At 44.7% G+C, this 57,671-nt stretch carries 51 protein-coding genes and 1 tRNA gene (2 of these 52 only partly in view); 37 read left to right on the forward strand and 15 right to left on the reverse strand.

From position 1 onward, the window contains the following. Positions 1 to 310, reverse strand: partial view of a DUF1853 family protein gene (locus L4C44_RS10075; protein WP_428804970.1) — the beginning only. It extends 449 nt beyond the left edge of the window; only the first 310 of its 759 coding nucleotides appear in the window; it begins with the start codon at positions 308 to 310; its stop codon lies beyond the left edge, outside the window. 114 nt (positions 311 to 424) lie between these two features. Between L4C44_RS10075 and L4C44_RS10080 the strand changes: the two genes are divergently transcribed. Further along, positions 425 to 1,183 carry a Nif3-like dinuclear metal center hexameric protein gene (locus tag L4C44_RS10080; protein WP_428804971.1) on the forward strand — a complete coding sequence of 253 codons (759 nt, stop codon included), beginning with the start codon at positions 425 to 427 and terminating at the stop codon, positions 1,181 to 1,183. A gap of 328 nt (positions 1,184 to 1,511) precedes the next feature. Here the strand turns inward: L4C44_RS10080 and L4C44_RS10085 are convergent, their stop codons facing one another. Next, positions 1,512 to 2,801, reverse strand: a complete 1,290-nt coding sequence (locus L4C44_RS10085) for a citrate synthase (RefSeq protein ID WP_017630646.1) — start codon at positions 2,799 to 2,801, stop codon at positions 1,512 to 1,514. A 416-nt stretch (positions 2,802 to 3,217) separates the two neighbouring features. Here L4C44_RS10085 and sdhC point away from each other — a divergent pair, with 416 nt between their 5' ends. The 8 genes from sdhC (at position 3,218) to sucD (ending at position 12,833) form a co-directional block, all read left to right on the forward strand. Next, positions 3,218 to 3,610: a succinate dehydrogenase cytochrome b556 subunit gene (gene sdhC / locus L4C44_RS10090; RefSeq protein WP_019820486.1), complete on the forward strand. Its 393-nt coding sequence runs from the start codon at positions 3,218 to 3,220 to the stop codon at positions 3,608 to 3,610. Then, on the forward strand, positions 3,604 to 3,951 hold the full coding sequence (gene sdhD / locus L4C44_RS10095) for a succinate dehydrogenase, hydrophobic membrane anchor protein (protein WP_010436768.1): 348 nt from the start codon (positions 3,604 to 3,606) through the stop codon (positions 3,949 to 3,951). The genes sdhC and sdhD overlap by 7 nt, the downstream gene beginning before the upstream one ends. Next, the gene (gene sdhA / locus L4C44_RS10100) at positions 3,952 to 5,718 is read left to right on the forward strand and encodes a succinate dehydrogenase flavoprotein subunit (RefSeq protein WP_019820485.1); all 1,767 of its coding nucleotides are present in this window, start codon (positions 3,952 to 3,954) and stop codon (positions 5,716 to 5,718) included. It begins immediately after the preceding gene. 12 nt (positions 5,719 to 5,730) lie between these two features. After that, entirely contained in the window at positions 5,731 to 6,444 is a 714-nt protein-coding gene (locus tag L4C44_RS10105) for a succinate dehydrogenase iron-sulfur subunit (RefSeq protein ID WP_010436773.1), read from the forward strand. A gap of 97 nt (positions 6,445 to 6,541) precedes the next feature. Then, positions 6,542 to 9,358: a 2-oxoglutarate dehydrogenase E1 component gene (gene sucA, locus L4C44_RS10110; protein ID WP_017630648.1), complete on the forward strand. Its 2,817-nt coding sequence runs from the start codon at positions 6,542 to 6,544 to the stop codon at positions 9,356 to 9,358. A gap of 21 nt (positions 9,359 to 9,379) precedes the next feature. Continuing rightward, positions 9,380 to 10,588 carry a 2-oxoglutarate dehydrogenase complex dihydrolipoyllysine-residue succinyltransferase gene (odhB, locus tag L4C44_RS10115; RefSeq protein ID WP_009847318.1) on the forward strand — a complete coding sequence of 403 codons (1,209 nt, stop codon included), beginning with the start codon at positions 9,380 to 9,382 and terminating at the stop codon, positions 10,586 to 10,588. A 206-nt stretch (positions 10,589 to 10,794) separates the two neighbouring features. Then, positions 10,795 to 11,961 carry an ADP-forming succinate--CoA ligase subunit beta gene (gene sucC, locus L4C44_RS10120; RefSeq protein WP_010436793.1) on the forward strand — a complete coding sequence of 389 codons (1,167 nt, stop codon included), beginning with the start codon at positions 10,795 to 10,797 and terminating at the stop codon, positions 11,959 to 11,961. Then, positions 11,961 to 12,833, forward strand: a complete 873-nt coding sequence (sucD, locus tag L4C44_RS10125; RefSeq protein ID WP_004734209.1) for a succinate--CoA ligase subunit alpha — start codon at positions 11,961 to 11,963, stop codon at positions 12,831 to 12,833. The genes sucC and sucD overlap by 1 nt, the downstream gene beginning before the upstream one ends. 104 nt (positions 12,834 to 12,937) lie before the next feature. Here the strand turns inward: sucD and znuB are convergent, their stop codons facing one another. Both znuB and znuC read right to left on the reverse strand, forming a co-directional pair. Continuing rightward, on the reverse strand, positions 12,938 to 13,723 hold the full coding sequence (gene znuB / locus L4C44_RS10130; protein WP_327783598.1) for a zinc ABC transporter permease subunit ZnuB: 786 nt from the start codon (positions 13,721 to 13,723) through the stop codon (positions 12,938 to 12,940). Further along, positions 13,723 to 14,502, reverse strand: a complete 780-nt coding sequence (gene znuC, locus L4C44_RS10135; RefSeq protein WP_146490004.1) for a zinc ABC transporter ATP-binding protein ZnuC — start codon at positions 14,500 to 14,502, stop codon at positions 13,723 to 13,725. Before znuC ends, znuB begins: the two co-directional genes overlap by 1 nt. 83 nt (positions 14,503 to 14,585) lie before the next feature. Between znuC and znuA the strand changes: the two genes are divergently transcribed. The 5 genes from znuA to L4C44_RS10160 all read left to right on the forward strand — a co-directional run bounded on the left by znuA (position 14,586) and on the right by L4C44_RS10160 (position 22,437). Continuing rightward, complete coding sequence (gene znuA, locus L4C44_RS10140) at positions 14,586 to 15,476, forward strand: zinc ABC transporter substrate-binding protein ZnuA (RefSeq protein ID WP_428804972.1); 891 nt, start codon at positions 14,586 to 14,588, stop codon at positions 15,474 to 15,476. Between the two features lie 268 nt (positions 15,477 to 15,744). After that, the gene (locus L4C44_RS10145; protein WP_428805015.1) at positions 15,745 to 19,107 is read left to right on the forward strand and encodes a helix-turn-helix domain-containing protein; all 3,363 of its coding nucleotides are present in this window, start codon (positions 15,745 to 15,747) and stop codon (positions 19,105 to 19,107) included. A gap of 607 nt (positions 19,108 to 19,714) precedes the next feature. Further along, positions 19,715 to 19,936: a FeoA family protein gene (locus L4C44_RS10150; protein ID WP_060982221.1), complete on the forward strand. Its 222-nt coding sequence runs from the start codon at positions 19,715 to 19,717 to the stop codon at positions 19,934 to 19,936. After that, on the forward strand, positions 19,937 to 22,210 hold the full coding sequence (gene feoB, locus L4C44_RS10155; RefSeq protein ID WP_186728097.1) for a Fe(2+) transporter permease subunit FeoB: 2,274 nt from the start codon (positions 19,937 to 19,939) through the stop codon (positions 22,208 to 22,210). Next, positions 22,207 to 22,437, forward strand: a complete 231-nt coding sequence (locus tag L4C44_RS10160) for a FeoC-like transcriptional regulator (protein WP_327783599.1) — start codon at positions 22,207 to 22,209, stop codon at positions 22,435 to 22,437. The genes feoB and L4C44_RS10160 overlap by 4 nt, the downstream gene beginning before the upstream one ends. A gap of 64 nt (positions 22,438 to 22,501) precedes the next feature. On the opposite strand, the gene L4C44_RS10165 is transcribed toward L4C44_RS10160, so the two are convergent. The 3 genes from L4C44_RS10165 to argS all read right to left on the reverse strand — a co-directional run bounded on the left by L4C44_RS10165 (position 22,502) and on the right by argS (position 25,653). Beyond that, positions 22,502 to 23,029, reverse strand: coding sequence for a YqhA family protein (locus L4C44_RS10165; RefSeq protein WP_146492302.1), 528 nt, complete (start codon positions 23,027 to 23,029; stop codon positions 22,502 to 22,504). A gap of 137 nt (positions 23,030 to 23,166) precedes the next feature. Next, positions 23,167 to 23,595, reverse strand: coding sequence for an HIT family protein (locus tag L4C44_RS10170; RefSeq protein WP_327783600.1), 429 nt, complete (start codon positions 23,593 to 23,595; stop codon positions 23,167 to 23,169). Between the two features lie 324 nt (positions 23,596 to 23,919). After that, positions 23,920 to 25,653 carry an arginine--tRNA ligase gene (gene argS / locus L4C44_RS10175; RefSeq protein ID WP_327783601.1) on the reverse strand — a complete coding sequence of 578 codons (1,734 nt, stop codon included), beginning with the start codon at positions 25,651 to 25,653 and terminating at the stop codon, positions 23,920 to 23,922. Between the two features lie 350 nt (positions 25,654 to 26,003). Here argS and L4C44_RS10180 point away from each other — a divergent pair, with 350 nt between their 5' ends. Then, positions 26,004 to 26,600 carry a VOC family protein gene (locus L4C44_RS10180; RefSeq protein ID WP_146492299.1) on the forward strand — a complete coding sequence of 199 codons (597 nt, stop codon included), beginning with the start codon at positions 26,004 to 26,006 and terminating at the stop codon, positions 26,598 to 26,600. Positions 26,601 to 26,778: 178 nt separating this feature from the next. Here the strand turns inward: L4C44_RS10180 and purU are convergent, their stop codons facing one another. Then, the gene (purU, locus tag L4C44_RS10185) at positions 26,779 to 27,612 is read right to left on the reverse strand and encodes a formyltetrahydrofolate deformylase (RefSeq protein ID WP_428804973.1); all 834 of its coding nucleotides are present in this window, start codon (positions 27,610 to 27,612) and stop codon (positions 26,779 to 26,781) included. Between the two features lie 301 nt (positions 27,613 to 27,913). On the opposite strand from purU, the gene L4C44_RS10190 reads away from it, so the two are divergent. The 8 genes from L4C44_RS10190 (at position 27,914) to rnd (ending at position 35,945) form a co-directional block, all read left to right on the forward strand. Then, on the forward strand, positions 27,914 to 28,114 hold the full coding sequence (locus L4C44_RS10190; protein ID WP_146492298.1) for a hypothetical protein: 201 nt from the start codon (positions 27,914 to 27,916) through the stop codon (positions 28,112 to 28,114). 160 nt (positions 28,115 to 28,274) lie between these two features. After that, the gene (gene yoaA, locus L4C44_RS10195; RefSeq protein WP_285953152.1) at positions 28,275 to 30,203 is read left to right on the forward strand and encodes a DNA repair helicase YoaA; all 1,929 of its coding nucleotides are present in this window, start codon (positions 28,275 to 28,277) and stop codon (positions 30,201 to 30,203) included. A 59-nt stretch (positions 30,204 to 30,262) separates the two neighbouring features. Then, on the forward strand, positions 30,263 to 30,964 hold the full coding sequence (gene tsaB, locus L4C44_RS10200; protein ID WP_146492296.1) for a tRNA (adenosine(37)-N6)-threonylcarbamoyltransferase complex dimerization subunit type 1 TsaB: 702 nt from the start codon (positions 30,263 to 30,265) through the stop codon (positions 30,962 to 30,964). 91 nt (positions 30,965 to 31,055) lie between these two features. Continuing rightward, positions 31,056 to 31,361 carry a hypothetical protein gene (locus L4C44_RS10205; protein ID WP_017074520.1) on the forward strand — a complete coding sequence of 102 codons (306 nt, stop codon included), beginning with the start codon at positions 31,056 to 31,058 and terminating at the stop codon, positions 31,359 to 31,361. 39 nt (positions 31,362 to 31,400) lie between these two features. Beyond that, positions 31,401 to 31,961 carry a Slp family lipoprotein gene (locus L4C44_RS10210; RefSeq protein WP_146492295.1) on the forward strand — a complete coding sequence of 187 codons (561 nt, stop codon included), beginning with the start codon at positions 31,401 to 31,403 and terminating at the stop codon, positions 31,959 to 31,961. Positions 31,962 to 32,008: 47 nt separating this feature from the next. Further along, positions 32,009 to 32,860: an alpha/beta fold hydrolase gene (locus tag L4C44_RS10215; protein WP_146492294.1), complete on the forward strand. Its 852-nt coding sequence runs from the start codon at positions 32,009 to 32,011 to the stop codon at positions 32,858 to 32,860. A 106-nt stretch (positions 32,861 to 32,966) separates the two neighbouring features. After that, positions 32,967 to 34,661 carry a long-chain-fatty-acid--CoA ligase FadD gene (gene fadD, locus L4C44_RS10220; RefSeq protein ID WP_261884715.1) on the forward strand — a complete coding sequence of 565 codons (1,695 nt, stop codon included), beginning with the start codon at positions 32,967 to 32,969 and terminating at the stop codon, positions 34,659 to 34,661. A gap of 159 nt (positions 34,662 to 34,820) precedes the next feature. Continuing rightward, positions 34,821 to 35,945, forward strand: a complete 1,125-nt coding sequence (rnd, locus tag L4C44_RS10225; protein WP_428804974.1) for a ribonuclease D — start codon at positions 34,821 to 34,823, stop codon at positions 35,943 to 35,945. 70 nt (positions 35,946 to 36,015) lie between these two features. Here the strand turns inward: rnd and L4C44_RS10230 are convergent, their stop codons facing one another. From L4C44_RS10230 to minC, 4 genes are all read right to left on the reverse strand, one after another. Further along, positions 36,016 to 36,435: a YMGG-like glycine zipper-containing protein gene (locus L4C44_RS10230; RefSeq protein ID WP_060982232.1), complete on the reverse strand. Its 420-nt coding sequence runs from the start codon at positions 36,433 to 36,435 to the stop codon at positions 36,016 to 36,018. A gap of 204 nt (positions 36,436 to 36,639) precedes the next feature. Continuing rightward, positions 36,640 to 36,903, reverse strand: coding sequence for a cell division topological specificity factor MinE (minE, locus tag L4C44_RS10235; protein WP_060982233.1), 264 nt, complete (start codon positions 36,901 to 36,903; stop codon positions 36,640 to 36,642). Between the two features lie 6 nt (positions 36,904 to 36,909). Further along, positions 36,910 to 37,722: a septum site-determining protein MinD gene (minD, locus tag L4C44_RS10240; RefSeq protein ID WP_008221225.1), complete on the reverse strand. Its 813-nt coding sequence runs from the start codon at positions 37,720 to 37,722 to the stop codon at positions 36,910 to 36,912. A gap of 21 nt (positions 37,723 to 37,743) precedes the next feature. Continuing rightward, complete coding sequence (gene minC, locus L4C44_RS10245) at positions 37,744 to 38,406, reverse strand: septum site-determining protein MinC (RefSeq protein WP_146492292.1); 663 nt, start codon at positions 38,404 to 38,406, stop codon at positions 37,744 to 37,746. A 221-nt stretch (positions 38,407 to 38,627) separates the two neighbouring features. Between minC and L4C44_RS10250 the strand changes: the two genes are divergently transcribed. From L4C44_RS10250 to L4C44_RS10270, 5 genes are all read left to right on the forward strand, one after another. Beyond that, complete coding sequence (locus tag L4C44_RS10250; RefSeq protein ID WP_060982235.1) at positions 38,628 to 38,918, forward strand: YcgL domain-containing protein; 291 nt, start codon at positions 38,628 to 38,630, stop codon at positions 38,916 to 38,918. A 30-nt stretch (positions 38,919 to 38,948) separates the two neighbouring features. Next, entirely contained in the window at positions 38,949 to 39,947 is a 999-nt protein-coding gene (locus tag L4C44_RS10255; RefSeq protein WP_285953160.1) for a lytic murein transglycosylase, read from the forward strand. A gap of 171 nt (positions 39,948 to 40,118) precedes the next feature. Continuing rightward, positions 40,119 to 41,039: a LysR family transcriptional regulator gene (locus L4C44_RS10260; protein WP_285953272.1), complete on the forward strand. Its 921-nt coding sequence runs from the start codon at positions 40,119 to 40,121 to the stop codon at positions 41,037 to 41,039. A gap of 205 nt (positions 41,040 to 41,244) precedes the next feature. After that, entirely contained in the window at positions 41,245 to 42,444 is a 1,200-nt protein-coding gene (locus L4C44_RS10265) for a NupC/NupG family nucleoside CNT transporter (RefSeq protein WP_285953161.1), read from the forward strand. Between the two features lie 164 nt (positions 42,445 to 42,608). Further along, positions 42,609 to 44,423 carry a cation:proton antiporter gene (locus L4C44_RS10270; RefSeq protein ID WP_285953162.1) on the forward strand — a complete coding sequence of 605 codons (1,815 nt, stop codon included), beginning with the start codon at positions 42,609 to 42,611 and terminating at the stop codon, positions 44,421 to 44,423. A gap of 118 nt (positions 44,424 to 44,541) precedes the next feature. Here L4C44_RS10270 and folD read toward each other — a convergent pair whose 3' ends face one another. Next, on the reverse strand, positions 44,542 to 45,399 hold the full coding sequence (gene folD, locus L4C44_RS10275) for a bifunctional methylenetetrahydrofolate dehydrogenase/methenyltetrahydrofolate cyclohydrolase FolD (RefSeq protein ID WP_017062367.1): 858 nt from the start codon (positions 45,397 to 45,399) through the stop codon (positions 44,542 to 44,544). Between the two features lie 211 nt (positions 45,400 to 45,610). Between folD and L4C44_RS10280 the strand changes: the two genes are divergently transcribed. Both L4C44_RS10280 and aroC read left to right on the forward strand, forming a co-directional pair. Then, positions 45,611 to 45,687: transfer RNA gene (locus tag L4C44_RS10280), tRNA-Arg, on the forward strand. A gap of 270 nt (positions 45,688 to 45,957) precedes the next feature. Further along, positions 45,958 to 47,043 carry a chorismate synthase gene (aroC, locus tag L4C44_RS10285; RefSeq protein ID WP_060982239.1) on the forward strand — a complete coding sequence of 362 codons (1,086 nt, stop codon included), beginning with the start codon at positions 45,958 to 45,960 and terminating at the stop codon, positions 47,041 to 47,043. A 131-nt stretch (positions 47,044 to 47,174) separates the two neighbouring features. Here the strand turns inward: aroC and L4C44_RS10290 are convergent, their stop codons facing one another. Then, positions 47,175 to 47,798: a trimeric intracellular cation channel family protein gene (locus L4C44_RS10290; RefSeq protein WP_004734183.1), complete on the reverse strand. Its 624-nt coding sequence runs from the start codon at positions 47,796 to 47,798 to the stop codon at positions 47,175 to 47,177. A 299-nt stretch (positions 47,799 to 48,097) separates the two neighbouring features. Between L4C44_RS10290 and L4C44_RS10295 the strand changes: the two genes are divergently transcribed. The 3 genes from L4C44_RS10295 (at position 48,098) to L4C44_RS10305 (ending at position 49,598) form a co-directional block, all read left to right on the forward strand. Next, the gene (locus L4C44_RS10295; RefSeq protein WP_146492289.1) at positions 48,098 to 48,628 is read left to right on the forward strand and encodes an elongation factor P hydroxylase; all 531 of its coding nucleotides are present in this window, start codon (positions 48,098 to 48,100) and stop codon (positions 48,626 to 48,628) included. Positions 48,629 to 48,637: 9 nt separating this feature from the next. Next, entirely contained in the window at positions 48,638 to 48,901 is a 264-nt protein-coding gene (locus L4C44_RS10300) for a YfcL family protein (protein WP_017632537.1), read from the forward strand. 175 nt (positions 48,902 to 49,076) lie between these two features. Further along, the gene (locus L4C44_RS10305; protein WP_428804975.1) at positions 49,077 to 49,598 is read left to right on the forward strand and encodes an NADPH-dependent FMN reductase; all 522 of its coding nucleotides are present in this window, start codon (positions 49,077 to 49,079) and stop codon (positions 49,596 to 49,598) included. A 147-nt stretch (positions 49,599 to 49,745) separates the two neighbouring features. Here L4C44_RS10305 and mnmC read toward each other — a convergent pair whose 3' ends face one another. Next, the gene (gene mnmC, locus L4C44_RS10310) at positions 49,746 to 51,824 is read right to left on the reverse strand and encodes a bifunctional tRNA (5-methylaminomethyl-2-thiouridine)(34)-methyltransferase MnmC2/FAD-dependent 5-carboxymethylaminomethyl-2-thiouridine(34) oxidoreductase MnmC1 (RefSeq protein WP_428804976.1); all 2,079 of its coding nucleotides are present in this window, start codon (positions 51,822 to 51,824) and stop codon (positions 49,746 to 49,748) included. A gap of 128 nt (positions 51,825 to 51,952) precedes the next feature. On the opposite strand from mnmC, the gene fabB reads away from it, so the two are divergent. The 4 genes from fabB to L4C44_RS10330 all read left to right on the forward strand — a co-directional run. Beyond that, a complete protein-coding gene (gene fabB, locus L4C44_RS10315; protein WP_048660829.1) occupies positions 51,953 to 53,164 on the forward strand; it encodes a beta-ketoacyl-ACP synthase I in 1,212 nt (403 codons plus the stop codon). Between the two features lie 471 nt (positions 53,165 to 53,635). Beyond that, a complete protein-coding gene (locus L4C44_RS10320) occupies positions 53,636 to 54,769 on the forward strand; it encodes a 4-phosphoerythronate dehydrogenase (RefSeq protein WP_428804977.1) in 1,134 nt (377 codons plus the stop codon). A gap of 12 nt (positions 54,770 to 54,781) precedes the next feature. After that, positions 54,782 to 55,795 carry an aspartate-semialdehyde dehydrogenase gene (locus L4C44_RS10325; protein ID WP_017062350.1) on the forward strand — a complete coding sequence of 338 codons (1,014 nt, stop codon included), beginning with the start codon at positions 54,782 to 54,784 and terminating at the stop codon, positions 55,793 to 55,795. Positions 55,796 to 56,002: 207 nt separating this feature from the next. Beyond that, positions 56,003 to 57,671, forward strand: the start of a protein-coding gene (locus tag L4C44_RS10330; RefSeq protein ID WP_428804978.1) for a FimV/HubP family polar landmark protein. The gene runs 3,329 nt beyond the window's last position; only the first 1,669 of its 4,998 coding nucleotides appear in the window; its start codon is at positions 56,003 to 56,005; the stop codon falls past the right edge of the window.

Raw genomic sequence — 57,671 nt, forward strand, 5'->3', positions numbered from 1 at the left:
TCGCCACTTCCCAATGTTCCAGCTTTTGGTTGCTCCCTTCTTCAAGAATAAAGTCGATTGCACCGAGAGTTCTGCCTTCCACATTGATCTGAATCTCATCGTGCTTAATCGAGTAATTCGGTGAGGCAGTGATCACTTGTTCGCATAGATGTTGATAGAGGAAACCTAATCTAGGATTACCATCATAAGTATGTGATGAGTCGATGGAATGGTGGCTAGAGAATACCCCGAGATCAGAAATGGGTGGCTTAATTTCCAGTAGCGGCGGTGAGCCAATCATCCATTGGTAAAAACGTTGCAGTTCAGTCATCGGTTCCTCGTAAACTTTAGTCATCTGTTCTTAATAAACAGAGGGCAGGGCTTTCGACATTCTACCCGTAAATTGATATAACGACGTTATTATAAAGGTAAGCTGGAAATAAAAATGAATAACTTACAATTAGAAAAGCTACTTAACGAAAAACTGCAGCCACAGCAGATTAAAGATTACTGTCCAAACGGTCTTCAAGTTGAAGGCAATGCTGAAGTAAAACGCATCATTACTGGCGTGACGGCTTCTCAGGCTTTGATTAATAAAGCAGTCGAGCGAAAGGCTGATGCTTTGTTAGTTCATCATGGGTTCTTTTGGAAAGGTGAGCCAGAAGCCATTCGCGGGATGAAAGGTAAGCGTATTCGCACATTGATCAAAAACGATATCAATCTGTTAGGTTACCACCTTCCTCTTGATATCCACCCTGAGCTTGGTAATAACGCGAAACTGGCCGAGTTACTTGAGATTGAAGTCGAAGGCGGTTTGGAAGGGCACCCACAATCGGTTGCTATGTTTGGCAAACTAAAAACACCAATGACAGGTGAAGAGTTTGCCGTAAAAATTGACCAAGCTCTGAATCGCAAACCACTGCATATCGCTCCAGAAAACCAAAACAAAACGATTACGACTGTCGGTTGGTGTACTGGTGGTGGCCAAGACTACATTGAGCTAGCTGCTTCTCAAGGTATTGATGCATTTATCTCTGGTGAGATTTCAGAACGTACAACTTACTCAGCACGCGAGCAAGACATTCATTATTTTGCTGCTGGCCACCACGCGACTGAGCGATACGGTGTAAAAGCGCTAGGCGAATGGTTAGCGAAAGAGCATGGCTTGGATGTTGAGTTTATTGATATCGATAATCCAGTGTAAGAACAGATACGAGTCGAGTGTATCTCTCATGCCTTTGGAGAACCTCGTAAGCTTTTCTATACGCTTCGTGAGATCCCCAACTTGTTCGTCCCTCGCTCTTGGGGATGACGAGCAACTATAAATTTGTATCCGTCGATGTGATGCGCCAGTCAGACCGTTAAAGGATTATATCCGATTCCGTCATTTTCTAGACTGACGAAGGAAGGAGTAGGAAATCTCTTTGAGAGTAACGTTGGAAGGCCGTTATAGAGCTTAAAAATATCTCGTATAAAAAAAAGGGTTGATGCTTTCGCATCAACCCTTTTTAACAATTGTACTTTAATCGCAACTATTCACGTTCGTGAAGTGCTTTAAAGTCACGTTGCTCTTCACCAGTGTATAGCTGACGAGGACGACCGATACGGTTCGTTGGGTCGCTGTGCATTTCGTTCCAGTGTGCAATCCAACCGATAGTACGAGACATCGCGAAGATTACTGTGAACATTGATACAGGAATGCCGATAGCTTTCAGAATGATACCTGAGTAGAAATCTACGTTCGGATATAGCTTCTTAGACACAAAGTATTCATCAGATAGGGCGATACGCTCAAGTTCCATTGCTACGTCAAGTAGTGGATCTTGGATGTTTAGCTCTTTAAGTACTTCGTGACACGCTTCGCGCATTACTGTTGCACGTGGATCGTAGTTCTTGTAAACGCGGTGACCGAAGCCCATCAAACGGAATGGGTCATCTTTGTCTTTCGCTTTTGCAACATACTCTTCGATGTTATCTACGCTACCGATCTCTTCAAGCATACGTAGACATGCTTCGTTTGCACCACCGTGAGCTGGGCCCCAAAGTGACGCGATGCCTGCTGCGATACACGCAAACGGGTTAGCACCAGATGAACCAGCAAGACGAACTGTAGACGTTGAAGCGTTTTGTTCGTGATCAGCGTGTAGAGTAAAGATTTTATCCATTGCACGAGCAACGATAGGGTTCACTTCGTACTCTTCACATGGGTTTGCAAACATCATGTGTAAGAAGTTTTCAGCGTAGCCTAGGTCATTACGTGGGTAGATAAACGGCTGACCGATTGAATATTTGTAACACATTGCTGCCAGTGTCGGCATTTTTGAAATCAGGCGGTAAGCCGCAATTTCACGGTGTGTATCGTTGTTGATATCAAGTGAGTCGTGGTAGAACGCTGCTAGAGCGCCTACAACACCACACATTACAGCCATAGGGTGAGCATCACGACGGAAGCCGTGGAAGAAACTAGCAATCTGCTCATGCACCATAGTGTGACGTGTCACGGTAGTCTTGAACTTTTCGTATTCAGCTCGAGATGGGGCTTCACCGTAAAGAAGTATGTAACATACCTCTAAGTAATCAGCGTTATTGGCAAGTTGGTCAATTGGATAACCACGGTGTAGAAGAATACCTTTTCCACCGTCAATAAAAGTGATTTGAGACTCACAAGATGCAGTGGCAAGAAAACCAGGGTCAAAAGTGAAAAAACCATTAGAACCTAGTGTACGAACATCGATCACTGGAGTACCAAGTACACCTTCCGTAATCGGCAGCTCGATTGGCGCTTGACCTTCAATGTGAAGGGTAGCTTTCTTATCCGCCATAACAATCTCCTTTGTTTATTATTAATCCGTCCAGGATGTTTATGTGCCATTTTTTTACTGGTCTTACGTGGGAAAGTCAATTTTTCTACAGCTTTGTGTGCACTTGTTAGTGTTTTTTACATTAAATTCGTTAAAAATCTGGTCTGTGTAGCATTATTTGTTACATCAATTGTATTAGAATGTTGCCAGCCGTATAGTGGCGCTGAAAAGTTTGGTTAAAACCTTATAAATGCAAGGCTAAGAAGAAATGTGAGGTGTCTTTCTTAATCTGGCAGTTAACAATTATTTTACAATTATCTAAGGCTCAACTTCGGTTATTTGTTAAGTTAATGTTAAATTTTGAAGGTTTGCGATCAAATTTTGTCCATAACAATATCATAAGGTTATTTAATGACCATAATGCTCAATGGAGCTGAGTGAGCAAGCCCGTGAAAGAAAGAAAGACAAGACCTGTTAATTTAGATTTACAGACCATCCACTTTCCAATCACAGCAATAGCTTCCATCCTACACCGTGTGTCTGGGGTGATAACTTTTGTCGCGATTGGAATTTTGCTTTGGTTACTATCCATTTCCCTCTCATCCCCAGTAGGCTTTATGGAAGCTAGCGACATTGTCGATGGTTTCTTCGTGAAGTTTATTCTGTGGGGCATTTTAACCGCTTTGGCTTACCACATTGCTGGTGGTATTCGTCACCTTCTTATGGACTTAGGTCACTTTGAAGAGCTGGAATCTGGCGCTAAGAGCGCTAAGGTTGCATTCGCAGCAACAGCGGTATTGTCTCTACTAGCGGGGATCTTAGTATGGTAAACAACGTTTCTACTTTTGGTCGTAATGGTGTTCATGATTATCTACTGATTCGTGCAACTGCCATCATTATGACGCTTTACACTATTTACCTAGTTAGCTTCTGTGCTTTCTCTGGTGATATCTCTTACGCATCTTGGACGCAATTCTTTGGTGGAACCTTCACTAAAGTCTTCACCATGTTAGCGCTTACTTCTGTTTTGGTTCACGCGTGGATCGGCCTATGGCAAGTACTAACTGACTACATCAAATGCGCAAAACTGCGTGTTGGTCTTCAAGTCGGTGTTGTTGCAGTTCTTCTTGGATATTTCTTCTCTGGTCTGTTTATTTTGTGGGGTGCGTAAGTGACTATTCCTGTTCGTGAGTTTGATGCCGTAGTTATCGGCGCTGGTGGTGCAGGTATGCGTGCCGCACTGCAAATTTCTGAGCAAGGCCTTTCTTGTGCATTGCTTTCTAAAGTTTTCCCTACTCGTTCTCATACGGTTTCAGCGCAAGGCGGCATCACTGTTGCTCTTGGTAACGCGCATGAAGACCATTGGGAACAACATATGTATGACACAGTAAAAGGTTCTGATTACATCGGCGACCAAGACGCTATCGAATACATGTGTAAAAACGGTCCTGAGTCGGTAATCGAACTTGAAAAAATGGGCCTACCTTTCTCTCGTTTTGAGAACGGTACTATTTACCAGCGTCCTTTCGGTGGTCAATCTAAAAACTTTGGTGGTGAGCAAGCGGCTCGCACCGCAGCTGCAGCTGACCGTACTGGTCACGCACTGCTTCATACGCTTTACCAACAAAACATTAAACACAAAACGACGGTTTTCTCTGAATGGTATGCACTGGATCTTGTGAAGAACGAAGATGGTGCAATCTTAGGTACAACCGCGCTTTGTATGGAAACTGGCGAAGTTTGCTACTTCAAAGCGAAGGCAACAATCCTTGCTACTGGTGGTGCTGGTCGTATCTACGCTTCGACAACTAACGCACACATTAACACTGGTGACGGTGTTGGTATGGCGATTCGTGCTGGCGTTCCAATGCAAGACATCGAAATGTGGCAGTTCCACCCAACGGGTATCGCTGGCGCAGGTGTATTGGTAACGGAAGGTTGTCGTGGTGAAGGTGGTTACCTTCTCAATAAAGACGGCGAACGCTTCATGGAACGTTACGCACCAAATGCTAAAGACTTAGCGGGTCGTGATGTTGTTGCACGTTCAATGATGGTTGAAATCCGTGAAGGTCGCGGTTGCGATGGCCCTTGGGGTCCACACATCAAGCTGAAGCTTGATCACCTAGGTAAAGAGACACTTGAATCTCGTCTTCCTGGTGTATGTGAACTGTCTCGTACCTTTGCTCACGTTGATCCAGTAAAAGAGCCAATCCCAGTAATCCCAACATGTCACTACATGATGGGTGGTGTTCCAACACAAGTTTCTGGTCAAGCTATTAAGCAAACTGAAGATGGCACCGATGTTGAAATCCAAGGTCTATTTGCTTGTGGCGAAATCGCATCAGTATCAGTACACGGTGCCAACCGTCTAGGTGGTAACTCACTACTTGATTTGGTGGTATTTGGTCGTGCAACAGGTCTACACCTAGGTGAGACTCTGAAGAAGCAAGACGAAGCGAAACCAGCAACTGAAGCAGACATCGAGCGTTCTCTAGAGCGTTACAACCGTTGGGAAAACAGTACTGACGGTGAAGATCCAGCGCAAATCCGTAAAGATCTTCAACAATGTATGCAGAATAACTTCTCAGTATTCCGTGAAGGCAAAGCAATGGCTGAAGGCCTAGAAGAGCTTAAAGCGATTCGCGAGCGTCTGAAGAATGCACACCTATCTGATAAGTCTACAGAGTTCAACACTCAACGTATCGAGTGTCTAGAGCTTGAAAACTTGATGGAAACGGCATTCGCAACGGCTGTTGCTGCAAACTTCCGTACAGAGAGCCGTGGCGCACACGCTCGATTCGATTTCCCTGACCGTGATGATGAGCAATGGCTATGCCACTCACTTTACAACCCAGAGTCAGAGAGCATGACTAAGCGTGGTGTAAACATGGAGCCTATCCATCGTGAAGCGTTCCCACCAAAAGCACGTACGTACTAAGGAGATATGACCATGAAACTGAATTTCTCTTTATACCGTTACAACCCAGATGTCGACCAGAAGCCTTATATGAAGGAATACACCCTAGAGGTGGATGAAGGTTCAGACATGATGCTTTTGGACGCGCTGATTCTGTTGAAAGAGCAAGATCCAACTATCTCATTCCGTCGCTCATGCCGTGAAGGTGTATGTGGTTCGGATGGTTTGAACATGAATGGTAAAAATGGTCTGGCGTGTATCACTCCGTTGTCTGCGCTTTCTGGCCAAGACAAGATTGTGATTCGTCCGCTGCCTGGTCTACCTGTTGTTCGTGACCTGATTGTAGACATGACTCAGTTCTACGATAACTACGAGAAAGTGAAGCCATTCTTAGTGTCTGATGGCAATGTACCACCGGCACGTGAAAACTTACAAAGCCCTGATGAACGCGCGCACTTAGATGGATTGTACGAATGTATCATGTGTGCATGTTGTACTACATCTTGCCCATCGTTCTGGTGGAACCCTGACAAATTCATCGGACCAGCAGGCCTACTTGCAGCGTACCGTTGGCTAATTGATAGCCGAGATACAGCGACAGACGAACGTTTGTCCGATCTTGATGATGCATTTAGCGTTTTTCGTTGCCATGGCATCATGAATTGTGTAAGTGTTTGTCCTAAGGGATTAAATCCGACGAAAGCTATTGGTCACATCAAGACCATGTTGGTGAATCGTTCGGTTTAAGTTATATAAAAATTGCCGCCCTAGAAGTTTTGGGGCGGCCTTTTAATAGCTCGGCATAGACCGCAGCAAACGTGAAAACTACTGGTTAAGGGAAAATATGCACAACGGCGTGATGAAGGCATGGCTCGAGTCTTCACACTTGGCTGGCGCCAATGCAACGTACGTAGAAGAACTCTATGAACTGTATCTAAGTGACCCAGATTCGGTAAGTGACGAATGGAGAAGTGTTTTTGAAGAACTGCCTGTGCAAGCTTCAGAGACAGTGGAACAACCACACTCTCGTGTTCGTGAATACTTCCGTCGACTCGCTCAAGAAACAAAGCATTACAGTGTCCAAGTTAGTGATCCAGATGTCGATGCGAAACAAGTAAAGGTTCTGCAACTAATTAATGCTTATCGATTCCGAGGGCATCAATCAGCAAATCTAGACCCCCTAGGTTTATGGAAAAGAGATACAGTTGAAGAGCTGGATCCTTCTTTCCACACTCTTACCGAAGATGACCTCAATGAGACGTTTAACGTCGGCTCTTACGCGATTGGCCAAGAGACGATGGTGCTTAAAGATTTATACAAATCTCTAAAGCAGACTTATTGTGGTTCTATTGGTGCTGAATACATGCACATGACAAATACAGAGCAAAAACGTTGGATTCAACAACGTTTAGAGTCTGTATCTGGTCAACCCTCTTTCAACAAAGAAGAAAAGCAAGCTTTCCTAGAAGAGCTAACTGCAGCTGAAGGTCTTGAGCGCTATCTTGGTGCGAAATTCCCAGGCGCGAAACGCTTCTCGTTGGAAGGTGGTGATGCGCTTATCCCAATGACGAAAGAAATTATTCGTCATGCTGGTGGACAAGGCATGCGTGAAGTTGTTGTTGGTATGGCTCACCGTGGTCGTCTAAACATGTTGGTCAACGTGCTTGGTAAAAAACCACAAGACCTATTTGACGAATTTGCGGGCAAGCACGATGACACGTGGGGTACTGGTGATGTGAAATACCACCAAGGCTTCTCTGCGGACTTCGCAACGCCAGGCGGCAACGTTCACTTAGCACTAGCCTTTAACCCATCTCACTTAGAAATCGTAAACCCGGTAGTTATCGGTTCAGTACGTGCACGTCAAGATCGCCTTGGTGATAGTGACGGCAGCCGTGTACTTCCAATTACTATCCACGGTGACTCAGCTATTGCTGGCCAAGGTGTAGTACAAGAGACGTTTAACATGTCTCAAGCGCGTGGTTTCTGTGTCGGTGGTACGGTTCGTATCGTTGTAAACAACCAAGTTGGTTTTACAACATCTAACCCACGCGATACTCGTTCTACGATGTACTGTACTGATATCGCGAAGATGGTTCAGGCTCCGATTTTCCACGTTAACTCAGATGATCCAGAAGCGGTTGCGTTCGTTGCGCGTCTTGCATTGGATTACCGTAATACGTTTAAGCGTGATGTTGTTATTGATTTGGTTTGTTACCGTCGCCACGGTCACAACGAAGCCGATGAGCCGAATGCAACACAGCCTTTGATGTACCAAAAAATCAAGAAGCACCCAACACCACGTAAGCTTTACGCTGACGTGCTAATGGAGCGCGGTGAGTTTGGTATTGATACAGCAACTCAGCTAGTTAACGAATATCGCGATGCACTTGATCACGGTGAAGTTGTGGTTAAAGAGTGGCGCCCAATGGCTCTTCACTCTGTGGACTGGTCTCCTTACTTAGGTCACGACTGGAACATCGAATGGGACAACAAGATTGATATCGAGCGCCTGAAAGAGCTTGGTACCAAACTTTGCCAATATCCAGACAGCCATAAGCTGCAAAGCCGAGTCAATAAACTGTACAACGATCGTACTGCCATGGTGAATGGCGAGAAACAAGTCGATTGGGGTATGGCTGAAACTCTGGCTTACGCAACACTGGTTGATGACGGTAAGCGTATTCGTATCTCTGGCCAAGATTCTGGCCGTGGTACGTTCTTCCACCGTCACTCAGTACTGCACAACCAATCAGATGCAAGCACGTATGTTCCTCTTGCGAACATTCATGACAAGCAAGGGCCATTCCAAGTGTTTGACTCGGTATTGTCTGAAGAAGCGGTACTGGCATTTGAGTATGGTTACGCAACAGCAGAGCCAAGCGGTCTAACCCTTTGGGAAGCACAATTTGGTGACTTCGCAAACGGTGCACAAGTTGTTATCGACCAATTTATTTCGTCAGGTGAGCAAAAGTGGGCACGTCTATGTGGTCTAACTATGCTTCTTCCTCACGGTTATGAAGGTCAAGGCCCAGAGCACTCTTCTGCACGTCTTGAGCGTTACCTTCAGTTATGTGCTGAACAAAACATGCAGGTTGTTGTTCCTTCAACACCGGCTCAGGTTTACCACATGATTCGTCGTCAGGTTGTTCGACCAATGCGTCGTCCTCTGATTGTAATGTCACCTAAGTCATTGCTTCGTCACCCTCTGTGTACTTCTTCTCTGGAAGATTTGGCAGAAGGTACGTTCCAACCAGCTATCGCAGAAATTGATGATCTGGCTCCTGAGAACGTAAAACGCGTCGTGTTCTGTTCAGGTAAGGTTTACTTTGACCTACTTGACCAAAGACGTAAGAACGAGCAAGACGATGTCGCTATTGTGCGTATTGAGCAACTTTACCCGTTCCCTTACGAGGACGTGAGAGCTGCAATTGCACAGTACACGAATGTAGTCGATTACGTTTGGTGTCAAGAAGAGCCTCAAAACCAAGGTGCTTGGTACAGTAGCCAACATAATTTCCGAGCTGCTATCCCAGTGGGTGCTGATATTCAATACGCAGGTCGTCCTGCATCAGCATCACCAGCTGTTGGCTATATGTCGGTACACTTGAAACAACAAAAAGCGTTAGTTGACGACGCTTTGACCCTACTTAAGAACTAGAAGTAAAAGGAAAACACGCACATGACAATTGAAATTCTGGTTCCAGATTTACCTGAATCTGTGGCTGATGCAACAGTTGCTACTTGGCACAAAAAACCGGGCGAAGCGGTTGCACGTGATGAAGTCATTGTAGATATCGAAACAGATAAAGTAGTTCTAGAAGTACCGGCTCCTGAAGCGGGTGTTCTGGAAGCTATCATTGAAGAAGAGGGTGCTACGGTACTTTCTAAACAGCTTCTGGCTAAAATCAAGCCGGGTGCTGTCGCTGGTGAACCAACGAAAGATACAACTGAAGATACAGAAGCTTCTCCTGATAAGCGCCACAAAGCGGCTCTTACCGAAGAGAGCAACGACGCACTAAGTCCTGCGGTTCGTCGCCTGCTTGCAGAGCACAACCTACAACCAGCTGACGTTAAAGGCACTGGTGTTGGTGGTCGTATTACTCGTGAAGACATCGACGCACACCTAGCAGCAGCGAAAGCGGCTCCGGCAGCAGCATCTGCACCAGCAGTTGAAGCGCCAGCAGCAGCTCGTAGCCAAAAACGCGTACCTATGACTCGCCTACGTAAGACAGTGGCTAACCGTCTTCTAGAAGCGAAGAACAGCACAGCAATGCTGACGACTTTCAACGAAGTGAACATGAAGCCAATCATGGACCTTCGTAAGCAGTACAAAGACCAATTCGAGAAGCGTCACGACACGCGTCTGGGCTTCATGTCTTTCTATGTGAAAGCAGTAACAGAAGCGCTAAAACGTTTCCCAGAAGTGAACGCTTCTATTGACGGTACAGATATCGTTTACCACAACTACTTCGACATCAGCATGGCAGTATCAACGCCACGTGGTCTAGTAACTCCAGTACTGAAAGACTGTGACACACTAGGTTTCGCTGACATCGAAAAAGGCATCAAAGAGCTAGCAATCAAAGGCCGTGACGGCAAGCTAACTGTTGATGAGCTGATGGGCGGTAACTTCACTATCACAAACGGTGGTGTATTTGGTTCTCTAATGTCTACGCCAATCATCAACCCGCCTCAAGCGGCAATCCTGGGTATGCACAAAATCCAAGATCGTCCAATGGCTGTTGACGGCAAGGTAGAGATTCTACCAATGATGTACCTAGCGCTTTCTTACGACCACCGTCTAATCGATGGCCGTGAATCAGTTGGCTTCCTAGTGACCATCAAAGAGCTACTAGAAGATCCTGCACGTCTGCTATTAGACGTTTAGTATCGCTAAAACGTCTAGTTAGCCCAGTTAGCTAGACGTAAAAAGTTTCAAAGGCTAGGCTGCTCAACGTCTGGCCTTCACTTGAACTGTAAAGCCATTAGAAAATGGACAGCAGTTTATTTGAGAAGACCCTACAGACGTAACACAGGAAACTGTGTCGTTATGGAAATAATAATCCCTTAAGGGAAAATAAACGGAATATCAAAATGAATTTGCATGAATACCAAGCCAAACAGCTGTTTGCAGAATTCGGTTTGCCTGTACCAGAAGGTTTCGCATGTGATACTGCACAAGAAGCTTTCGAAGCTGCAGGTCGTATCAGTACAGCCAAGAAAGTCGTTAAGTGTCAAGTACACGCTGGTGGCCGCGGTAAAGCGGGCGGCGTAGAGCTACATGACACGAAAGAAGGCGTTAAAGAGTTTGCACAAAAGTGGCTAGGTAAAAACCTAGTGACTTACCAAACAGACGCTAATGGTCAGCCTGTAACAAAGATCCTAGTTGAAGAAGCATCGAACATCGCTAACGAACTTTATCTAGGTGCTGTTGTTGACCGTGCAACGCGCAAAATTGTATTCATGGCGTCGACTGAAGGCGGTGTGGACATTGAGAAAATCGCTGAAGAAACTCCAGAGTTGATTCACCAATCAGCGATCGATCCTCTAGTGGGCCCTCAAGCTTACCAAGGCCGTGAACTTGCTTTCAAACTTGGTCTAGTTGGCGATCAAATTAAACAGTTCGTTAAGATCTTCATGGGTCTTGGCCAAATGTTCTCTCAGTACGACCTAGCTCTACTAGAAATCAACCCGCTTGTAATTACTGGCGAAGGCAACCTACTTTGTCTAGACGGCAAGATCAACATCGACTCAAACGCGATGTACCGTCAGCCTAAACTACGTGAAATGCACGATCCATCTCAAGAAGATGAGCGCGAAGCACACGCAGCACAGTGGGAACTGAACTACGTAGCACTAGATGGCAACGTTGGCTGTATGGTTAACGGTGCAGGCCTTGCGATGGGTACGATGGATATCGTAAACCTACACGGCGGCAAGCCAGCAAACTTCCTTGATGTAGGCGGCGGCGCGACGAAAGAACGTGTAGCTGAAGCATTCAAGATCATCCTTTCTGATGACAATGTTAAAGCAGTACTAGTAAACATCTTCGGTGGCATCGTTCGTTGTGACATGATCGCTGAAGGTATTATCGGTGCAGTTAAAGAAGTTGGCGTAACAGTTCCTGTAGTTGTTCGTCTAGAAGGTACCAACGCAGATCTAGGTCGCGAAGTACTTGCTAATTCTGATGTTGATATCATTGCAGCTGAATCTCTAACAGATGCTGCTCAGAAAGTTGTTGCTGCTGCGGAGGCAAAATAATGTCTGTATTAATTAACAAAGACACTAAAGTAATCTGTCAGGGTTTCACTGGCGGTCAAGGTACATTCCACTCAGACCAAGCGATCGCATACGGTACGCAAATGGTTGGTGGTGTTTCACCTGGTAAAGGTGGTCAGACTCACCTAGGCCTTCCAGTTTTCAACACAGTACGTGAAGCAGTAGAAGTAACTGGCGCAACAGCAACCGTTATCTACGTACCAGCTCCTTTCTGTAAAGATGCAATCCTAGAAGCGATTGATGCAGGTATCGAACTGATCGTAACGATCACGGAAGGTATCCCTACAACAGATATGATCGACGTTAAAGTGAAGCTAGAAGAAACTGGCGTTCGCATGATCGGTCCTAACTGTCCAGGTCTTATCACTCCAGACGAGTGTAAGATTGGTATCATGCCTGGTCATATCCACAAGAAGGGTAAAGTCGGTATCGTATCTCGCTCAGGTACTCTGACATACGAAGCAGTTAAGCAAACAACAGATGAAGGCTTTGGTCAGTCTACATGTGTTGGTATCGGTGGTGACCCAATCCCAGGTTCAAACTTCATTGATATCCTAAAACTTTTCCAAGAAGACCCAGAAACTGAAGCAATCGTAATGATTGGTGAAATCGGTGGTACTGCGGAAGAAGAAGCGGCTGAGTTCATCAAAGCAAACGTAACTAAGCCAGTTGTATCTTACATCGCTGGTGTTACTGCTCCTCCGGGTAAACGTATGGGCCACGCAGGCGCAATCATCTCTGGTGGTAAAGGTACTGCTGAAGATAAATTCGCAGCACTAGAAGCAGCAGGCGTTAAGACTGTTAAGTCTCTTGCTGACATCGGCAAAGGCCTACGTGAAATCACGGGTTGGTAATCAGCTGGCTTTTATCGATTGAGATAGAAGTTAACTGAATGGTATAAAAAAGGCTTGGTCAGTGACCAAGCCTTTTTTATGTTCTTGAGATACGAATCGTATGATTACGCTCGGGTCTTCACCATTTGAGATAGCATAAACATCGCAGCGGCACTGATAACCACAGAAGGGCCAGCAGGTGTGTCATAGAACCAAGATAAGCTTAATCCACCGAATACTGCAATAGAGCCAATAACTGATGCAAGGAAGGCCATCTGCTCAGGTGTGCTCGAGAACTTCCTTGCCGTTGCTGCAGGAATAATCAGTAGCGATGTCATGATTAACGCACCCACAAATTTCATACCGACAGCAATCACGATACCGACAAGCAGCATCAAAATCAGACGCATTAAATCAATGTTGATGCCGTCAACCGCTGCTAGATCTTCATTAACCGTCGTTGAAAGTAGCGGTCGCCAAAAGATAGCAAGCACTAATCCAATCACAGCCGCACCCGCATAGATGAATACCAAATCAGTCGGTGATACTGCAAGTAAGTCGCCAAATAAATAGCTCATTAGGTCGACACGAACATTGTCCAAGAAGCTAACGGCTACAAGACCCAAAGACAGTGCACTGTGTGCCAAAATACCGAGTAGGGTATCGGTCGCGACTAGCTTTTGTTTTTGCAATGTCACGAGTAACACGGCCAGCATCAAACAACAAATCAGCAGTGCGAAATACAAGTTGATGTTAAACAGAAAGCCAAGCGCTAAGCCCATCAAAGAGGCATGAGCAAGCGTATCGCCAAAGTAGGCCATCTTGCGCCAAACTACAAAAGAGCCCAATGGCCCCGCGATAAGAGCAATGCCCAAGCCAGCTAAAATAGAGGGAAGAAGAAACTCAAGCATTAGTGATGTCCGTGTTTATGATTTGAACACTCATGAGCACCACCTTTTACTGGTTGGCCTGCAAGATCATGATGGTGATGTTCATGTTGGTGGTGATAAAACGCTAGTGTCTCTTGAGTCGCGGTACCGAAGAGCGCAATATACGAGGGATGATGTTTGATGTCTGCAGGTGCACCTGAGCAACAGATATGATGATGCAAACAGATAACATCGTCTGTTTTGGCCATCACCAGATGCAGATCATGTGAAACCATAAACACCGCACAACCAAAGCGGTGACGAATGGTGTCAATGAGATCATAAAGGTCTATTTGCCCTTGCACGTCAACGCCTTGAGCCGGTTCATCAAGAACCAGTAGGTCTGGTCTTCTTAGTAATGAACGGGCAATCAGTACGCGTTGGTTTTCACCACCAGACAGCTGGTGCATGTTGCTCTTTTGCAGATGTTCAGCACCCACGAGCTTCAATGCTTCAAGGATCTCTTGCTGACTGAACTTGCCAGTGAGCTTTAGAAAACGATCTACATTGAGCGGTAGTGAATCGTTGAGCTTTAATTTTTGTGGAACATAGCCAATTTTCAGTTTTTTAGCTTTTGTTATTGTGCCTGAAAATTTGGTTTGTAAACCCAGTACTACTTTTACTAATGTCGACTTTCCTGCACCGTTTGGCCCAATCAGGGTGGTGATCCTGCCGCGCTCTAAATTTAGAGAGATGTTGTCTAGAACTTTTCGACCGTCAAATTCGACGCTCACAGAATCTAGTTGGATTAAGTTATCCATGAATAGAACTCATTTGCAATTCGCTAATGTTATAATGTAACATTTACCTCAAGCCTAAGCTACTTTTCTATTATCGAGGAATTATGTCACGTTCATCTTTTATACTTGCTACTTTGCTTTTAGCGCCAAGTGTTGCAAGTGCTAATACTATTCTAACAAGTTTCAAACCAATTCAAATGATTGTGACAGAGCTAACGCAAGGTGTTAGTGAACCGGATGTGTTGATGAACAGTAATGCTTCGCCGCACGATTATGCGCTCAAACCATCAGATGTCAAAAAAGTTCATAGTGCAGATATGGTCGTTTGGTTTGGCCCCGACTTAGAAGCCTTTTTAACTAAGGTCGTGAGCTCGAGTGAAAATGTTATTGAGATCAGCTCTATTCCGGGTATCAACTTACGCGCTTATGGACACGAAGAGCATGACCATGACGCGCATGAAGGTCACCACCATGGCAGCCACGATCCACATTTTTGGTTGGGTATCGATCAGGTCGAAGTTGCTGCGAAATACATTTCAGATAAGTTAATTGAAACTGACCCAGGCAACGCAATGGCTTATCAAGAGAACCTAGATTCATTCTTGATTGCATTGGATGAGAAGAAGCAGTCTATTCGCGAACAACTGGCGCCAATAAAAGACAAAGGTTACTACGTTTTCCATGATGCATATGGTTATTACGAAGAAGAATTTGGTCTGAATAATTTGGGTCATTTCACAGTAAGTCCAGACCGTAAACCGGGAGCAAAAAGCCTGATTGCGATTAAGAAAACGATCGTACAAGAAAATGTTCAGTGTGTGTTTTCTGAGCCTCAGTTTACGCCTGCAGTGATTGAATCTGTGACTCGTGGAAGCAACGCTAAGCAAGGTCAGCTAGACCCTGTTGGTTCTGATGTTGAAGTGAAGACCGGAAGTTATTTCGATTTTCTTCAGCAACTTACCGATAGTTACACAAGCTGCTTAAACGCAAAGTAATTCGTAGAAAGTATCTTTTACTGCACTTTGCTCTCGATATTGTATGAATAGTGCCGCTTTTTGCGGCATTTTCGTGACCGCTAAGATAAAACCTTTCAACAAATGGCAAACCTTCTTTCTCCTTGGTTAATTTCCGCTAAAATGGAAAGATAATAATAAGCACAAAAAAACTCAGTTTATGGTTGAGCAATGATAAAATGTTGTGACTACCAAAACTTCATTCGTTGTTGCTGTTCAGGATCAGAAGTTGTATCGAATTGTCTTCCGAATGTTCATGTTAATGAGCATTTCATTTAGCGCTATCGCGGTAAATACATCACCTTCCGTTTTCTATCCTTTGCCCGTTCAAGCGCAAGGGAATTTTCTTGCGGCTAAAAATTTGTACCTAGGTGCAGGAGGAGGGCTATGGGTTCATGATGTCCATGGAAAAATACTCTTTTACGATGGCCGAACTCTATTCCCTCGCAAGGGTAGCTTGCTGCAATTTTCTTCTGAAAGCGTCGCATTTCTTAACGATGAGTTTTGGACCTTTTTCGATAATGAGGTGTACCGACATAACCCTGGTATTGGCAACGAATTGGCGTTTAGTTTAAGTCCCGGTGCTGAGATTGCGAATATTGGCGCATCCGGTGATTATATTTGGGTGACCGATGGCAGTAATTTTTATACCTATAATACTCAATCTTTAGAGTTCAACACCTACTCTTTACTCAAACTGTACCGTTACAACAATAGCAGTGACATTGCGATAAATGACGCTGAGTGGGTTTTGTCAAAGTGGGTATTGGCGACCAGTTCAGGCGTTTATCTTTCAGATAATCAAGAGTTTACTCATGTCAGTGCATCAGACAAAAATCATATAGAGACCGTTTATTTTTCGAAGGCTCGACGTGAGTTAGTTATTGGCACTTTAAATGGCGCTGTGATTGTCGATCTCGCGAATCCAGATAAAGAGACTATCGTCAGAGGGTCACATGTTCTTTCGCTTACCGAAACTTCGGATCAGTATTGGATCGGCACAGAGCATGGTCTTATTAGCTACAACTTTATTACGGGCCAAATTACTCGATTTGAACAAGCCTCTAATCAAGACTTCTCGTTACCGGGAGAGAAAATATACTCGTTGATCAACGACCATGCTGGTGGGATGTGGATCGCGACAAACAACGGTATCCGATATTTCTCACTGTTCAGCAAGACTTTCTCGAGAACGCCATTAACGGGGATGGGCATGCATTCGAGTAGTGTGGTGATCAACAAAGTACTGCCTGTCAATGAACAGTTATCTTGGGTTGCATCCTCAATGGGTCTCTATTTAGTTGACTCTCAAAGTGAAGATAACCCAATCCGTGTTTACTCCAACCCTGTTAAGGATTTTGAGATCTTTGGCACTTCAATTTGGTTGGCTACTGAAGAAGGCATTATTAGTTTTAATACTAATACGTTAGAACCTGAAATTCTCGACTTACCTAGACCGATTGAGGGGGTGCATGTTGAGAATTTTGCGCTTCAGGCTGATAACGTTCTTTGGATGACCTCAGGGCAGAGCCTCTATTCGTTATCAATCGAAGCCATGAAGTTGACAGGATACGGTACTGACTGGTTAGTCGACAAGTTTTTGCCTGCGAAGATCACCGATCTCAATATAGGCTTACAAGGTCGTATTTACATAGGAACAGACCACGGTTTCTATTCGTTTATTGATAAGCGAATTAGTTTTAGTCGCTCAAGCGAACGTTTTGGTAAAGTCGTCGATATTGAAAAAGCGAAAGATGGATCTCAATGGTTTGCGAGTAGTTATGGTGTGTATCGAATCCCTTTTGACGGCTCCGCGATTCAAGAGATCCCGCTTGTTGAAGACAATATCAGCCCGAACTGCCTGGTAAGTGATGACAATGGTGTGTGGTTAGGTTCCTCAAAAGGTATCAGTTATTACGGATTGGATGGGCAGCTGCATAAACATATAGGTTCACCATTTGGCTTGATCACCAATGAACTTGCGGCAGGTGCATGTGCTCTGTTTTACAATGAAGAGAGCCAATCTTCGAGGCTTATTTTCGGCTCAAAGTATGGTGTAGTCAGTGCGTTGTCTAACGAGTTACTGGTATCAACAACACCTCATAGTCGTGCTTTGCTGAGTAAGATAAGTGTCGATCAACATACTGTATCACTTGGTGGGAAAACGGCAGATTTGAGTGAGATTCCTTATGGTTCATCGATAGGATTTAAGCTGGGCATCTTACCAGCGACGTTCGCGCCTGCGATGGAGTACCGGCTGAACGACAATGAGCATTGGAGTGAGTTTGAAGGGGGTCTATTAACACTCGATCACTTGCTTCCAGGGGATTACACGCTTGAGGTTAAGCCGGTTAAAGACTCCCATTATCGCTTCGTGTCAACGAGCCAAAGCTTTTCGATTGCGGAGCCTTGGTATCTCACTAACTGGGCTGCAGCAAGTTCTCTGATACTACTGATTGGTGTCGTGACTATCTTGGTCTTTTGGCGTTCGCGTTATGTCACTTTTGCCAACAGGCACTTAAAAGCGCAAGTTGCATTGAAGACGGACCAGTTGAGGCACCAAAGCCGGATACTACTTGCGACCAATCAACAGCTTAAAAAGCAGCTATCGGTTAAGAATACACTTGTGTCTCACACTGCAAATGAACTTTCTTCTGAAGTTAATCATATTGCTGCGATGCTCCCCAATTGGAATGATGAACAAGGGAAGTCTCCAATCTTAACGTTGAAAAATGGTTTGGCTCAATTGAGTAATAGCCCTCAAGGAGAGGGGCCGGTTTATTACGATATAATTTTAATCTTAGAAGCGGTACTCAAAGCTTGGCAGGATGATTTAGCCAAAGCTGGCATTGAACTGGATATTAAAGTCGAAACAAAACAACGATATGTAAGCTTGCCGTATTTTAATCTCGATATTATTTTTAACAGTTTAATCGCGAGCATCATCAAGAGAAACTTTAAGTCACAAAGTATGGTGGTTCTGGTTGAAGAAGTGAAAGAACACCTTGTAGTTACGATTCGAGATCATGGGATGCCTTTTCCTAAATTAGTTTCAAGTATGAGCGACAACACTGGTAAATCGACTGATCTAAACATCGAGAAATTACCTCTGTTGATGAATCAGAGCGGTGGGGAGTTGAACGCCTTTGTTTCTGACTCTCAAAATAAGGTTCAGCTTTCGTGGCCAATTGAATATCAAGTGTTCGATAATCTTGAAGCCTGCACAATCGAGCAGATTGAAACCATTAAGCTTGCTAGCTCGACGCAAGAGCAACAAAGACTTAGTGCTGAACAAGAGTGGAAAAATAAGGTGTCGCAGCTTGTGAGTGAACACTACGCTGATGCAGAGTTTAGTACTGCATCAGTTGCTAAGTGCTTGTTCATGTCGGAGAGAAGTCTTCAGAGGCGCTTTAAATTGGCTTATAACAAGACCTTTAAAGAGCATTTGAATGAAGTGCGCCTAGAGCATGCTTGCGAACGATTACTTGCTGGGGAGAAGATCTCAGATGTCGCGTTTGACTCGGGCTTCAATGACCCGTCTTACTTCAGTCAAAGGTTTAAACACCACTTTGGCATGTCTCCATCCAAGTTTGCTGAAAACAACGAAGAGTAGCGCGCAGCAGATATTCTGCTAGAACATAGATAAATATACTTTAGCCTCGACATTCGTGTCGGGGCTTTTTTATGCTTCTACGAGATACGAGATACGAGATACGAGATACGAGATACGAGATACGAGATAGTAGGAGGAGTTTAAAAAAGTTTGTAGGGTAAAACAAAAGGAAGAAAAAAATATCGTGGCATAGCCGGGGGGACTATACCACGGGTGCCAATGACACCTTCGCTTGCTGCCGGAGTGATATGGCGAGCCACATCACCTCTGGAATAAAATTAAAGAGAAGGAATTTCTCTTCGATGGAGTAACTATACGTCTAGGTACTTATTTTACTTATAAAATTAACGACAGATGCCTATGAGAAAACCGACATTATCTTAAGTGATTGATAAATAATAATTTGTTGTTGGCTGGGTGGTTTTGTACTAGTGAGGTAGTTCTCGTAGGTTGTTGAAAGTAACGTTTTTGACGTAAACGTTTTTAACGAAATTTACGAGTGTGTATTTTCGAAAACATTGATTTCACACAATAGAATTGTGGGCATGTATGTGTATCATAGCGTTAATAACAATCTTTCTCATTATCAATCACGAATTGGGTACTTATGAAACTCTCACAACTAGAGCAAGGAAAGCAGGCTTCTATTGTTGCACTAACAGGTTTAACACCTGACGTAAGAAAAAAACTTATGGTCATGGGTATGTTGCCAAAAACTGAGGTGACGCTTATCCGCCGTGCGCCGATGGGTGATCCGCTTCAAGTTGAAGTGAGAGGTGTTTCTATCGCCATTCGTGAAAGCATTGCAGAACAAATCGAGGTTATCTAAATGGATTATCAAGTTCTTACCGTTGGTAACCCGAATAGTGGCAAAACAACACTGTTCAATGCACTGACTGGTGCCAAGCAGCATGTTGGTAACTGGGTTGGTGTAACCGTAGAAAAGAAAACGGGTTTGTACTCACACGCAGGTGACCAATTTCAGCTAACTGACTTGCCTGGTATCTACGCACTAGATAGTGGTAATGATGCAAATAGTATTGATGAGTCTATCGCGTCGCGAGCTGTTCTGACTCACCCTGCTGACGTGATCATTAATGTTGTTGATGCAAGTTGCTTAGAGCGAAGCTTATACATGACATTGCAATTGCGAGAGTTGGGTCGTCCAATGATCGTTGTATTGAACAAAATGGATGTATTAAAGCGTGAGCGTCAGGTGATTAACCTGAAAGCGCTAGAGAAAGAGCTAGGTTGCCCGGTTCTTAGCTTGTCTGCGAACGATAAAGGTCAAGTGGCTCGTTTCAAAGAGCGCCTGCATAAGCTTCTTGTTCAAGGTGTTAGCCTTGATCCTATCTCTATTAACTATGACGAAGCATTAGAAGCACTTATTCCTTCTGTTGAATCACACTTTGATGATGCTGATGTTTCTCACCGCGCGCTTGCGATTCGTGCTCTAGAAAATGATTACTTGGTGTTAAACGGTTTAGCTCCGCAAACACGTACTCAAATTGACAATGTGCGTCTTGGTGCAGAGTTTGATATCGACCTTGCGGTAGCAGACGCCAAATACACCTTCTTACACGATCTGTGTAAACGTGTTCGCCGTAGTGAAGGCAAACTCAGCCGTAATTTCACAGAGAAAGCTGACCAATTCATTCTGAACAAATGGGTCGGTATCCCTTTCTTCTTTGTCATCATGTACCTAATGTTCATGTTCTCTATCAATATCGGTAGTGCGTTTATCGACTTCTTTGATATTGGCGTTGGTGCAATATTGGTTGATGGTGGACACCATTTATTAGACGGACACCTACCAGTTTGGCTGGTTACTATTCTTGCAGATGGTATCGGTGGCGGTATTCAAACTGTTGCCACCTTTATTCCAGTTATCGCGGCGCTTTACTTGTTCTTAGCGGTGCTAGAAAGCTCGGGCTACATGGCGCGTGCTGCGTTTGTACTTGATAAAGTGATGCAAAAGATTGGTCTGCCGGGTAAGGCGTTTGTACCGTTAGTTCTGGGCTTTGGCTGTAACGTACCGTCAATTATGGCAACTCGTACACTTGACCAAGAGCGTGAGCGTAAGCTAGCTGCATCTATGGCGCCATTTATGTCATGTGGTGCTCGTCTACCTGTATACGCACTGTTTGCTGCGGCGTTCTTCCCTGGTGCTGGTCAAAACGTGGTATTTGCTTTGTACATCATGGGTATCCTTGCTTCTGTATTTACCGGTTTGTTCCTTAAAAACACTATCTACCCAGGTAGCAGCGACAGCTTAGTAATGGAAATGCCAGACTACGAGCTGCCAACTGTACAAAACGTGATGCTGAAAACGTGGCAAAAACTGAAGCGTTTCGTGCTTGGTGCAGGTAAAACGATTGTGGTTGTGGTAGCAATCTTAAGCTTCTTGAATTCTCTGGGTATGGACGGCAGTTTCGGTAACGAAGACAGTGAAAAATCAGTACTTTCTAAGGCAGCGCAAGTTGTGACTCCTGTATTCCAACCAATTGGTATTACAGAAGAAAACTGGCCAGCAACGGTAGGTATCATTACTGGTATCTTCGCGAAAGAAGCGGTAGTCGGTACGCTGAACAGCCTATACACAACGCCTTCTGATGAAGAAGCTGCTGAGTTTGATTTAGCGGCGAGCTTAGAAGAAGCGGTGATGACGATCCCTGAGAATCTAGCCGGTCTAAGCTACTCGGATCCTCTAGGTATTGAGGTTGGTGACTTAAGCGATTCAGGTGCTGTTGCCGAAGAGCAAGAGGTTGACTCATCTATCTTTGGTAACCTAAAAGACAAATTCGTTTCCGGTCATGCTGCATTTGCTTACTTAATCCTTATCTTGCTTTACACGCCTTGCGTGGCTGCGATGGGTGCTTACGTTCGTGAATTTGGTCAAATGTTTGCGCGATTCATTGCGGTTTGGACGATGGCGCTTGGCTACTTTGGCGCGACCTTCTACTATCAAGCGGCAAACTTTACAGCCCATCCTGTGACTAGTGCTGTATGGATGGTAGCGATTGCAGGTGGCTTTGTGATCACCTATCGCGTGTTCAAGAAAGTCGGCAGTAAGCAAAAAGCATTAGAGGTGCAAGTCGCATGATTTTAACTGAACTCCATCAGTACATTGACAATCAAGGTGTAGCGGCTCGTAAAGAGATCGCCACGAAGTTTGGTATGAGTGAAGATGGTGTGGATGTGATGCTGAGTGTGTGGGTCAAGAAAGGGAAAATATCCCGTTTGGTCGACACCAATAAACATGGTCATACGACGCGTGTTCGCTACACCATTAGTAAACAAGATGGTTTATCGCTGAATGTGATGATGTAGTTCAGATAGCTTGAATAAAAAACCGCAGCTCTTTAGCTGCGGTTTTTTGTTTGTGCTTATCTACTTAGGACTCTTTGGTTCCGCCTAGGCCGAGAACTTTAAGACCGATACTAAGTAACAGTATTGATACAGGCAGGACAAGTATGTCCCATCCGATACTGTCGAAGTTGACGAGTACGAGCTCCAAAAACTTCACGAATAGAATGATGATAATCACTTCAGCCAAAATGTTTTTCAGATGGCCAATGTTGGGTGTTTTTATCCAGTTAAGCACTTTGTTCTTTTTGATCTGTTCATCATTTTTTGCCGCGTCACTTTTGTCTGAGATGAATAAAGTGAACACACCGTGAGAAAAGATGAAGAGTACAAAAGCAATCAGAAACGTATCTAGGGACTTAATTAAGTATGAGATCGCGATGTCTGTGGTGTCCAGATGTGCCAGTGATTCTGGCGGTACCTGGTTGAGCATAAAGATCGCAAAAGCAGAGTAGGTTTTGGTTGCTCCCATAAAAAACAAAAGCAGTGAAGCAAGCATAGAACAGATGATGGCGATCCAGCTGATATGACGAAATAAGTTGAAGGTTTGTTTCATGATGCTCTCTCTATGTTGTGTGCAAGAGAGTATACTCGGGAGTCTTTGTTGTGATAATGGTGTGTTTTTGTGAATTATTATTACATATTGGTAATAATGGTAATGCCTAGAGGTTAGGTATTACCTTACTCACAACATTAAGCTTTTTTAAAGATAGAGCTTAGTGACAGCACATTCTGAATACGAGTCAGGATAGCTGTTTGATCTTCTTCACTGCGTTGTTCACCTTTAGTGTTTCCCCACACCGGGCCAGGCCACGCAATATCATCTTTGAAGCGTGCTATGTGGTGGATATGCAGTTGTGGAACCATGTTACCTAGTGCGCCTAGGTTGAGCTTATCTGGCTGGAACGTCGCTTCTAATGCTTGGCTTACTGCTTGAGATTCGTGTAAGAACTGCTGTTGTTCTTTCATTGGTAAGTGGTGCAACTCTTTCAGGTTGGCACGTTTTGGTACCAAGATAACCCAAGGTACAGCGTTGTCTTTGTGTAGTAGTGCAAGGCTAAGCGGGAATTCGCCAATAACGGTAGTGTCTTTTGCCAATTGAGGATGAAGTTCGAAGCTCATGATCTTTCCAATTAATTGTTTTAGTTGAGTATAAGGTTGGAATGGGAATGTGGCTAGCGCTTACGATCTCAATAAGCAGATTCCCTATCACGTTCGTCCCTCACTGTAGGGAATGACGGGTGGGGAAATAGGTTTCGTCATCTCCTATAGCGACGAAGGAGCGGAGTAGGAGATCTCTGCGACGGAAGTCTGCGGGCAGCTCGATAGCTAAGTAAATATAACCTCCAAATAAAACAAAAGGTTGACGCTTTCACGTCAACCTTTCTAATTATCTCGAATCTCGAATCTCGAATCTCGAATCTCGAATCTCGAATCTCGAATCGCTTACATGCGTTCTAGAGTCTCGATGCCTAGAAGCGACAGACCTTGTTTGATTGTCTTCGCTGTTAGTGCAGCAAGCTTCAGGCGGCTCTGCTTAACAGCTTCGTCTTCAGCAACTAGGATTGGGCATGCTTCGTAGAAGCTAGAGAATTGACCCGCAAGTTCGAACAGGTAGCTACACATGATGTGTGGTTGACCTTCACGAGCAACAGACTGTACCGCTTCTTCAAACTGTAGAAGTTTCGCGATAAGCGCTTTCTCTTTCTCTTCCGTGATTTTGATTTCACCTGCAAGAGAGTCCATAGAAATACCAGCTTTAGCAAATACAGAAGCAACACGAGTGTATGCGTACTGCATGTACGGTGCCGTGTTACCTTCGAATGCAAGCATGTTGTCCCAATCGAACACGTAGTCAGTCGTACGGTGCTTAGAAAGGTCTGCGTACTTAACCGCTGCCATAGCAACTGTATTAGCGATCGCTTTCTTCTCGTCTTCTGCTAGTTCTGGGTTCTTAGATTCGATTAGCTGCGCTGCACGAACTTCTGCTTCATCAAGAAGATCAGCAAGACGAACAGTACCGCCTGCACGAGTCTTGAATGGTTTACCATCTTTACCAAGCATCATGCCGAACGCGTGGTGCTCAAGAGAAACAGATTCTGGGATGTAACCTGCTTTACGAACGATAGTCCAAGCTTGCATTAGGTGTTGGTGCTGACGTGAGTCGATGAAGTAAAGTACGCGGTCTGCGCCTAGTTCTTCAAAACGGTATTTTGCACAAGCGATATCAGTGGTTGTGTAAAGGAAGCCGCCGTCACGTTTCTGAATGATAACGCCCATTGGGTCGCCATCTTTGTTTTTGTATTCGTCTAGGAATACAACCTGTGCGCCGTCATCTTCTTTAGCAAGACCTTGCTCTTTTAGGTCAGCAACGATAGTTGGAAGCATGTGGTTGTACATGCTTTCGCCCATTACGTCATCACGTGTTAGAGATACGTTTAGACGATCGTAGTTGCGTTGGTTCTGAATCATTGTTACGTCAACAAGCTTCTTCCACATCTCTGCGCAGAACTCGTCGCCGCTTTGTAGTTTAACAACGTAGCCACGTGCTTTAAGTGCAAACTCTTCGTCTTCGTCGTAAAGCTTTTTAGATTCACGGTAGAAGCCCTCAAGATCAGCAAGTTCCATTGAAACTTCGCCAGACTCAGCTTGAACGCGCTCAAGGTTTGCGATAAGCATACCGAATTGAGTACCCCAGTCACCAATGTGGTTAGCACGGATAACTTTGTGACCTAAGAACTCAAGTGTACGAACAACCGCATCACCGATGATCGTTGAACGTAGGTGACCAACGTGCATTTCTTTTGCAACGTTTGGTGCAGAGTAGTCAGCAACAATTGTTTGTGCTTCAGCTGCTGCAACACCAAGACGAGAGTCAGCCAGTGCTGCGTCTGCTTGTTGTGCTAGGAATGCTTCATCTAGGAAGATGTTTAGGAAACCTGGACCTGCGATTTCAACTTTAGAAGCGATACCGTCTAGGTTTAGAACGTCCAATACTTTTTGAGCAAATTCTCGTGGGTTAGTGCCTAGTCGTTTAGCAACACCCATAACGCCGTTTGCTTGGTAGTCACCAAATTGTGGTTTTGCAGATTGGCGAACAGCCGCAGGAGAGCCTGCAGGTGCGCCAGCGGCTTCTAGAGCCTGAGATACTTTGTCATTAATCAGTGCTTGGATATTCACACGCGTTTCCTTCAATTCAAGGATGAATAAGAGTGGCCGTTATTTCGAGGTCATTAAATTTGGTTAATTATGCTTCGAGTTAACGATTTAATGCCGAAATGAACAACAGACTCTGTTTAAGTTCACAAAAATGGCGTTAATCATACCAATTTTGTGGGGTTTCTTATAGGTCGAATTGATAGAAAATTAACATTTCCTGAGGGGTTTTTGACAATCGACTTTGACCAAGCCAAGTTTGTCTATTTAGGAAAGTAAGACACCGTACTTTTTGAACGTTTTTTTATAAAAGTAACACTTGTTGCTGAAAGTAAAACTGATACCATGCAGCCATTATTTGGAGAACAAAGACAATGACGATGAGCCTGAAGCAAGCTGAACTAGAACCACAACAAATGATTGCGCGCCTTGATACGTTTATGGCGAAAATTGAGAACCTAGGAAATACATTGGGTTTGGATTTAAGCTTTGCTCAAGCGGATCATATTGCATTAAGAATCAATGACACTGATCTTGCGAAATCAGCACATCAAGCATGGTCTGAATACGGCTCTACGATTTCAGAAGCGATGGTTAACGGTCGTCCAATTGTGGTGTTGGCTTTCGATGAGCCATTGCAAAGCCTTGGTTGGAAGATTGAGTGCTTAGAGTTGCCATATCCAGCAGAAGGTAAAATTTATCCAAGCCAAGATTGGGAACATGTCGAGTTTGTGATTCCTTCTCACGCGCAAACAGCCGATCAGTATCTAGCGGATCTTAAAGAGACTTACCCGCAGTTCGCTGCTAAGTTTGAAACTTTGGCAGAGCAAGGTATTAAGATAAAACTCTCTAGCCCGAAAGGCGAGGGTGAACGTTTGAATAACCCAACGGTGGCTTTTAAACATCAAGGTATTTGTATTAAGCTACATCCACACTCTTTGAAGAAGGTTGTTGAATCTGAACAAGCTTAATTTGACTTGGGTAAGTTCTTAGATGAGATTCCTGAGCTCGCTTAGGCTCGTCGGAATGACGGGAATCTCTTAAAGCTGGTCTGGTCATCAGATACAAAAAACGCGCGATTGGTAAACCCTATTGCGCGTTTTTTATTGGGTTCTAACTGGAGGTCTTACCGGAAATCGAATATCCGACTTACAGAATCACAGTCTTGTTACCATAAACAAATACGTGATCGTTAATCACTTTGTTTAGTGCTTTGCTGAGTACATTCTTCTCAACGTCACGACCCGCTTGCGCCATGTCTTTCGCGCTGAAGTTGTGATCCACTGGGATAACATCTTGTTTGATGATTGGACCTTCATCCAAATCATTAGTCACAAAGTGCGCTGTAGCACCAATGATCTTTACGCCGCGCTCATACGCTTGTTGATATGGTTTCGCGCCAATGAAAGCTGGCAAAAAGCTGTGGTGGATATTGATGATCTTGTGGTTGTACTTTTCAACAAACCCTGGAGTCAGCACTCGCATGTACTTAGCCAAAACAAGGTAATCCGCCTCGTATTGGTCAATTACTTCTAGCATCTTCTGCTCATGTTCTTCACGGTTTAACCCTTCGTGAGAAACATGGTGATAAGGGATGTCAAAACGCTCGGTTAGGCTTTGCAGAATGTCGTAGTTACCGACAACCGCTGCGATTTCAACGTCTAAACTGCCATCGAAGTTCTTCATTAGAATGTCGCCAAGGCAGTGTGCTTCTTTGGTGACGAGTATCACAACACGCTTGCGAGATGAATCAACAAGCTTACGTTTCGTGTTTTGTGGCAGGGCTTGGTCTAAATCGGCAAGCAAGGTTTCATCATTGAAATACCCTTCAAGCTCGGTGCGCATAAAGAAGTGGCCACTTGTGTTATCTACGAACTCATTGTTGTGAATAATATTGAGTTGGTGCTTATAACAAATGTTGGTGATCTTAGAGATGAGGCCCGGGGCATCAGTACAATGTGTTAATAAAGTTTTTCTTTCCATTTGCATCTTACTTCCATGAATGTTGCACTTATTTATATGAAATCGGGATTCTTCAAATTTAATGCAGGCCGTCGAACGGTGAACTGAGCCGCAATATCACCGTTATAATTAATCTATTATCAAGTTGGTTTCAACAAATTCTGCTGCTGATTTATCGCTTTGATAAATTGTTTGATATAGAAATATCAGTTTTTAGATAGAAAAACAGGCAGAAGCTTCATTTTTTAAAGTTTTGACCGTAGTACGCATTTGAACTTCAACCGAGGCATTTACGCCTTGGCCAAAAATAGAGGTGATACTTATGGATAAAGAGTTATTAGCCAAAAAACTGTACTGCAAGCGAGTGAATTCATTGGCGGGTGGCACTGAGTTAGATGGTAATGTTCTAGATGAAATGTGGGAAAGCAAGACCTCGCCAACCGATGCTGTGAAGGCCATGCAACCTTGTGATAACCATTTTGAAGGTGCCTCTTGGTTGTCACGTTATCTAAGTCGAAAATAAAAACGATTCTCTGAATCTTACTTCTTCAGTTCTTACCTTTAAGGTAACTCAAGTCACGTCAAACCAAACCAAACACCTCCGGTGCGAAGTCATTCTTGATTCGCGCCGGCTCACTAAACCTGCCATAATTCGTCTTCTATTTTTCTAAACTTCGTACTCTATGATATCTAAAACGTTTTCTGCTGATGGTGCTCTGGGTAAAGCTATCCCAGGGTTTCAACCACGACAAGCTCAGCTAGACATGGCTGAAGCGGTTTCACAAGCTATTGAGCAACAGAGTCAATTAGTTGTTGAAGCGGGAACGGGTACCGGTAAGACCTTTGCTTACTTAGTGCCAGCGCTGCTTAGTGGCAAGAAAACCATCATTAGTACGGGGTCTAAAAACCTTCAAGAACAGCTGTTTCATCGAGATTTACCCTTGATGGTCGATGCGCTTGGCTTTTATGGTCAGGTTGCGTTACTCAAAGGGCGTTCAAACTATTTGTGTTTGGACAGACTGAGCCGTCAAATGATCGAGAGTCATGGCGCTCATACCGATCCAACACTGCTGGCTCAGTTAGTGAAAGTTCGTAGTTGGTCATCATCAACACAAACAGGTGATTTGGGCGATTGTGATGATATCGCTGAAGACAGCCCGGTTATCCCAACTATTACCTCGACCAATGACAACTGCTTGGGCAAAGAGTGCCCAAGCTACACCGATTGTTTCGTACTTAAAGCACGTAAAAAAGCGATGGACTCTGATGTTGTTGTAGTGAACCATCACTTGTTCTTAGCGGATCTAGCGATTAAAGAAACCGGATTTGGTGAACTGATTCCTGAAGCAGATGTGTTTATCTTCGATGAAGCGCATCAGCTTCCCGATATTGCTAGCCAATACTTTGGTCAATCTGTTTCGAGCCGACAGATAAATGAGCTCGCTAAAGACATCGAAATCGCCTACCGAACTGAAGCAAAAGATATGCGTCAGTTACAAAAGGTAGGGGACAGGCTCGTTCAATCTTCAGCCGATTTACGTATTGTATTGGGTGATACAGGCTTTCGTGGTAACTGGCGTGAGGCCTTAAAATCTGAATCGATTGCAAGAGAGTTAGTTCGTTTGCAAGATGCATTGCAATTGGCCGTTGATGTATTGAAATTAGCGCTCGGACGAAGTCAGTTGTTAGATACCGCTTTCGAACGTGCAAACATGATTAAGTCGCGCATTGAACGTGTGTGCGATGTGTCGATTACGGGATACTCTTACTGGTATGACACAACACCAAGGCAATTCGCTTTGCACATCACACCACTGTCGGTTGCGGATAAATTTCACGAGCAGATTGAGCTGAAGCCGGGCGCTTGGGTATTTACCTCAGCAACCTTAGCGGTGTCGGACGATTTCGATCACTTTACCTCTCGACTCGGGTTAAAACCGTCGGCACAGTTTTCATTGCCAAGCCCGTTTGATTACCCAAATCAGGCGCGCTTGTGTGTACCTCGTTATCTTCCTGAACCGAATAGCCCAGGCCTCGCGGATAAGCTAGTAAGAATGCTGACTCCCGTGATTGAGCAAAACCAAGGCCGCTGTTTCTTTTTGTGTACTTCACACAGCATGATGAAAGAGTTGGGGGAGCGATTCCGTGAAACACTCTCGGTTCCAGTGCTGCTGCAAGGTGAGACAAGTAAGCAAAAAACTTTAGCCGAATTCATGGAATTAGGTAACGCATTGCTGGTGGCTACTGGCGCTTTCTGGGAGGGGATAGATGTTAGGGGCGACGCATTAAGCTGTGTTATCATCGATAAATTGCCCTTTACCGCTCCTGATGACCCTTTACTTAAGGCTCGAATCGAGGACTGTAAGTTAAAAGGGGGTGATCCTTTTGCACAGGTACAGTTGCCAGACGCCGTGATTACCTTGAAACAAGGCGTCGGCCGATTGATACGTGACAAGCGCGATAATGGCGCTTTGATTATTTGCGATAACCGATTGGTGACTCGTGATTACGGTGGCATATTTTTGGCGAGTTTACCGCCTATCCCACGTACCCGTGACTTAGGGGTCATTAAAGAATTCTTAGCTAAAGACCATTCAATCTCTGCTGAGTAATTGGCATTGTTGAGCTTAGCCATTATTTTTAGATTAGATAACAGATATTTGAGACACAAATGAGCGCAAAAATTCTTGCAGTAGATACCGCAACTGAAAACTGTTCAGTTGCACTAGTAATTGGTGACCAGGTGTTCGCACGTAGCGAAGAGGCTCCTCGAGACCATACGAAAAAAATTCTACCTATGGTTGATGAAGTACTGAAAGAAGCGAATGTCGCTTTAACCGATATTGATGCTATCGCGTTTGGCCAAGGCCCAGGCAGTTTCACGGGTGTACGTATTGGTATTGGTATTGCTCAAGGCTTGGCTTTTGGTGCAGATTTACCGATGATCGGTGTCTCTACACTGGCTGCGATGGCGCAAGGCAGCTACCGTAAATTTGGTGAAACTCATGTTGCGACAGCGATTGATGCGCGTATGAGTGAAGTGTACTGGGCTCGCTACAGCCGCGAACAAGATGGCCGCTGGACTGCTGTTGATGCAGAGTGTGTTACACCACCAAGTGAATTGGCTACGCAGCTTGAAGCGGACTCTGAAACATGGGCAAAAGTAGGTACAGGTTGGGAAGCGTACGCAGAACACATGGATACGCTAGCGATCAACACCAAAGCATGTGAAGTGCTATTCCCAGAAGCTCAAGATATGGCTTTCCTTGCTCAATACGCTTATGCAGAAGGCAAGGCGGTTGCAGCAGAAGAGTCTGAGCCTGTTTATCTTCGTGATAAAGTGACTTGGAAAAAATTGCCTGGTCGCGAGTAAATACGTATTATTTTGGCTCTGCATTTACTTTGCAGAGTCGCTATTAAAGCCAGACACAAAGTCATTAGATTAGGTACAAAATTTCTTAAGCATGGTTTCAATAAACGGCTTACCTCCTTCTTCGATAGGTAATACATCCAAAACCAATCGAACCAATAAAAAGAATGAGGTAAAAAAAGGCGATGCAAAAACCTCAGTTGGCCAGCCAACTAAGGTCGCAAATGCTGTCTCGCATTCCATTCGTCAAGTCAAAGAGTCTGAAATTCATAAAGCTCAGGTTCAATATGATCTTCCAGAAGGGCGTGGACGACGTGCGATGGAAGAGTATATGGATGTAATGAATCAAGCTAAAAAAGAGGAACTTGCGAAGCTTATTGGGGTCGATATTTACATCTAGCTTTGTGCTTTCATTTATCCTGTTCTAAGGACCAGCATTATGTTTTCTCTCATGTCTAAATCTCGCTTATTTTTCCTTGTTGCCTTCTCATCGTTAGTGATGGGGTGCTCATCTTTACCTGAAGAACTCAATGCAAATTCCGAACAAGTAGTGACAGACTACCAAGAGTGGGTTAATACAGTGCCTGATGCGGGTGATGTTCGTTTAGGTGGCGTGATTGCGAAAGTAACTAACTTGGAGAACAAGACTCGCGTTGAAGTGGTTAATTTACCTATTTCTAGCAGTGGTAAGCCGGATATTGATGCAGAACCAAAGGGGCGCTTTGTCGGTTACATCGATGGCTATGTTGAACCATTGAGCTTTGCTGAAGGTCGCTTAGTCACCTTAGTTGGAGCATCAAATGGTACTGAAGATGGCACCATTGGTGATTACCCTTATACCTTTCCAGTCATGAATGTCTACAACCAGCGCTTATGGCAGATCACCGAGCGAGTGGTTATTAACGACTTTGCGCCAACCTATTATTCTTGCCGCAGTTTGCACTGTCGCAGCTTTCAAACCATGCCTAAGTCAGGGCGTGTGATTCAAGATGTGGAATAGTCGAACCTAAACCCAACACACTTAACGACAAGGGCGCTATACAATCAATGATTGAAAAGTCATATTCCCTTGCGAGCGGGACGCTTGCGACACAACAGATGGGCAATCTAGAAACGACCGCTACGACGGTCGTTTTTATTCATGGGTGGTTAGATAATTCAGCCAGTTTTAATCAGGTTATGCAGCAAGTAGCCAAGTGTTCTTCTAGCGCTCACCTTGTTGCTATCGATCTCTTCGGACATGGTTTCTCGTCGCACAAATCGGGAAGTTATTACCCATTTCATGATTATATTGATGACTTGCATCAGTTGGTGACCAAATTATCGCCAAACAGACTGGTACTGGTAGGACATTCACTTGGTGCATTGATAGCAAGTTGCTATAGTGCCGCCTTTCCTGAAAAGGTGTCAGGATTAATTCAAATTGAAGGTCACGGACCTCTTTCTGAAGCTCCCCAAGAAACGGTTTCTCGCTTGAGAGATGGGGTACTCAGTCGTCTTCGACAGCGAAGAAAGCCTTCACGTCCTCTAGCAAGCCTTGAGGATGCTATTAAGCTGAGAGCTCACGCCAACCAAATTAATGCTGAATTAATCGCTCCTATTGTAGAGCGAGGTATTGTCGAGCTCGATAACTCTTGGCAATGGCGATGCGACCCTAACTTAAAATGTGACTCGTTATATCGAATGTCACAGGCGCACGCTGAAGCGATTATGGCGGCTATTGAATGCCCTCAATTAATAATTTTAGGGAATGATGGATTTCGACATTTGCAGCATAATCGCTACAAATCAGTGCATAGTCCTCTGAATATAGAGACTGTTCCTGGCGGACATCATTGTCATTTAGAGAGCCCAGAGCTAGTTTCAGAGCTAATTCTTGGTGTAGTTAACAAAATTTAAACAAGTGTTTGAGCCTTTTAGTGCTCATGCACTAAAGCTGTGCTGTAATACCGCAATGATAAAAAGCGGCGAAGCAGTCGTCAGCTGATAAACGAGGAGTAACATCGTGGATAAACCTTGGCTTTCACGTTATCCAAGTGACGTACCAGAAACGATCAACCCAGATCAGTACCCATCTCTTGTAGAAATGTTTGAACAGTCGGTACAGAAGTACGCGGATCAACCTGCATTTGAGAACATGGGCTCGATTATGACATTCCGTAAGCTTGAAGAGCGCAGCCGTGCTTTTGCCGCTTACCTGCAGAATGATTTGAAACTGAAGAAGGGCGATCGCGTCGCGCTAATGATGCCAAACCTACTGCAATACCCAATTGCACTATTTGGTGTACTGCGTGCTGGTATGATTGCAGTGAACGTCAACCCACTGTACACACCTCGTGAGCTTGAACATCAACTGAACGATTCTGGTGCAAAGGCGATTGTTATCGTTTCAAACTTTGCGAGTACACTAGAGAAAGTCGTTGATAACACGCCAGTTAAACACGTTGTACTCACCAGTCTAGGGCAAATGCTGCCACGTGCGAAAGGTACAATTGTCGACTTCGTAGTGAAATACGTAAAAGGCATGGTACCTAAGTACGATCTACCGGGTGCTATCTCATTTCGAAAAGCACTGCATAAAGGTCGCCGTCTTCAGTATGTTAAGCCGTTTATGGCGGGTGATGACATTGCTTTCCTACAGTACACGGGTGGTACTACGGGTGTAGCTAAAGGCGCAATCCTAACGCACCGCAATATGATCGCGAACGTACTTCAAGCGAAAGGGGCATACGGTCCTGTTCTGCAAGAAGGCCGTGAGCTGGTGGTAACGGCACTGCCGCTTTACCACGTGTTCGCACTGACAGTGAACTGCCTACTGTTCGTTGAAATGGGTGGTCGCAACCTTCTTATCACTAACCCTCGTGATATTCCTGGCTTCATTAAAGAGCTGCAAAAGGTGCCGTTTACCGCGATTACTGGCGTAAACACTCTATTCAATGCACTTGTGAATAACGAAGATTTCCACGAGTTGGATTTCAGTAACCTACGCCTATCGGTTGGCGGTGGCATGGCGGTTCAACGCTCTGTTGCTGAGCAATGGAAGAAAGCGACAGGCATTCACTTGTTGGAAGGCTATGGCTTAACCGAGTGTTCACCACTGGTAACGGGTAACCCATACGACCTTAAAGATTACACAGGCGCTATTGGCCTGCCTGTACCATCAACAGAAGTTCGTATTGTTGATGATGAAGGCCAAGTGGTTGCTAATGACCAAGTAGGCGAGCTGCAAGTTCGTGGCCCTCAAGTGATGCAAGGCTACTGGCAACGTCCAGAAGCGACCAAAGAAGTGATCGACCAAGACGGTTGGCTATCTACGGGTGACATCGTTAAGTTTGATGATGAAGGCCTGCTGCACATTGTTGACCGTAAGAAAGACATGATTCTTGTGTCTGGCTTTAACGTTTACCCGAATGAGATTGAAGATGTAGTGGCACTACACGGCAAAGTGCTTGAAGTCGCGGCTATCGGTCAACCTCATGAAGTGTCAGGTGAATTGGTTAAGATCTACGTTGTGAAGCGCGACCCTAGCCTAACCAAAGAAGACATCATCGCGCACTGTCGTGAACACCTAACGGGTTACAAGATCCCTAAACTGGTTGAATTCAGAGAAGATCTTCCAAAGACCAACGTAGGTAAGATCTTACGTCGTGTGCTTCGTGAAGAGAACGATGCAGAATTGGCTAAACGCGCGAGCGAATAATCAGCTAGTTTATGGGTAACCACTACTCGAGAAACCATAGTACGAAAAACCATTGAGGCGCTTAATCTAAGCGAGCGCTGAAAAATGGTGTTAGAATGCCGACAGTTAATGTCGGCATTTTTGTATCCGGCGATCAAATAGAAACCAGTGAGAGTTTTTGTGGATTATCAAATCATTACCCAATTGAAAGACCTTGAGCGAGTTTGCCAACAAGCACGTGAAGCCGATGTCGTTATGCTTGATACGGAGTTCGTTCGTACTAGAACCTATTACCCTCAATTAGGCTTGATTCAGTTATTTGATGGTGAAACGCTGTCACTGATTGACCCTATTGCTCTTGATGACATGACACCGTTCGTTACCTTGTTGAAAGACGCATCAGTATTGAAAGTGCTGCACGCGTGCGGTGAAGATTTGGAAGTGTTCCAGAACGCATTTGGCTGCACACCAACACCAATGGTGGATACGCAAATCATGGCGGCTTTCTTAGGTCATGGTTTATCAACGGGCTTTGCTGCTCTGGTTTCAGAGTTTGTTGGTGTTGATCTCGATAAGAGTGAATCTCGCACCGATTGGCTAGCACGTCCGCTTTCTCAAAAGCAATTGGACTACGCAGCGGCAGACGTTCATTACCTAATGCCAATGTACAACAAGCTTCTTGAAAAAGTGATGGAAGCAGGCTGGTGGGAAGCGGCTCAACAAGAGTCTGACCTACAAGTTGCTAAACGTATTCGTAAAGCAAACCCAGACAATGCTTACCTTGATATCAAAGGTGCATGGCAACTGAAACCTAAACAGTTAGCTATCTTAAGACCGCTAGCAACTTGGCGTTTAAAAGAAGCAATTAAGCGTGATTTAGCGCTGAATTTTGTCTTCAAAGAACAAGACTTATGGGCTGTGGCTCGATTCGCGATGAAAGATCCTAAGCACATGGAACAGGAAGGTTTTGACTACCGTTCTGTACGTCGCCATGGTGCGAAGATCAGCTCAATCGTAAAGTTAGCTGAGCACACGCCAGAAGAAGAGTACCCAGCACCAGTAGAACGTCTAATGGACTTCCCTGGTTACAAGCAACTGTTCAAAGTGTTGAAAGATGAAGTGAAAACTGCGTCACAACACAGTGGCTTAGCGACAGAATTTTTGGCATCTAAGAAGCAACTTAACCAAGTGTTAAGCTGGGTGTGGAAGCACGATCGTAACCCTGAGAAGCTGCCTGATGTTATGCAAGGTTGGCGTTTAGATGTGGTTGGCGAAAAGCTGAGTAAAGCGATAAAAGATAAGTAGAATTACTCTACTCCATGACTACATATCAAATAGGGTAAGCTCATTCTGGCTTACCCTATTTTTTCATTGATTAGCTGTCTTGGTCTGTGGTCTGCTTGTCTTGCTCTTGGGTGTCTGCCAATTGCTTTTCTAATTCGCGAATTCGGATTTCAGCTTCTAACTCCGCCACTCTTTTTTCTGCGTCGCTGCGATTGTCTTGAGACATTCCATCAGCCAGTACTTGATTATTCTCACTTTGGCGGGAGTCATCCAAGTCTTTCATTGAACCAGCTACACCACCGGTTACTCCGCCTATAGCTGCGCCTTGTGCAGCAAGCTTTGCATCGCCAGTTAGCGCGCCAAGTGTTGCTCCTACCAATGCGCCACCAACAGCACCTCTGTTTCGAGCTGCATTCTCATTTTCAGCGTCCAGTGCAGGTGAACTACATCCTGTGATAAAAAGCGCCACTGAGATGAGCATGGCTTTGAGTTTATTGTTAAGGAGTGACATAAATTAATTCCTATCTGGACTGTGAGTACAGGAAGAGAATACAAATGAAACATTGATGAGAGAAATGATTGTTGTTTATATGCCCGATAACCGAGAGTTATCAATTCAGCGAAGAGGGAGCTGTAAGCGGTAGGAAGTAAAGCTCACGGCTATTCGATAGTTGAGTAGCCGTGAATCAATAACTAGTAGTTGGTGAGGTCGGTGTTACTTGTCTTCTTCTGGAAGCTTAACATTCAGCTCTAATACTGAGATGTCATCATCTTTGTGTTCGAAGGTCAGATCAACCATTGATGGATCGACCTCGACGTACTTTGCAATACACTTCAAGATGTCTTCTTTCAGTTGTGGCAAGTATGACGGCGCTGGGTCGTCATGGCTGCGTCGCTCTGCAACAATGATCTGCAAACGCTCTTTGGCTAGGTTTGCAGTGGTCTTTTTCTGTGGTCTAAAAAACTCTAATAATGACATCGCGTATTAGCCCCCGAACAGTCGTTTGAAGATGCCTTTCTTCTGTTCCGTTAAGAAGCGGAAGTCAACTTGGCTACCCAGTAGTCGCTCTACAGTATCATTGTAAGCCATACCTGCGTCGGTTGCTTCATCAAAGATAACTGGCACACCCTTGTTTGATGCGTTGAGTACCGCTTGGCTCTCTGGAATCACACCCAGTAGAGAGATATGCAGGATTTCTTCAACGTCTTCAACACTTAGCATTTCACCTTGGTTTACGCGAGCCGGGTTGTAGCGAGTCAGTAGAAGGTGTGTTTTCACTGGCTCTAAGCCGTCTTCTGAACGACGAGATTTAGAGTCAAGAATACCTAGAATGCGGTCTGAATCGCGTACTGAAGATACTTCTGGGTTTGTGGTTACAATCGCTTCATCAGCGAAGTACAGCGCCATCAGAGCACCTTGCTCAATACCTGCAGGAGAATCACAGATGATGAAATCAAAGCCCATTTCATCCAATTCATCAAATACACGACGAACACCATCTTTTGTTAGTGCGTCTTTATCACGAGTTTGAGAAGCAGGAAGGATAAATAGGTTCTCTGTGCGCTTGTCTTTGATCATCGCTTGGTTCAGCGTCGCTTCGCCATTGATAACGTTAACGAAGTCGTACACAACGCGACGCTCACACCCCATGATTAAATCTAGGTTACGCAGACCGATATCAAAGTCGATAACTGCGGTTTTCTTCCCTTTTAAAGCTAGACCCGAGGCAATAGCTGCACTGGAGGTCGTTTTGCCTACCCCGCCTTTACCTGACGTTACAACGATAATGCGTGCCATTCTGTTTTCCTTTTATTTCTCTTATATTGCGAGGACATCAACGTGTAATACATCGTTTGCCATACTGAACATGGTTTTCTTCTGCCAGTACTCGCTTTCAATTTGATCGCTGAGCCAGTAATTTCCAGCAATGGAAACCAGCTCGGCTTGTAAATCATTACAAATTATTTTTGCTTCAGTTTGACCACTTGCACCTGCAATAGCACGGCCACGTAAAGTGCCACGAATATGGATGCTGCCATCGGCAATCACTTCTGCACCGGCACTTACATGACTAAGAATCAGCAAATCACCATCTTTGGCATAAACTTGCTGACCAGAACGAATCGGGGTTCGAACCACTTTAATCGGTGCTATCTTTGCCGGAGCTTGCGATGGCGACTTACTTGCTGTCATCACCGCAAAACCAGCTTCTTTGGCGAGATTTTGCATACGCTTATCAGAACAGCCAGCCACACCAACCGGGATCATGCCCGCTTGAGATATACCATTTTTCAGTTGCGCAAAATCGATATCGCCCGCGACTTTACTGATGTTGATAACAACAGGCGCGGCAGCGAAAAACGTAGGTGCTTGGTCTACTTTCTCTTGAAGAAAAGACACTGCATTTTCGACTTGATCATCGGATAAGTGCAAAACAGATAGCGTAAAGCTGCTACCTTTTAGATCTGGGTTACTAGACATCGAAAAACTACAGGACCTCAATAGCGGATTGGTACAATTTCTTTATCAATAAAATAAAGGGCATTGCCTGAAACTAGGTTTATCATGTTATATTCCCAAACCAAGCACAGCAAGTAATCTTGTTGTCAAATGGACGTTTTGTTCCCAATATTTCCCTAACATAAACTATTGATCTCGCAAGTGAGAGTTTTGTAGTCATAAACATTTAAAAAAGGTTTGTCATGCTGTGTTCTATATATAAAAGCTCGAAGAAAGAAGGAACATACCTTTATATCCCTAAGAAGGATGATTTTTCACAAGTTCCTGACGCATTGATGCAAATGTTTGGTAAACCTAGTTTTGTAATGGTAATTAAAATGGATGGTCGAAAACTGGCGCAAGTGAACATCGATAAAGTGAGAGAATCACTGAACACCGATGGTTTCTTTTTGCAGGTACCGCCTCCACCAGTTAACGAACTTGAGCTACACAAAGAGCGTAAAGCCCAACAAAAATCTCAAGACGAAGAGTGATAGTCACCTCAATTCAGGGAGGAGTGATCGTTGAGTAAATTTTCGAAAACCATGTTGGCTATGTCGGCATTACTACTGGGTAATAGTCTGACCATAAGCTCAGTACAAGCTGAAGAGCTGAGCTTCGAACAATATGTGGAAAAACTAAAGCAACAAGGCCGAGAAGAAGGCATTTCTGAAGCGATCATTGATCAAGCCTTTGATGGTGTGACGTTTAAGCCAAGAGCAGTCAAAGCCGACAAAAACCAGCCTGAAAAGAAACTGACTCTGGATGAATACATTCCACGAGCAGTGCCAGATTGGAAGGTGAAGCAGGCTAAGTCGCTCTATGAAAAACACTACACAGCGTTAAAGCGAATTGGTGATGAGTATGGTGTTCAACCAAGGTTTATTGTCGCGCTATGGGGCGTTGAGAGTAACTTTGGTAAGTTCACGGGCAATTACAGTGTTATTGATGCTCTAACAACCATGGCTTACGAAGGGCGTAGAGAAGCCTTTTTCCGTAGCGAAGCGATGGCGGCATTGAAGATTCTTGATCAAGGCCATATTGCGCCAAAAGAGATGAAAGGCTCTTGGGCTGGTGCGATGGGTCAACCTCAGTTTATGCCGAGCTCATTCTTAGCGTATGCCGCTGATGGTAACGGCGACGGTAAGAAAGACATTTGGGGCACAGAAGAAGACGTATTTGCTTCGGCGGCTAACTATCTCAGCCAATCAGGCTGGGAGGACAAATATACTTGGGGTCGTCAGGTACACGTTCCATCAACTGTGTCTATTGATATGCAAGGCCGAGACGAAGACAAAGCGAAATATCTAAAAGAGTGGTCTGAACTCGGTATTAAGCGTTATGACGACCGCCCACTACCAACGCTTGATGAAGACATCCAAGCGTGGTTGATAATGCCGGATGATGAAACCGGACGTTCGTACCTCATTTACAACAACTACAATGTGTTAATGAAGTGGAATCGTTCTTACTACTTTGCTTTGGCAGTAAGCCATCTAGCCGACAGAATTAAGTTTGATTAATCGGCCTGATTTGATTAGTAGACTTAATTTGGTTAATTGATTTAGGTCGCTTTGAATAGCATTTGGCCTACCATAGGCAAAACGAACTAAAGGACTCTTCGGAGTCCTTTTTGATTTTATATTTCAGAGACTTAAGAAGGTGGTCTTGTGCTAACAGATAGAGCTGCACAGATGGTGATATTCCATGCGTTGATCAAACACGAAGGTTTTACCAGTGCTGCAAAAAGCTTGAACGTTTCGGTGTCCCACATCAGTAAGCAGGTTGCTTTGCTTGAAGACTCCATTGGCATCAAGCTAGTACAACGAACCACACGTAGCCTAACGCTAACCGAAGCAGGAGACGTGTTCTACCAACACTGTGAGCAGCTGTTCAATACAGTAAAAGCGGCTCAAATGGATATGGACAGCCAACGTGATGATATCTCTGGAATCTTGCGCGTTGGATTGTCACAGTCATTTGGCACACTGCATATCATTCCAGCGATTGATCAACTCAGACAGCTTTATCCTCAGTTGAGAATCGAGGTCCACTTGTTCGACTATAAGGTGGACATGATTGAAGAACGCTTGGATCTTTGGATCACCAATAATGAAGACTTACCTGAAGGTTACATTGCACAGCGATTAGCAGACAGCCAGTTTGTGGTGGCAGCATCGCCCGACTACCTGATTAAAGCGGGTACTCCTCATGTGCCTTCCGATCTAATTGACCATAACTGTCTTATTTATCGCAGCCGTGAACGAGACTACACATCGTGGGCGTTTGATAACGGGCAAGAAAACCTCAGTGTCAAAGTAGCGGGCGATTACTCGGTCGATTTGGCTGAGGCAGTACGAGACGCGGCAGTATCAGGATGGGGCGTTGCTTATCTGGCGACTTACTTGGTGAAAGAAGAGTTTAGAACGGGCAAGTTGATTCAAGTATTGCCAGAGTGGCGAGCCAGTCAGCTGATGCCATTTTATGCCGTTTACCCGAGCCGAAAGAACATGCCGAAGAAGCTTTCAGCAGTGATTGAGTTCATTAAAAACCATATCGGGTCTCCGACGTATTGGGATGAAAACCTCAAAACCTGCGTTGAGCTGCACCGTTAACTGTTTCCTAATCTATAAATATAATTTCCATATGGAAAAAGTATACTTTTCGAGCAAGTTAAATCATTAAAATTCAATGCTTTAATATAATCATAGATGAGACAGTGATAATCCCAACATCACATTAACAACCGCACCTTGCCGCAAACGATTTCCTCTATACAATGCGTCGCCTTTCCTATCTACAACTTTTAGGTTGACGCACATGGCTTCCCTACTTGGAATTATCACTATTTTAGTTGCCGCTTGGTTACTATCTACGGACAGAAAAAATATTCCACTAAGAACAGTCTCTTTGGCTTTCTTATTACAAATCTCATTCGCGCTATTGGTTCTGTATGTACCAATGGGTAAAGAAGCGTTGAATGCAGCCACGGGTGCGGTATCTAGCTTGATTAACTACGGTCAAGAGGGGATTAACTTCCTATTTGGTGGCCTAACGAATAACGGATTTGTTTTCGCGATTAATGTTCTTGGCATCATTATCTTTTTCTCTGCATTGATCTCTGGTTTGTACCACATTGGCTTTATGCCAAAGGTGATCAACCTTATTGGTGGTGCGCTACAGAAATTCTTGGGTACAGGCCGCGCGGAATCACTGTCTGCGACTGCAAACATCTTTGTGGGCATGATTGAAGCGCCATTGGTTGTTAAACCTTACCTAAAGCACATGACGGATTCACAACTGTTTGCTGTAATGGTGTGTGGTTTGGCTTCTGTAGCTGGTGGCACGCTAGTGGGTTATGCCTCGCTTGGCGTTGACCTAAACTTCCTGATCGCTGCGGCATTCATGTCTGCTCCTGCTGGTCTATTGATGGCCAAGATTTTGGTACCAGGTAATGCAGATGAGGCTCAAGAAAATATTGAGTCTGACGTTGAAATTCCACGAGCAACAAACGTAGTTGAGGCAATGGCAGATGGGGCTATGTCTGGACTGCGTATTGCCGTTGCAGTGGGTGCGACACTTCTGGCCTTTATCAGTGTGATTGCAATGCTGAATGGCTTGCTAGGTATCGTTGGCGGCTGGTTTGGCGTAAACCTAAGCTTCGAACTTATCCTAGGTTATGTGTTTGCACCCGTTGCATGGCTGATCGGTGTGCCATGGTCTGAGGCTGTGGTTGCAGGCTCGCTGATCGGTAACAAGATTGTCGTGAACGAGTTCGTGGCTTTCATCCAACTGATGGACGCTAAAGAGGCACTAAGTGAGCACTCACAAGCGATCGTAACTTTCGCTCTATGTGGCTTTGCTAACATCTCTACCATGGCGATTCTGATCGGTGGTTTGGGCAGCTTAGTTCCAGAGCGTCGCTCTTTCATCTCACAATATGGCTTCAAAGCAATTTGTGCAGGTGTGTTTGCTAACTTAATGAGTGCCGCTATTGCTGGCGTTGTACTTTCTCTATAGCTAACTGATCATGACTTTACTCCCCCTATAGTAAAGTAACTGATTAATCACAATAATATTCGGTTAGCGTGAAAAAGAGAGCCTATAGTGTAAGAACGTAGGCTTTCTTATTTCATTGAATAGTTTGTACCACAGGGTGTGGTGCAAACCTTTTAGGGGCACAAATGGATTTGTCGATTACTTCTTCTTTGGCGTTAATTGGACTCTTGTCTTTAGCTTGTCAGCTGCTCGGCTGGCGTTTACGTCTTCCCGCTATTCTTCCTCTCCTTATCGTTGGCTTGTTGTTAGGCCCTGGCCTGAATATTCTAAATCCCGATGCCATTTTCGGTGATGTGCTGTTTCCTATGATTTCGTTAGGTGTTGCCATCATCCTGTTTGAAGGGGCATTGACCCTAAATTTCAAAGAAATCAGAGGCCATGGCCGGATGGTGACTCACCTCGTGAGTTTCGGCATGTTGATTACATGGGTGTGTATCGTGGTGGGGGCATACTACTTTGTGGACTTCAGTTGGCCGTTAGCCGCACTGTTTGGTGCATTAGTCGTGGTAACTGGCCCTACTGTAATTGTGCCCATGCTACGCAGTATTCAGCCTAAATCCTCCTTAGGCAGTATCTTGCGATGGGAGGGAATCGTTATCGACCCAATAGGGGCTCTGTTTGCGGTTCTGGTTTACGAATACATTGTCTCTTCAGCCGACCCTACAGGACATGTACTTTCAGCTCTGGGATTAACCTTAGCCATTGGTTTAGGCTTAGGGGTCATCGGTGGCCATTTGATTGCCAAGATGCTGCAAGGGCATTGGGTTCCGCACTATTTGCGTAATGTGGCCGTGCTGACGTTAATGTTGGCGGCGTTCTCGTTTTCCAATGATCTGAGTGAAGAGTCCGGTTTATTAACCGTGACCATCATGGGGATCTGGCTTGCCAACGTGAAGGGCTTGGATATCGAAGACATCATCGAATTTAAAGAAACCCTAACCGTGTTGCTTATTTCTGCGTTGTTTATTCTGTTAGCGAGCAGGCTCGATTCAGGTACTTTTCTCTCGATAGGTTGGGGTGGTGTTGGCCTATTAGCGGTAGTGATGCTGGTAGCGCGTCCTTTAAGTGTATGGATCAGCGGGATCGGCACGGATCTTACTTCGGCGGATAAATGGTTTTTGAGCTGGATGGCACCGCGCGGGATCGTTGCAGCCGCGGTTTCTTCTCTGTTTGCAATCAAGCTTCAAGAGAAGCAATTAATCGAAGGCGCGGATTTACTGGTGCCAATGGTGTTCTTGGTCATCATTGGTACGGTTGTGATTCAAAGCCTTACCGCGAGTTGGTGGGCGAGAAGGCTAGGTGTGACTCAAGAGAAGGCACAAGGCGTTATCTTCTTTGGCGCGACTCAGTTTTCACGCCAGTTTGCCAAAGTGCTAGCGACACATAATATTAACAGTGTGCTTGCCGATACCAACTGGGAGAGCATTCGTTTAGCTCGCATGGAAAACTTGAATGTTTATTTTGGTAATCCAGCCTCAAGCCACGCGGAAAATAATCTGGAATTGGATGGAATAGGGCGTGCCATGATCGTGTCGCCTTATCGTCAAACCAACCCGTTAGTTAGCATGCACTATCAAGACGAGTTTGGTGAGAATAAGGTGTTTGAACTTGAGTCATCAGAGAATAAACATGAAAGGCATCAGGTGAGCCGCGATGGTAACAGAAGCTTGTTTTCTGAAGGGATTACCTATTCCAAGCTTAACTCGCTGATGGCTCAGGGTAGCCAAATTAAGAGTACAGGTTTGACTGAGGCATTTGATTTAAAAGAGTTTAACGCTCTGTACCCTAAAGCCATTCCTCTTGGGATTATTATTGGCGGTGATTTCCGTTTAATTACACAAGGGTCTGAGTTGGAAAAACTCATATCAACGGAGTGTGAGCTAATTAGTTTATTACCGCCTTCTGAACAGACGGAAAAAGTTGAGACTCCAGATAAGTAGCAACGAGCACTGCATCAAAAGCGAGCCGGGCTGTTTCAAAGCGAATCTCTAAGTATCAAAAAAGCCGCAACCTTTTCACGCTGCGGCTTTCTAATTTTATTTATACTGCGCTTAAAGATTACTTCGAGTGAAATTGCTCACAAGCGATCATCGTGTTTTCGATTAGGCTTGCCACTGTCATTGGGCCAACACCGCCCGGTACAGGAGTGATGAAGCTTGCGCTTTCTTTCGCGACATCGTATTCAACGTCACCCACTAGCTTGCCAGATTCTAAACGGTTGATGCCAACATCAACCACAACAGCCCCTTTCTTAATCCAAGCACCAGGAATGAAGTTAGGCTTACCCACGGCAACTACAACAACGTCTGCTTGACGCACGTGGCCTTCAAGGTCTTTGGTGAAACGGTGACATGTCGTCGTTGTACAACCCGCTAGAAGAAGTTCTAGGGTCATTGGGCGACCTACGATGTTTGAAGCGCCAACCACAACCGCGTGCTTACCACGTAAGTCGATGTTGTAACGGTCAAGCAGCGTGATGATACCTTTTGGCGTGCAAGAGCGAAGCTTAGGCATACGCTGAGCCAAACGGCCGACATTGTATGGGTGGAAGCCATCAACGTCTTTCTCTGGCGTGATACGCTCAAGAACGTGAGTGCTATCAATGCCTGCTGGTAGAGGCAGTTGAACAAGAATACCGTCGATCTCTGGATCGTCGTTCAGTTGGTCTACCAGTGTTAACAATTCGTCTTCTGTCGCAGTGGCTGGCAAGTCGTAAGATTTAGATACGAAGCCAACTTCTTCACACGCTTTACGCTTACTTCCAACGTAAACTTGAGAAGCAGGGTCTTCACCCACTAAAACAACCGCTAGGCCCGGAGCGCGTAATCCAGCTTCAGTACGAGCTTTTACACGTGCAGCAACTTCAGAGCGAACCGTTTGAGAAATTAGCTTTCCATCAATATTTTGAGCAGTCATGAATTTCCTTAGTATTGATATTCAAGTTAGTGGCTGATGTTTTTGGCGCATTATTCCAGAAAATCTTTTTGATTACCATCAAGCAAACGTTTGCTTTGTTCTATTTTCCAACACTTATATGTTTGTTGCCCTTTTTTTACTCACTTAGATCAGAATGTTACATAAAGCCGTTGCTTTACTGATTCGAATTCGTATAATTCGTTCCTGTAGCGCGCCCTTAGCTCAGCTGGATAGAGCACCTCCCTTCTAAGGAGGTGGTCGAAGGTTCGAATCCTTCAGGGCGTGCCATTATTTAAAGGAACCCGATAACTCTCCGAGTTGTCGGGTTTTTTGCTTTCCTAACATAATAAAAATACTCTTCTTAAAGCGCCACTCATTTTCCTACGTTATTCATTTCATTCGGCTCATGTAATAGAAAGTTAAAATTGTTCGTTTTTTGGGGTTTACATCATTTGGTAATAAAGCCACTATGAATTCACGAAGAATAGACAAGTAAAGCTATTAGCCAGTTGGTTTAAGAATCAAACCTTCTGCTCAATAGCTGATTTAGAGGAAGTAATGGCAGGAAACAGTATCGGACAACATTTCCGCGTGACCACGTTCGGAGAAAGTCACGGTATCGCACTAGGATGTATCGTAGATGGGTGCCCACCAGGATTAGAAATTACCGAAGCAGACCTTCAAAGAGATTTGGATCGTCGTCGCCCTGGTACTTCTCGCTATACAACGGCTCGCCGTGAAGCGGATGAAGTGAAAATCTTATCAGGTGTATTTGAAGGCCAAACTACGGGCACTTCTATTGGTCTATTGATTGAAAATACAGACCAACGCTCTAAAGACTATTCCGAAATTAAAGACAAGTTCCGCCCAGGCCACGCTGACTATACGTATCATCAAAAGTACGGTGTGCGTGATTACCGTGGTGGTGGTCGTTCTTCAGCTCGTGAAACTGCAATGCGTGTTGCGGCAGGTGCGATTGCAAAGAAATACCTTAAGCAAGAATTTGGTGTTGAAATCCAAGCTTATCTTTCTCAAATGGGTGATATCTCAATTGATAAAGTGGATTGGAGCGAGATCGAAAACAACGCTTTCTTCTGCCCAGATGCCGACAAAGTACCTGAGTTTGACCAACTGATCCGTGACTTGCTAAAAGAAGGCAACTCGATCGGTGCGAAGATTCAAGTGGTTGCGACTAAAGTGCCTGTAGGCCTTGGTGAGCCAATCTTTGATCGTTTAGATGCAGACATCGCGCACGCTCTAATGAGCATCAATGCGGTGAAAGGTGTTGAGATTGGTGATGGCTTTGATGTGGTTAATCAACGCGGTAGTGAACACCGTGACCCATTAACTCCAGAAGGTTTCAGCAGCAACCACGCTGGCGGTATCTTAGGCGGTATTTCTACGGGCCAAGATATTGTGGCAAGTATCGCGCTTAAGCCAACATCAAGCATTACCGTTCCGGGTGACACGATCACTAAAGACGGTGAAGCAACGCAGCTAATCACGAAAGGTCGTCACGATCCATGTGTTGGTATTCGTGCGGTGCCAATTGCAGAAGCGATGCTGGCGATTGTATTGCTTGATCACTTGCTACGTCACCGTGGTCAAAACTTTGGTGTGACAACTGAAACGCCAAAAATCTAATTCTGTGTATCTTTATTTAGTACGTATATGTTCTTCAATACTGAAGTTATAGATACTAAAAGGGGCTGTCTCGTTATGAGACAGCCCCTTTTTATAGTTAGTGCATTACGTGTTTTCGTAAGAGTAAGCGCTTAGTGTACCGAGCTTTCAGGATCAAGCTGGAACGAAGGTAAACGCCACTTGAATCGCACGGCCGCCATGCGCAGCAAGTAACCAACCACAAGCGTAACAATCGTCGCGGTTACGTCGTTAATGCCAAGTTCAAGCAAACCTAGGTATAAACCTGAGGCGACTAGTGCGACAGACGCATACAGCTCTTCATGCAATACCAATGGTGTTTGACGACAGATAAGGTCGCGCAGCAAACCACCAAAGACCCCGGTGACTAGCGCAGACACCATGCAGATCATTGGGTGTAGACCCATGGTCATCGCGACTTTAGTACCAATGATACTGAACACGATAAGCCCTAGAGCATCTAAACGAATGAATAAGCCTTTTAGCTTGATTACCCACTTAGCCAGCCCCGTTGTAATAACACCCGCGATACAGGTGATTGCCAGATACTGCGGGTTTTCAACCCAACCTAAAGGGTAATGGCCGAGTAAGATATCGCGTACTGTGCCACCGCCAATTGCCGTTGCACTCGCAACCAACATTACACCAAACCAATCCATTTTTTGTTTGCCAGCACTGAGAGCGCCGGTCATGGCTTCTGCCGTGATGCCAATGATATACAAAACACTTAGTAGCATTGCTGTAGCTCTATAATATAGGTCTATAAATTGGAGTCTTATAGGCCTTAGGGATATAAAAATGAAGCGCGAGTGTAGTAGTAAAAACACTGATTGACGAATGAATATTTGTACCGTGAATCGGCATTTCAGATTAGCTAAACTAATCATTCACCTCAAAGTAGTGTAATCTGGGATCAGCAATCGATTGTCACGGTAAAATATTGGGGTCAACCTAATGCCATTGCCCGTTATAGGGCTTTACCGAACGCTTAAAAAAACGCAAAATGCCCCAGTTCTTTTTACTTAAATTTGATTTTATGACGCACCAATACTCAGACATCATCGATATTTTCAATCAAACCTTTTTCGAGAGCTACAATACCAAGATCGAACTGGGTGCAGACGAGCCTATTTACCTGCCAGCCGATGAACAGGTTTCTCACCACCGTATCGTATTTGCTCGCGGTTTTTATGCGTCTGCACTTCACGAAATCGCACACTGGTGTGTCGCTGGCCCAGAACGTCGTTTGTTGGAAGATTTTGGCTATTGGTATGAGCCTGATGGTCGAACAGAAGCGGTTCAAGCTGAGTTTGAAAAAGTAGAAATTCGCCCACAAGCGTATGAATGGATCATTGCGATGAGTGCGGGCTTTCCTTTTAATGTCAGCTGTGACAATCTACACGGCGATTTTGAGCCAGATCGTTTGGCCTTTATGAATAAAGTACACAGCGAAGTCATGGGTATCTTTGAAGCTGGTCTTCCGCCTCGCGTGAAAATGCTCTCTGAAGCATTACGCAGCTTCTACGATGTAGAACCTTTATGCACTAGCCAATTTATTGTGAAATAAGAGAATATTATGATTATCGAATTTGAAGAAAAACTACTTGAAGTAATTGATGCTCGCATTGAAAACGCATCAGACGATGAACTGTTTGCTGGTGGTTACTTACGTGGTCATATTTCTCTTTCTGTGGCTTCATGTGAAGAAGAAGGCATTGAAGATGTGGCTGAAGTAAAAGCTCGCATTGAAAAGAGCCTAGACGACGCTCGCTCTGAACTCACGCCTGCAGACCGTACCATCGTGAATGACCTTTGGGTTGAACTGCAAAACCAAGCTTAATCGCTGGTTGTTTATCATTATCCGCTCAGTCCCTTCCTTTTCATTTTGCTGAGCCGTGAATAGTTTGAGACTCATTCGAAATTTTTGAATGAGTCCGTTCAATCCTTGTGATGGTTCCATTCTCTGACTACGTTATTCTAATCCCACTTAACGGAATTACAGAAAAGGTCACATCATGAAAGTTATCGCATTTGGCGCAAGCACAAGCTCTACCTCTATCAACAAAACTCTAGCAACTTACGCAGCTAACTTGATTGAAGGTGCTGAAGTTAAAGTTCTAAACATCAACGATTACAACGTTCCTATGTTCAGTGAAGACACTGAAAAAGAGATCGGCCAAGCAGAAGGTGCGCAAGCATTCTTGCGTGATCTAGCCGAAGCGGATGCGTTTGTTATCTCTTTTTCTGAGCACAACGGCCACTACCCAGCCGCGTACAAAAACCTATTTGATTGGGCGACACGCATTGATCGCTCTGTGTTTGGCGAGAAGCCTGCGGTTTACCTAGCGACTTCACCTGGGCCAGGCGGCGCACAAACTGTACTAGGCGCAGCAACAGGTTCAGCACCATACTTTGGCGGTAACGTAAAAGCGTCAGTTTCAGTTCCAAGTTTCTACGATAACTTTGATTTTGAGTCTGGCTCTATCAGCAACGAAGAGATTGCTCAGCAGATCAAAGACGCGGTTGCTAAGTTGTAAACACCGAGCAGTTTAAAAAATCGTTTTAAAACAACACGATTAACAAAAAGCCCGAGGGACATAACGTCGCTCGGGCTTTTTAGCTTTTAGTTTCAGGTATTTCCAATATTCAGATGTTTTAGATGTTCAGAATAGTTGAACTAGAAACTACTGGTTTGTTTTTGAATGCTTGTCAGCAACCCATCCAGCCGTTAGTGCCTTGCCTTTACGCAGTCTACGCACCCACATTCTGCTTGGGTGGATGGCTTCTAGTACATCGACAGGTAAAGGCAGTGGATCGCCACAAATTTGTGACGCTAAAACCTCTGCCAGTAATGGAGCTGAGCTTAGCCCTCGCGAACCTAAACCGATAAAACAGTATAGGTTAGGGAAGCTTGTTACCGTTTCAACATCCTCAACCGAGTCACGCTGAGGGTTGAAGTTGTGCAGGTCTTGGTATTGCTCTTTGATTGATTCGAAATTGCCGACATTGCCGACAAAGGGTAAGTGGTCACGGCTTACGCTTCGAATCCCTTGGCGCGCTAGGTTGTCACTGGTGTCGACATCTTTTGTCCATGCTTGGTCTGGTAGCGACCCATGCAGGCGCTCGCCATTGTGCTGCTGAACCTCAATATCAAATTCTTGGTCGATATTGGTCTTGTCGTAGTTCGCACCAATACAGTGGTGTCCATTGTTTGGGTTTTGTGGCGTTAAGTAGCCATCAAAGCACAACACGGTTTTTAGCTGGCTGAGATTTTCCGTGGTCGGAATATGGCTTACTTGGCCTTTAACCGGAGTCAGTGGAACTGGCTGAGTTTGTTCAAACTGAGTGAACTTGTGTCCGTTCGCGACAACTACTTGGTCGTGCTTGGTTTGAATCTCACCTTGTGGTGCTTCAATCGTCAACAACCATTGTTGTTCAGCTTCGAGCCACTCAAGTTGAGTCACTTGATGTTGATATTGTGCGCTCACTTGGTTGCTCTCTTCTAACTTGCCAATCAAACCTTGAGTAAGTTGAAGAGGGCTCAACCAGCCACCCAGTGGAAAGTAAACACTCTCTTTATCGACCGGTAAGCCAACCTCTTCGTTGGCTTGGTCTGGCGTTAAACGCTGAATCAGGTCTGTGTGAAAGTTGCCTTCCAACATGCGGTTGAGCTTTTTAGTGGAGCCTTCGTCCCACATCAAAATGTTTACGCCGCACCAGCTGTGATCAAATTGGACAGACTGCGCCGCTTGATTAATAAATTGACGAGCAAACAGTAACCCTGGGCCAAATATGCGAGACACGTTCGAGGTTGCTTCACTTAACAACGGGTAAATCGCACCTTGGTTGTTACCTGAGGCATTGCCCGCAGCTTGTGGGTGTTCACAATAAAGGGTGATGTTTTTACCACGACGGCTTAGTGTTTTGGCTAATGCAGCACTGGCTACGCCACCACCAATAATCGCAATATCCTGTGATTCTCTGTGTTGAGCGAGGCCATACCAAGGTTTGATGTTGGTGTGAGCATGCTTCTCGCCAAGTCGGCCTGCAATCATTTCGCGCTTAGTACCAAAGCCTTTAACCTTCTTCATCTCAAAGCCAGCTTCAATCAAACCGCGACGCACAAAGCCCGCGGCGGTGAAAGTGGCGCAACTACAATCTTGTTTAGCCAGCTTGGCCATGCCGTTGAATAGGTTTTGATTCCACATCTCTGGGTTCTTGCTTGGAGCAAAACCGTCTAAGAACCAAGCATCAACTAAACCTTCACGTGGGGTAGGCACATTTGGCATACAATATTTAATATCACCAAACCATAAATCAAGCGTGATCGCGCCATCACCCAGCACAATACGGTGACATTCAGGTAGGGCTATAGGGTAGTGTTCTTGGAGTTGCGTCGCATACTCTGCCAATTCTGGCCATGATTGATGTGCTTTGATGAGATCCTCTTTATTTAAAGGATATTTTTCAAAACTGATGAAATGTAACTCTTTGGTCATCGCTTGTGGGTTATCTTTAATAAAAGCATCGAACCATTGCCAAACTGCAAGAAAGTTCAAACCTGTGCCAAAGCCGGTTTCGGCAATCACAAAACGGCGTTGTTCATGTTCAAGCCAACGCTCTGGAAGGTGGTTTTGCTTTAAAAAAACGTAGCGAGTTTCTTCTAAACCGTTAACATTAGAGAAGTAAACGTCGTCAAATTGGTCTGAAACTGGTGTACCAGACTCATTCCATTCCAGTTCTGCATTAGTAATTGAAGTCATAAAATCTATCATTTTGTGATTTGAAGCGATATGTTGGTAGGGATTGTACGAATTTCTAGGAAAGCTGACCACTTTTGTTAGGCTTCTTAGTTATCATCTAGCTGAATTTAGAATTATAGGAATGTCACATGAAACGAGTCGTAATCACCGGTATGGGTATTGTTTCAAGTATCGGTAACAACGTCGAAGAAGTTTTAGCATCACTGAAAGAGGGTAAATCTGGTATTACCGCTTCAGAGCAGTTCAAGGAAAATGGCTTGCGCTCTCAAGTATGGGGTAACCTAAAAATGAACCCTGCTGACCATATCGACCGCAAAAAAATGCGCTTTATGGGTGATGCAGCGGCATTCGCTTATCTTTCAATGGAGCAAGCAATTGCTGATTCTGGTTTAACTGAAGATCAAGTATCTAATGACCGCACGGGTATCGTTGCGGGTTCTGGTGGTGCTTCATCTCTAAACCAAGTAAACGCGGTAGACATCATTCGTGAGAAAGGCGTGAAGCGCGTTGGTCCATATATGGTGCCACGTACAATGGCTTCTACTGTTTCTGCTTGTCTAGCAACTCCTTTCAAAATCCGTGGTGTGAACTACTCTATGAGCTCTGCATGTGCGACATCTGCACACTGTATTGGTCACGCAATGGAGCTTATCCAACTTGGTAAGCAAGACGTTGTATTCGCTGGTGGCGGTGAAGAACTGGATTGGTCTCTGACTATGATGTTCGACGCAATGGGCGCACTTTCTACTAAGTACAACGACACACCAGAACTGGCTTCTCGTACCTACGATGCAGACCGTGATGGTTTCGTTATCTCTGGTGGCGGCGGCATGCTAGTTATCGAAGAGCTTGAGCACGCTGTTGCTCGTGGCGCGAAAATTTACGGCGAGATCGTAGGTTACGGAGCAACTTCAGATGGCTACGACATGGTTGCTCCTTCTGGTGAAGGTGCGGTTCGTTGTATGAAGATGGCAATGCAAAACGTTGATGGTGTTGACTACGTGAACACTCACGGTACTTCAACTCCAGTTGGCGACGTTAAAGAACTTGGCGCAATCCAAGAAGTTTTTGGTGGTAACAGCCCAGCAATTTCCGCAACGAAAGCGATGACAGGTCACGCTCTAGGTGCTGCTGGTGTACACGAAGCAATTTACTCAACGCTAATGCTAGACAATGGCTTTATTGCTCCAAGCATTAACGTTTCTAACCTAGACGAAGCTGCTGCTGGCTTAGACATCGTAACTGAAGCTCGTGAGCAAGAGCTAACAACGGTTATGTCTAACAGCTTTGGTTTTGGCGGTACGAACGCAACGCTAGTAATCAAAAAATACCAAGCTTAACTTAGGCTTGAGTTAGAGAGACAAGGTTAATCGTTAAAGGGTTGCGCTAGTGCCAATTCAACACGCACAGGTCACCCAGTAATAATGACCATCAGAACAAAGTTTTTAGACGTAGGTTTGTAAACGTGTTTTTTAAACATAGTTTTTAAATCTGGTTTTAGAAATTGAAAGGTTTCCAGAGCTTGACCAGTGCTGACCTTGGTTAGTACTGGTTGAACAGACGCAAGACTCTGTCTCCTGGAGAGCGAGATAGGATCCTTTTGTTCTGGATGTTTGCCCGATTGTTTATTCAATCGGGCATTTTTCGTTTTAGGCTTGGATAATAAAATCAGATTAGGGTAGTTAATCCTCATCTCAACAAGCCTTTAATCATAATGTATTCCATTTGCTACTCGACACCGTGTGTGGAATTTTGCACAATCATTTCAATTCACATTTAGGTCGATAGACCCCAACAAAAGTACTCGCCAAATGAAAATCTTAATCGACGAAAATATGCCTTATGCTGAAGCGCTTTTTAGCCAGCTAGGGGAAGTGACAATGAAGTCTGGTCGCACACTCACTGCTGACGACCTAGTTGACGTAGACGCATTAATGATTCGCTCAGTCACCAAGGTGAACGAGTCGTTGATCAGCAAAGCCAATAAACTGAAGTTTGTTGGTACTGCGACGGCTGGTATGGATCACGTTGACCAAGAGTTGATGAAAGAGCGTGGCATTTTCTTTACTGCGGCACCAGGCTGTAACAAGGTGGGTGTGGCTGAGTATGCGTTCAGTTCAATGATGGTGCTTGCGCAGCAACAAGGCTTCACTGTGTTTGACAAAACAGTCGGTATTATCGGTTGTGGTCAAGTGGGTAGCTACTTAGCAAAATGCCTAGAAGGTATTGGTATTAAAGTTCTGCTTAACGATCCTCTTAAGCAACAAGAGGGTGACACTCGTGAGTTTACTGAACTAGATACACTGCTTGAGCAATCAGACGTTATCACGCTGCATACGCCAATTACTAAAACCGGTGAGTTCCCAACGCATCACTTGATTAATGAGCAGGTGCTCAACAACTTCCGCGCTGACCAAATCCTGATTAATGCCGCTCGTGGCCCTGTCGTGGATAACCAAGCGCTAAAAGCTCGTTTGCAAAAAGCGGATGGTTTTACGGCAGTTCTGGATGTGTTTGAGTTTGAACCTGAAGTCGACATGGAATTACTTCCGCTGCTTGCTTTCGCAACACCTCACGTAGCGGGCTACGGTTTAGAGGGCAAAGCGCGCGGTACGACCATGATCTTCAACAGCTACTGTGAGTTCTTGGGCACTGAACAACGTGCTTATGCAAGCGATCTTCTGCCGACGGCACCCGTGCCTCAAATGAAATTAGATAGAGCTTGGGACGAAGCAACACTGCACAATTTGACTCAGTTGATCTATGATGTGCGCAAAGACGACGCCTTATTCCGTCGCAATATCGCTACGCCGGGTTCTTTTGACAAGATGCGTAAAGAATATTGGGACCGCAGAGAGTACAGTGCTGTCGAGTTAACGGGCGACGAATCTTGTAATTTAACGCCGTTATCTAAACTCGGTTTTATGGTAAAGCCAACTTTATAAAAGAGAGAAACAATGAGCCAAGAATTTAATATTGCTATTTTAGGTGCGACTGGTGCGGTTGGTGAAACCATTCTTGAAGTACTTAAAGAGCGTAAATTCCCTGTCGGTGAAATGCACTTACTAGCAAGTGAACGTAGTGAAGGCAAAACTTCCCGTTTTAACGGCAAAACAATACAAGTACAAAACGTAGAAGACTTCGATTGGTCTCAAGTACATATTGCGTTTTTCTCTGCAGGTAGCGAGCTTTCGGAGCGCTGGGCTCCAATTGCAGCTGATGAAGGTGTTGTTGTTATCGATAATACATCACGTTTCCGTTACGAATACGATGTTCCTCTGGTTGTGCCTGAGGTGAACCCTGAAGCAATTGCTGAGTTCCGTAACCGTAACATCATCGCGAACCCTAACTGCTCGACTATCCAAATGGTAGTCGCTCTGAAACCAATTCACGATGAAGTGGGCCTTGAGCGTATTAACGTTTCAACTTACCAATCTGTGTCTGGTGCGGGTAAGCCTGGTATCGATGAGCTAGCGGGTCAAACGGCTAAGCTTCTTAATGGTATGCCAGCTGAAAATTCAGCATTCTCACAGCAGATCGCGTTTAACTGTATTCCTCAAATCGATGAATTTACAGAGAACGGCTACACGCGTGAAGAGATGAAGATGGTTTGGGAAACTCAAAAAATCTTTGCTGACTCTTCAATCACAGTGAACCCGACTTGTGTTCGCGTACCAGTATTCTATGGTCACGCAGAATCTCTGCACATTGAAACTCGCGCGCCAATCGGTGCAGAACAAGTGGTTCAGCTTCTAGAGAACACAGAAGGTGTTGAAGTATTCCAAGCGCTAGACTTCCCAACTCAAGTTCGTGATGCAGGTGGTAAAGACCACGTAATGGTTGGTCGTATTCGTAACGACATCAGCCATCACAGCGGCGTGAACATGTGGGTTGTAGCTGATAACGTTCGTAAAGGCGCAGCAACAAACGCAGTTCAAATCGCTGAAGTTCTGATTCGCGATTACTTCTAAGCTTTATTGCTTTGATAAACAAGCCTCACTCTTTAGTGGGGCTTTTTTAATCGATTAAAAATATTGTTAGTCAAATTGTGTGAAATTGCTGCGAATATTGTTGCTGCAACACATTTTTTGTTTTCATCTCTATAGTTTTACGTCATTTATCCGATATATTTAATAGATCATCACTTTTCCGAATTTAAGCACCTAGCTGAGCCTTTTATGTTTCAAATTTTCAAGCCGTGGTTAATGCCTTTTGCCTTTATCATTGCGACTCAGATTTCCGTTGTTCGTGCAGATTCCATTCGAGTTGTAGGACCTAATGGTCAGATACAATCAGCGCCTACGTTTTCAGAACCTCTTCAAAGAGCGCAATCGAATAGCGCTGAGCCTTCACGTTTCTATGGTCCAACTCGCGGCTCAGAAACATTGTGGTCTATTGCTTCAAAGTTACGCCCTGATAACTCCGTGTCAGTCCAACAAACCCTGTTGGCTATTTATCGCTTAAACCCACAAGCGTTTGAAAACCAGAATATCCATAGCCTGCTGCCTGCCAGTAATTTACGTGTGCCTTCTTTAGATCAAACACGTGCAAGTTCGACGCAGCAAGCTATCAACATCATGAACTCACATCTTGCTAAGCTTGATGCGCCAGTGACCAAGCCTGCAGCTTCAAAGCCAAAAGCAGTTCAAACCTCAAATCAATCGAATACTGGCTCAAAAACTACCACGCCTACAAAACAAGCCAGCTCAACTGAAGACGTTAAGAAACCTGCCTCGCTTGTTCCATCATCTCCAGCGAAAGAGATGAATAAGCTTGAGAAGCAGCTAGAGCTTTCAGAAACTGAACTACTGTCACTTGAAGAGAAGAACCATCAGCTTCGTTTGATGTTGTCGAATGTTCAATCGGAAGTCGATGAGTTAAAAACAGAGCTCAGTGATGAAGATCGCATTCGTAGCGAAGTGGAAAAGCTGCTTGATGAAGAGCGCAGAAAGAACGCCGAAATTGAAAAAATGGCACCAAGTGCACTGGACGAACTGTTATCGAATGGTTGGTTAGTGGCGGCTCTTGCGATTATTCCAGGTTTGCTACTTGGTTTGATCATTGTGATGCTGTTAGGCCGTCGCTCTAAAAATGCTGAGCAACAGGAAATCACTCAAGATCAACCTATTCAGCCACAACCAAGCAGCGTTGCGCCTATTGCATTGGGCGATGAAATGGACGACCTGAACGAACTCTCTTTAGACGATGACTTGTTTGGCTCAGAAGATGATGCCAACAAGTTGTTTGACGACCAAGCACTGGTTGAAGAAGACGATGTATTTGCTGGTTTAGATGAATCTGATCTTGATTTCAATCTGGATGGTGAAGACGATGACCCGTTTGCCAGCATTGGTGAAAATGGTGATTTAGATACTAACTTCGACGATCTAGATTTAGACAGCAGCAACGGTATCAGTGTTAATAGCGAAGACAAAGCGCTTGGTCTTGAAGAGATGGAGCGCGCGCTAGACAAAACAGCGGAAAGCGCACTCGATAGTGATGATGTTGACTTTGACCTTTCTGATGATAACGCAATGTCTGCTGATGACATTGAAGCCTTGTTATCTCAAGAGGGTGAAACTGAAGATCTAGGTTCCAACGAGCTAGACCAGTCTCTGTTAGATGATCTGTTTGCTCTTGATGATGAAGATGACGACAGCTTCGACATTGATGCGTTGATTTCTGAAGAGCAAAGTGATTCGCCGTCTAACACTGAAACACCAGCAAGTGATGATTTTGACATTGATGCGCTTATCTCAGAGCAACAGACTGATACTGCTCCTGAGAATGTAAGCAACGACGAATTTGATATCGAAGCTCTTATCTCGGAACAGCAATCCCCTCAAC

This window comes from Vibrio satsumensis (assembly GCF_050337435.1).
GTDB lineage: Bacteria > Pseudomonadota > Gammaproteobacteria > Enterobacterales > Vibrionaceae > Vibrio > Vibrio satsumensis.

What these genes read in the sequence shown, in the direction of transcription:
- L4C44_RS10085 (WP_017630646.1), bottom strand. Translation starts at nt 2,801, where the DNA reads ATGGCGGATAAGAAAGCTACCCTTCACATTGAAGGTCAAGCGCCAATC.
- L4C44_RS10270 (WP_285953162.1), top strand. Translation starts at nt 42,609, where the DNA reads ATGGATTTGTCGATTACTTCTTCTTTGGCGTTAATTGGACTCTTGTCT.
- L4C44_RS10105 (WP_010436773.1), top strand. Translation starts at nt 5,731, where the DNA reads ATGAAACTGAATTTCTCTTTATACCGTTACAACCCAGATGTCGACCAG.
- purU (WP_428804973.1), bottom strand. Translation starts at nt 27,612, where the DNA reads ATGGAAAGAAAAACTTTATTAACACATTGTACTGATGCCCCGGGCCTC.
- znuA (WP_428804972.1), top strand. Translation starts at nt 14,586, where the DNA reads ATGTCACGTTCATCTTTTATACTTGCTACTTTGCTTTTAGCGCCAAGT.
- sucA (WP_017630648.1), top strand. Translation starts at nt 6,542, where the DNA reads ATGCACAACGGCGTGATGAAGGCATGGCTCGAGTCTTCACACTTGGCT.
- L4C44_RS10170 (WP_327783600.1), bottom strand. Translation starts at nt 23,595, where the DNA reads ATGAGCTTCGAACTTCATCCTCAATTGGCAAAAGACACTACCGTTATT.
- sucD (WP_004734209.1), top strand. Translation starts at nt 11,961, where the DNA reads ATGTCTGTATTAATTAACAAAGACACTAAAGTAATCTGTCAGGGTTTC.
- L4C44_RS10230 (WP_060982232.1), bottom strand. Translation starts at nt 36,435, where the DNA reads ATGTCACTCCTTAACAATAAACTCAAAGCCATGCTCATCTCAGTGGCG.
- L4C44_RS10325 (WP_017062350.1), top strand. Translation starts at nt 54,782, where the DNA reads ATGAGCCAAGAATTTAATATTGCTATTTTAGGTGCGACTGGTGCGGTT.
- L4C44_RS10295 (WP_146492289.1), top strand. Translation starts at nt 48,098, where the DNA reads ATGACGCACCAATACTCAGACATCATCGATATTTTCAATCAAACCTTT.
- aroC (WP_060982239.1), top strand. Translation starts at nt 45,958, where the DNA reads ATGGCAGGAAACAGTATCGGACAACATTTCCGCGTGACCACGTTCGGA.
- sucC (WP_010436793.1), top strand. Translation starts at nt 10,795, where the DNA reads ATGAATTTGCATGAATACCAAGCCAAACAGCTGTTTGCAGAATTCGGT.
- L4C44_RS10180 (WP_146492299.1), top strand. Translation starts at nt 26,004, where the DNA reads ATGACGATGAGCCTGAAGCAAGCTGAACTAGAACCACAACAAATGATT.
- L4C44_RS10150 (WP_060982221.1), top strand. Translation starts at nt 19,715, where the DNA reads ATGAAACTCTCACAACTAGAGCAAGGAAAGCAGGCTTCTATTGTTGCA.
- L4C44_RS10205 (WP_017074520.1), top strand. Translation starts at nt 31,056, where the DNA reads ATGGTTTCAATAAACGGCTTACCTCCTTCTTCGATAGGTAATACATCC.
- tsaB (WP_146492296.1), top strand. Translation starts at nt 30,263, where the DNA reads ATGAGCGCAAAAATTCTTGCAGTAGATACCGCAACTGAAAACTGTTCA.
- L4C44_RS10215 (WP_146492294.1), top strand. Translation starts at nt 32,009, where the DNA reads ATGATTGAAAAGTCATATTCCCTTGCGAGCGGGACGCTTGCGACACAA.
- L4C44_RS10190 (WP_146492298.1), top strand. Translation starts at nt 27,914, where the DNA reads ATGGATAAAGAGTTATTAGCCAAAAAACTGTACTGCAAGCGAGTGAAT.
- L4C44_RS10145 (WP_428805015.1), top strand. Translation starts at nt 15,745, where the DNA reads ATGTTCATGTTAATGAGCATTTCATTTAGCGCTATCGCGGTAAATACA.
- L4C44_RS10265 (WP_285953161.1), top strand. Translation starts at nt 41,245, where the DNA reads ATGGCTTCCCTACTTGGAATTATCACTATTTTAGTTGCCGCTTGGTTA.
- L4C44_RS10160 (WP_327783599.1), top strand. Translation starts at nt 22,207, where the DNA reads ATGATTTTAACTGAACTCCATCAGTACATTGACAATCAAGGTGTAGCG.
- L4C44_RS10290 (WP_004734183.1), bottom strand. Translation starts at nt 47,798, where the DNA reads ATGCTACTAAGTGTTTTGTATATCATTGGCATCACGGCAGAAGCCATG.
- minE (WP_060982233.1), bottom strand. Translation starts at nt 36,903, where the DNA reads ATGTCATTATTAGAGTTTTTTAGACCACAGAAAAAGACCACTGCAAAC.
- sdhD (WP_010436768.1), top strand. Translation starts at nt 3,604, where the DNA reads ATGGTAAACAACGTTTCTACTTTTGGTCGTAATGGTGTTCATGATTAT.
- L4C44_RS10305 (WP_428804975.1), top strand. Translation starts at nt 49,077, where the DNA reads ATGAAAGTTATCGCATTTGGCGCAAGCACAAGCTCTACCTCTATCAAC.
- L4C44_RS10320 (WP_428804977.1), top strand. Translation starts at nt 53,636, where the DNA reads ATGAAAATCTTAATCGACGAAAATATGCCTTATGCTGAAGCGCTTTTT.
- yoaA (WP_285953152.1), top strand. Translation starts at nt 28,275, where the DNA reads ATGATATCTAAAACGTTTTCTGCTGATGGTGCTCTGGGTAAAGCTATC.
- odhB (WP_009847318.1), top strand. Translation starts at nt 9,380, where the DNA reads ATGACAATTGAAATTCTGGTTCCAGATTTACCTGAATCTGTGGCTGAT.
- L4C44_RS10080 (WP_428804971.1), top strand. Translation starts at nt 425, where the DNA reads ATGAATAACTTACAATTAGAAAAGCTACTTAACGAAAAACTGCAGCCA.
- L4C44_RS10210 (WP_146492295.1), top strand. Translation starts at nt 31,401, where the DNA reads ATGTTTTCTCTCATGTCTAAATCTCGCTTATTTTTCCTTGTTGCCTTC.
- mnmC (WP_428804976.1), bottom strand. Translation starts at nt 51,824, where the DNA reads ATGACTTCAATTACTAATGCAGAACTGGAATGGAATGAGTCTGGTACA.
- fabB (WP_048660829.1), top strand. Translation starts at nt 51,953, where the DNA reads ATGAAACGAGTCGTAATCACCGGTATGGGTATTGTTTCAAGTATCGGT.
- minC (WP_146492292.1), bottom strand. Translation starts at nt 38,406, where the DNA reads ATGTCTAGTAACCCAGATCTAAAAGGTAGCAGCTTTACGCTATCTGTT.
- znuC (WP_146490004.1), bottom strand. Translation starts at nt 14,502, where the DNA reads ATGGATAACTTAATCCAACTAGATTCTGTGAGCGTCGAATTTGACGGT.
- L4C44_RS10260 (WP_285953272.1), top strand. Translation starts at nt 40,119, where the DNA reads ATGGTGATATTCCATGCGTTGATCAAACACGAAGGTTTTACCAGTGCT.
- L4C44_RS10300 (WP_017632537.1), top strand. Translation starts at nt 48,638, where the DNA reads ATGATTATCGAATTTGAAGAAAAACTACTTGAAGTAATTGATGCTCGC.
- znuB (WP_327783598.1), bottom strand. Translation starts at nt 13,723, where the DNA reads ATGCTTGAGTTTCTTCTTCCCTCTATTTTAGCTGGCTTGGGCATTGCT.
- feoB (WP_186728097.1), top strand. Translation starts at nt 19,937, where the DNA reads ATGGATTATCAAGTTCTTACCGTTGGTAACCCGAATAGTGGCAAAACA.
- L4C44_RS10250 (WP_060982235.1), top strand. Translation starts at nt 38,628, where the DNA reads ATGCTGTGTTCTATATATAAAAGCTCGAAGAAAGAAGGAACATACCTT.
- L4C44_RS10165 (WP_146492302.1), bottom strand. Translation starts at nt 23,029, where the DNA reads ATGAAACAAACCTTCAACTTATTTCGTCATATCAGCTGGATCGCCATC.
- folD (WP_017062367.1), bottom strand. Translation starts at nt 45,399, where the DNA reads ATGACTGCTCAAAATATTGATGGAAAGCTAATTTCTCAAACGGTTCGC.
- minD (WP_008221225.1), bottom strand. Translation starts at nt 37,722, where the DNA reads ATGGCACGCATTATCGTTGTAACGTCAGGTAAAGGCGGGGTAGGCAAA.